General features: G+C 68.5%; 50 protein-coding genes and 1 pseudogene (2 of these 51 cut by a window edge). 24 read left to right on the top strand and 27 right to left on the bottom strand.

Translation table 11 applies throughout. The annotated features are described in order from the left end of the window. The 3 genes in view from L1081_RS15435 to L1081_RS15425 are tightly spaced (at most 37 nt apart) and all read left to right on the top strand, a layout consistent with a single transcriptional unit that may run on beyond the window. Positions 1-292, top strand: partial view of an alpha/beta fold hydrolase gene (locus L1081_RS15435; RefSeq protein WP_489412966.1) — the 3' portion only. The gene continues 1373 nt to the left of window position 1, outside the view; the window shows 292 of its 1665 coding nt (coding positions 1374-1665); its start codon lies beyond the left edge, outside the window; it ends in the stop codon at positions 290-292. Positions 293-329: 37 nt separating this feature from the next. Further along, positions 330-917, top strand: a complete 588-nt coding sequence (locus L1081_RS15430) for a helix-turn-helix domain-containing protein (RefSeq protein WP_489412965.1) — start codon at positions 330-332, stop codon at positions 915-917. Between the two features lies 1 nt (position 918). Further along, positions 919-1467 carry a GNAT family N-acetyltransferase gene (locus L1081_RS15425; protein WP_489412964.1) on the top strand — a complete coding sequence of 183 codons (549 nt, stop codon included), beginning with the start codon at positions 919-921 and terminating at the stop codon, positions 1465-1467. Here the strand turns inward: L1081_RS15425 and L1081_RS15420 are convergent. Continuing rightward, positions 1437-2417: an EamA family transporter gene (locus L1081_RS15420; protein WP_489412963.1), complete on the bottom strand. Its 981-nt coding sequence runs from the start codon at positions 2415-2417 to the stop codon at positions 1437-1439. The genes L1081_RS15425 and L1081_RS15420 overlap by 31 nt on opposite strands. A gap of 138 nt (positions 2418-2555) precedes the next feature. Between L1081_RS15420 and L1081_RS15415 the strand changes: the two genes are divergently transcribed. From L1081_RS15415 to L1081_RS15405, 3 genes are all read left to right on the top strand, one after another. After that, a complete protein-coding gene (locus L1081_RS15415; protein ID WP_489412962.1) occupies positions 2556-3431 on the top strand; it encodes a LysR substrate-binding domain-containing protein in 876 nt (291 codons plus the stop codon). 63 nt (positions 3432-3494) lie between these two features. Continuing rightward, entirely contained in the window at positions 3495-5165 is a 1671-nt protein-coding gene (locus L1081_RS15410) for a Mur ligase (protein WP_489412961.1), read from the top strand. Continuing rightward, the gene (locus L1081_RS15405; RefSeq protein ID WP_489412960.1) at positions 5162-6235 is read left to right on the top strand and encodes an aldose epimerase family protein; all 1074 of its coding nucleotides are present in this window, start codon (positions 5162-5164) and stop codon (positions 6233-6235) included. Before L1081_RS15410 ends, L1081_RS15405 begins: the two co-directional genes overlap by 4 nt. On the opposite strand, the gene L1081_RS15400 is transcribed toward L1081_RS15405, so the two are convergent. Continuing rightward, a complete protein-coding gene (locus tag L1081_RS15400) occupies positions 6232-7173 on the bottom strand; it encodes an SMP-30/gluconolactonase/LRE family protein (RefSeq protein WP_489412959.1) in 942 nt (313 codons plus the stop codon). The two genes, L1081_RS15405 and L1081_RS15400, sit on opposite strands and share 4 nt — an antisense overlap. 136 nt (positions 7174-7309) lie before the next feature. Between L1081_RS15400 and L1081_RS15395 the strand changes: the two genes are divergently transcribed. Next, positions 7310-8086, top strand: coding sequence for an SDR family oxidoreductase (locus L1081_RS15395; protein WP_489412958.1), 777 nt, complete (start codon positions 7310-7312; stop codon positions 8084-8086). Here L1081_RS15395 and L1081_RS15390 read toward each other — a convergent pair whose 3' ends face one another. Beyond that, positions 8087-9046: a LysR substrate-binding domain-containing protein gene (locus L1081_RS15390; RefSeq protein WP_489412957.1), complete on the bottom strand. Its 960-nt coding sequence runs from the start codon at positions 9044-9046 to the stop codon at positions 8087-8089. Positions 9047-9202: 156 nt separating this feature from the next. Here L1081_RS15390 and L1081_RS15385 point away from each other — a divergent pair, with 156 nt between their 5' ends. From L1081_RS15385 to L1081_RS15340, 10 genes are all read left to right on the top strand, one after another. Further along, entirely contained in the window at positions 9203-10654 is a 1452-nt protein-coding gene (locus L1081_RS15385) for an aldehyde dehydrogenase family protein (RefSeq protein ID WP_489416787.1), read from the top strand. A 52-nt stretch (positions 10655-10706) separates the two neighbouring features. Next, positions 10707-11672 carry an ABC transporter substrate-binding protein gene (locus tag L1081_RS15380; RefSeq protein WP_124960915.1) on the top strand — a complete coding sequence of 322 codons (966 nt, stop codon included), beginning with the start codon at positions 10707-10709 and terminating at the stop codon, positions 11670-11672. Positions 11673-11684: 12 nt separating this feature from the next. Beyond that, a complete protein-coding gene (gene chvE, locus L1081_RS15375; RefSeq protein ID WP_489412956.1) occupies positions 11685-12755 on the top strand; it encodes a multiple monosaccharide ABC transporter substrate-binding protein in 1071 nt (356 codons plus the stop codon). 8 nt (positions 12756-12763) lie between these two features. After that, the gene (mmsA, locus tag L1081_RS15370; RefSeq protein ID WP_489412955.1) at positions 12764-14329 is read left to right on the top strand and encodes a multiple monosaccharide ABC transporter ATP-binding protein; all 1566 of its coding nucleotides are present in this window, start codon (positions 12764-12766) and stop codon (positions 14327-14329) included. After that, positions 14316-15527 (top strand): multiple monosaccharide ABC transporter permease, encoded by a 1212-nt coding sequence (mmsB, locus tag L1081_RS15365; RefSeq protein WP_489412954.1) that lies wholly within the window; start codon positions 14316-14318, stop codon positions 15525-15527. Before mmsA ends, mmsB begins: the two co-directional genes overlap by 14 nt. A gap of 4 nt (positions 15528-15531) precedes the next feature. Next, entirely contained in the window at positions 15532-17052 is a 1521-nt protein-coding gene (locus tag L1081_RS15360) for an ATP-binding cassette domain-containing protein (RefSeq protein ID WP_489412953.1), read from the top strand. A 145-nt stretch (positions 17053-17197) separates the two neighbouring features. Continuing rightward, positions 17198-18232, top strand: coding sequence for an ABC transporter permease subunit (locus tag L1081_RS15355; protein ID WP_489412952.1), 1035 nt, complete (start codon positions 17198-17200; stop codon positions 18230-18232). Further along, positions 18229-19257 carry a galactofuranose ABC transporter, permease protein YjfF gene (yjfF, locus tag L1081_RS15350; RefSeq protein ID WP_489412951.1) on the top strand — a complete coding sequence of 343 codons (1029 nt, stop codon included), beginning with the start codon at positions 18229-18231 and terminating at the stop codon, positions 19255-19257. The genes L1081_RS15355 and yjfF overlap by 4 nt, the downstream gene beginning before the upstream one ends. Before the next feature lie 41 nt (positions 19258-19298). Then, positions 19299-21050 carry a dihydroxy-acid dehydratase gene (locus L1081_RS15345; protein ID WP_489412950.1) on the top strand — a complete coding sequence of 584 codons (1752 nt, stop codon included), beginning with the start codon at positions 19299-19301 and terminating at the stop codon, positions 21048-21050. 6 nt (positions 21051-21056) lie between these two features. Then, positions 21057-21974, top strand: coding sequence for a dihydrodipicolinate synthase family protein (locus tag L1081_RS15340; RefSeq protein ID WP_489412949.1), 918 nt, complete (start codon positions 21057-21059; stop codon positions 21972-21974). Between the two features lie 100 nt (positions 21975-22074). Here the strand turns inward: L1081_RS15340 and L1081_RS15335 are convergent. Continuing rightward, positions 22075-22893, bottom strand: a pseudogene (locus tag L1081_RS15335) (LysR family transcriptional regulator); the annotation flags it as partial. Between the two features lie 120 nt (positions 22894-23013). Here L1081_RS15335 and L1081_RS15330 point away from each other — a divergent pair. After that, positions 23014-23793 (top strand): SDR family oxidoreductase, encoded by a 780-nt coding sequence (locus tag L1081_RS15330; RefSeq protein WP_489412948.1) that lies wholly within the window; start codon positions 23014-23016, stop codon positions 23791-23793. Positions 23794-23821: 28 nt separating this feature from the next. Here L1081_RS15330 and L1081_RS15325 read toward each other — a convergent pair whose 3' ends face one another. From L1081_RS15325 to L1081_RS15305, 5 genes are all read right to left on the bottom strand, one after another. Beyond that, complete coding sequence (locus tag L1081_RS15325; RefSeq protein WP_012746204.1) at positions 23822-24076, bottom strand: hypothetical protein; 255 nt, start codon at positions 24074-24076, stop codon at positions 23822-23824. 164 nt (positions 24077-24240) lie between these two features. Then, positions 24241-24741, bottom strand: coding sequence for a hypothetical protein (locus L1081_RS15320; protein WP_489412947.1), 501 nt, complete (start codon positions 24739-24741; stop codon positions 24241-24243). A gap of 80 nt (positions 24742-24821) precedes the next feature. Further along, entirely contained in the window at positions 24822-25229 is a 408-nt protein-coding gene (locus L1081_RS15315; protein WP_489412946.1) for a hypothetical protein, read from the bottom strand. A 168-nt stretch (positions 25230-25397) separates the two neighbouring features. Then, positions 25398-27965, bottom strand: coding sequence for a cyanophycin synthetase (gene cphA, locus L1081_RS15310; RefSeq protein WP_489412945.1), 2568 nt, complete (start codon positions 27963-27965; stop codon positions 25398-25400). Positions 27966-27981: 16 nt separating this feature from the next. Then, a complete protein-coding gene (locus L1081_RS15305) occupies positions 27982-30228 on the bottom strand; it encodes a cyanophycin synthetase (protein ID WP_489412944.1) in 2247 nt (748 codons plus the stop codon). Between the two features lie 139 nt (positions 30229-30367). Between L1081_RS15305 and L1081_RS15300 the strand changes: the two genes are divergently transcribed. The 3 genes from L1081_RS15300 to queC all read left to right on the top strand — a co-directional run bounded on the left by L1081_RS15300 (position 30368) and on the right by queC (position 33918). After that, positions 30368-32647 carry a cyanophycin metabolism-associated ABC transporter gene (locus L1081_RS15300; RefSeq protein ID WP_489412943.1) on the top strand — a complete coding sequence of 760 codons (2280 nt, stop codon included), beginning with the start codon at positions 30368-30370 and terminating at the stop codon, positions 32645-32647. Then, the gene (locus tag L1081_RS15295; protein ID WP_489412942.1) at positions 32647-33123 is read left to right on the top strand and encodes a cyanophycin metabolism-associated DUF1854 family protein; all 477 of its coding nucleotides are present in this window, start codon (positions 32647-32649) and stop codon (positions 33121-33123) included. The genes L1081_RS15300 and L1081_RS15295 overlap by 1 nt, the downstream gene beginning before the upstream one ends. Positions 33124-33204: 81 nt before the next feature. After that, positions 33205-33918 carry a 7-cyano-7-deazaguanine synthase QueC gene (gene queC / locus L1081_RS15290; RefSeq protein ID WP_489412941.1) on the top strand — a complete coding sequence of 238 codons (714 nt, stop codon included), beginning with the start codon at positions 33205-33207 and terminating at the stop codon, positions 33916-33918. Between the two features lie 6 nt (positions 33919-33924). Here the strand turns inward: queC and L1081_RS15285 are convergent, their stop codons facing one another. Together L1081_RS15285 and L1081_RS15280 are read right to left on the bottom strand one after the other, a co-directional pair. Next, the gene (locus L1081_RS15285) at positions 33925-35706 is read right to left on the bottom strand and encodes an SbmA/BacA-like family transporter (RefSeq protein ID WP_489412940.1); all 1782 of its coding nucleotides are present in this window, start codon (positions 35704-35706) and stop codon (positions 33925-33927) included. 105 nt (positions 35707-35811) lie between these two features. Then, positions 35812-36372, bottom strand: coding sequence for a phosphonate degradation HD-domain oxygenase (locus tag L1081_RS15280; RefSeq protein ID WP_489412939.1), 561 nt, complete (start codon positions 36370-36372; stop codon positions 35812-35814). Between the two features lie 158 nt (positions 36373-36530). Between L1081_RS15280 and L1081_RS15275 the strand changes: the two genes are divergently transcribed. Beyond that, positions 36531-36665, top strand: a complete 135-nt coding sequence (locus tag L1081_RS15275) for a hypothetical protein (protein WP_489412938.1) — start codon at positions 36531-36533, stop codon at positions 36663-36665. A 102-nt stretch (positions 36666-36767) separates the two neighbouring features. Then, complete coding sequence (locus L1081_RS15270) at positions 36768-38021, top strand: MFS transporter (protein WP_489412937.1); 1254 nt, start codon at positions 36768-36770, stop codon at positions 38019-38021. A gap of 9 nt (positions 38022-38030) precedes the next feature. Here the strand turns inward: L1081_RS15270 and L1081_RS15265 are convergent, their stop codons facing one another. The 15 genes from L1081_RS15265 to gspG form a co-directional block, all read right to left on the bottom strand. After that, the gene (locus L1081_RS15265) at positions 38031-40277 is read right to left on the bottom strand and encodes a phosphocholine-specific phospholipase C (RefSeq protein WP_489412936.1); all 2247 of its coding nucleotides are present in this window, start codon (positions 40275-40277) and stop codon (positions 38031-38033) included. Between the two features lie 14 nt (positions 40278-40291). Next, a complete protein-coding gene (locus tag L1081_RS15260) occupies positions 40292-42496 on the bottom strand; it encodes a phosphocholine-specific phospholipase C (protein ID WP_489412935.1) in 2205 nt (734 codons plus the stop codon). A 26-nt stretch (positions 42497-42522) separates the two neighbouring features. After that, positions 42523-42717 carry a hypothetical protein gene (locus L1081_RS15255; protein WP_489412934.1) on the bottom strand — a complete coding sequence of 65 codons (195 nt, stop codon included), beginning with the start codon at positions 42715-42717 and terminating at the stop codon, positions 42523-42525. A gap of 196 nt (positions 42718-42913) precedes the next feature. Next, positions 42914-43813: a 5'-nucleotidase gene (locus tag L1081_RS15250; RefSeq protein WP_047783717.1), complete on the bottom strand. Its 900-nt coding sequence runs from the start codon at positions 43811-43813 to the stop codon at positions 42914-42916. A gap of 24 nt (positions 43814-43837) precedes the next feature. Beyond that, the gene (gspF, locus tag L1081_RS15245; protein WP_489412933.1) at positions 43838-45073 is read right to left on the bottom strand and encodes a type II secretion system inner membrane protein GspF; all 1236 of its coding nucleotides are present in this window, start codon (positions 45071-45073) and stop codon (positions 43838-43840) included. A 17-nt stretch (positions 45074-45090) separates the two neighbouring features. Then, entirely contained in the window at positions 45091-46482 is a 1392-nt protein-coding gene (locus L1081_RS15240; RefSeq protein ID WP_489412932.1) for an ATPase, T2SS/T4P/T4SS family, read from the bottom strand. Positions 46483-46487: 5 nt separating this feature from the next. Continuing rightward, positions 46488-48818 carry a type II secretion system secretin GspD gene (gene gspD / locus L1081_RS15235; protein WP_489412931.1) on the bottom strand — a complete coding sequence of 777 codons (2331 nt, stop codon included), beginning with the start codon at positions 48816-48818 and terminating at the stop codon, positions 46488-46490. A 2-nt stretch (positions 48819-48820) separates the two neighbouring features. Next, complete coding sequence (gene gspN / locus L1081_RS15230; RefSeq protein ID WP_489412930.1) at positions 48821-49621, bottom strand: type II secretion system protein N; 801 nt, start codon at positions 49619-49621, stop codon at positions 48821-48823. 10 nt (positions 49622-49631) lie between these two features. Then, positions 49632-50165 (bottom strand): type II secretion system protein M, encoded by a 534-nt coding sequence (locus L1081_RS15225; protein WP_489412929.1) that lies wholly within the window; start codon positions 50163-50165, stop codon positions 49632-49634. Further along, positions 50162-51373: a type II secretion system protein GspL gene (gene gspL / locus L1081_RS15220; protein WP_489412928.1), complete on the bottom strand. Its 1212-nt coding sequence runs from the start codon at positions 51371-51373 to the stop codon at positions 50162-50164. The genes L1081_RS15225 and gspL overlap by 4 nt, the downstream gene beginning before the upstream one ends. 136 nt (positions 51374-51509) lie before the next feature. Further along, positions 51510-52511, bottom strand: a complete 1002-nt coding sequence (gene gspK, locus L1081_RS15215; protein ID WP_489412927.1) for a type II secretion system minor pseudopilin GspK — start codon at positions 52509-52511, stop codon at positions 51510-51512. Beyond that, positions 52508-53194: a prepilin-type N-terminal cleavage/methylation domain-containing protein gene (locus tag L1081_RS15210; RefSeq protein ID WP_489412926.1), complete on the bottom strand. Its 687-nt coding sequence runs from the start codon at positions 53192-53194 to the stop codon at positions 52508-52510. Before L1081_RS15210 ends, gspK begins: the two co-directional genes overlap by 4 nt. Next, the gene (gene gspI, locus L1081_RS15205) at positions 53194-53568 is read right to left on the bottom strand and encodes a type II secretion system minor pseudopilin GspI (protein WP_489412925.1); all 375 of its coding nucleotides are present in this window, start codon (positions 53566-53568) and stop codon (positions 53194-53196) included. Before gspI ends, L1081_RS15210 begins: the two co-directional genes overlap by 1 nt. Continuing rightward, the gene (locus L1081_RS15200) at positions 53565-54029 is read right to left on the bottom strand and encodes a GspH/FimT family pseudopilin (RefSeq protein ID WP_489412924.1); all 465 of its coding nucleotides are present in this window, start codon (positions 54027-54029) and stop codon (positions 53565-53567) included. The genes gspI and L1081_RS15200 overlap by 4 nt, the downstream gene beginning before the upstream one ends. Next, positions 54004-54444 carry a type II secretion system major pseudopilin GspG gene (gene gspG, locus L1081_RS15195; protein ID WP_018903564.1) on the bottom strand — a complete coding sequence of 147 codons (441 nt, stop codon included), beginning with the start codon at positions 54442-54444 and terminating at the stop codon, positions 54004-54006. Before gspG ends, L1081_RS15200 begins: the two co-directional genes overlap by 26 nt. A gap of 49 nt (positions 54445-54493) precedes the next feature. Here gspG and L1081_RS15190 point away from each other — a divergent pair, with 49 nt between their 5' ends. Further along, entirely contained in the window at positions 54494-55117 is a 624-nt protein-coding gene (locus tag L1081_RS15190; protein WP_489412923.1) for a type II secretion system protein N, read from the top strand. Between the two features lie 15 nt (positions 55118-55132). Here the strand turns inward: L1081_RS15190 and ilvA are convergent, their stop codons facing one another. Further along, positions 55133-56528: the 3' portion of a threonine ammonia-lyase, biosynthetic gene (gene ilvA, locus L1081_RS15185; protein WP_489412922.1), read on the bottom strand. Its footprint extends 218 nt past the window's final position; the window shows 1396 of its 1614 coding nt (coding positions 219-1614); the start codon falls outside the window, past its right edge — the gene reads right to left on this strand; the stop codon is at positions 55133-55135.

Below are 56528 nucleotides of genomic sequence, written 5' to 3'. Positions count from 1 at the left end.
GGGCCTGTGGGACCGCGCCGAAACACTGGAAGGCACCGTGGCCGCCTACGACCGCATTCCCGGCGCGCGCGAAATCGTGGTGGCCCGCGCACCCCATTCGATCGAGACCTGGCCCGAGAGCGACAGGCAATACCTGCGCGAGCGGATGGTGGCCTTCGCGAAAGTGGCGATCACGGGCGGCACCACCGTGCCGGGCGCAAAGCCCTGGTCCAACCTCAAGGAACTGGTCGCGACCACGCCTGATTCGTGGGAGCCGTCGTCGAGGCCCAGGGCAGCCGACGGCTTGCCTTGACTGCTCTTCCATTTTGTTGGATATTCTGTCCGACATTATGGAAAATCAACCACCCAGCCTCAACGACCGCATCGCGCAGCGCGTGCGAGACCTGCGCGCCGACCGCGGCCTTTCTCTCGAGGCGCTGGCGGCGCATTGCGGCGTCAGCCGCTCGATGATCTCGCTCATCGAGCGCGGCGAAAGCAGCCCGACGGCGGTGCTGCTCGAGAAACTCGCGACCGGCCTCGGCGTTCCGCTGGCGTCGCTGTTCGATGTGCCCCTGCCCGAGCCGGGGCCGGTGTCGCGGCTGGCCGACCAGCCGCAATGGCGCGATCCGCATTCGGGCTATGTGCGCCGCAACGTGTCGCCCGGCGGCTCCGCATCGCCGATTCATATCGTCGAGGTTCTTTTTCCGCCCAAGGCGCGCGTGGCCTACGAAACCGGCGCGCGGGAACCCCAGGTTCACCAGCAGGTGTGGGTGCTCGAGGGAACCATCGAAGTCACGCTCGGCGACGACCGCCACCGGCTCGGCGCGGGCGACTGCCTGGCACTGGTGCTCGACCGTCCCACCAGCTACTACAACCCCACGCGGCAGATCGCGCGCTATGCCGTTGTGATCGCCACCTCGCCCTCTTCCTGGAGATGACATGACACCACCTGCAGCAACCCCCGCGCCACGCATCCGCGTTCTCTCCAGCGTCGACGACGCGCATGTCCGCCAGCTGGCCGATGTGCTCGTCGACTGCGTCGAAGGCGGCGCCTCGGTCAGCTTCATGCTGCCGCTGACACGCGAGCGCGCACTGGCCTTCTGGCGCCACGTGGCCGAGGGCGTGGCAAGCGGAGAACGCGCACTGCTGGTGGCCGAAGACGCGCAAGGCATCGTCGGCACGGTGCAACTGGTGCTCGCACAACCCGAAAACCAGCCGCACCGCGCCGAGGTCTCGAAGATGCTCGTGCACCGGCGCGCCCGCCGCCAGGGCATCGGCGCACTGCTGATGCAGGCCGCCGAGCAGCTCGCGCGCGAACACGCAAAGACCCTGCTCGTGCTCGACACCTCCAGCGCCGAGGCCGAGCGGCTCTATGCCCGGCTCGGCTGGACGCGCGTCGGCGTCGTTCCGGGCTATGCGCTGCTGCCCGGTGGCGCGCCGTGCGACACCACCTACTTCTATCGTGCGCTGGCGCCGCAGGCGCAATAGCCCGCGGTGCCTCCCGCGGCGCGTGCTGCGGGTGCCGCTGCCGCCCTGCGGCTCGCGGCCGTATGAAGCAGCAGCCCGCCGACCACCATCGCCATGCCGGCCAGCTCGTTGGCCGATGGCAGCCTGCCCAGCGCAACGCCTATCAACAGCGCCGACACCGGAACGAAATTCAGGAACGCCGTGCCGGTGACGGCGCCCAGCGTGCGAACACCGTAGTTGAAGGCCAGCACGGAAATGGCGGACGGCACCAGGCCCACGAACAGCAGCGCGTGCCACGACAGTCGCAGGCCCTCGGCGCTGGGTGCATGGCTGGCGCCAAGGGCGGTGGCGATCAGCGCGCCCGCCAGCAGCAGCGGCCAGGAAGCCAGCACGGTGAGGGCCGAATACTCGACCACGTCGAGCGCGGGAAAGCGCGCCGCGCCGCGCGTGTACCAGATCCAGCCCAGCGTGCCGGCAAAGGCCACCGCGTCGCCGAAGAGCGTCGAGCCGGCGGACGAAGAAGCGCCGCCGAAGAGCAGGCCCGACACCATGGCGACGCCTGCGAGCGCCAGCGCGGTTGCCAGCAGCGCCAGCCGCGCAGGCCGCACGCCGTCGAAGGCCCAGCGGACCAGCTGCGTGGTCATGGGCGTGGTGGCCACGATCACCGCGCCGTGCGAGGGCACCGAATGCGCGAGCCCGACGAACAGCATCACGCTGAAGACGCCGAAGCCCGCGGCGCCCCGCAGCGCCAGCGCTCCCGCGTGCAGGCGCAGCTTGCGCCAGGGCGCCGCGCCGCGCGGCAGCAGCAGCGCGGCGAACAGCAGGGCCGACATGCTGTAGCGGATCAGCGTGAGCCACACGGGCTCGACGTGCGGCAGAACATCCTTGCCGACAAGGAACATGGCGCCCCATCCTGAGGTGGCGAGCAGCAGCGCGGCGATGCCGAGCGGGCGCGGATTGGCGGTGGACATGGTGTGCGAGCCTCGTTGCATTGAATCGATGACGCCAAGCTTCGGTTTTTTCAGGCGGTGCGGCTATTCGCTTCTTTGGACGGGGGTCTCCGAAAAAACGAACGGACGCGGGCCGCGCCAGCGCTCACAATTTGGGCCATGGAGCTCTATCAACTGAAGACCTTTGTTGCCATTGCGAAGGAGGGCAGCCTCACCCGCGCCGCCGAGCGCGTGTTCACCAGCGCGCCGGCCGTCAGCGCGCAGCTCAAGGCACTGGAAGACGAGCTGGGCGTGAAGCTGTTCGAGCGCACGCCGCGCGGCATGGTGCCCACGCAGGCCGGCCGCAGCCTGCTCGACGAAGCCGAACGCACGCTGGCCTCGGCCATGCGCATGCGCTCGGCCGCCGAACAGCTGCGCGGCGCGGCGCAGGGCGTGGTGCGCTTCGGCACCGTGGTCGATCCGGTGGCATTGAGGCTCGGCGAGGTGCTGGTCAAGCTTGCGGAGCGCCATCCGCAGGTCACGCTGCAGCTGCGCCAGGGCCTGTCGTTCGAGACCCTGGCGGCGGTGCAGCGCGGCGAGCTCGACTGCGCCTACGCGCTCAGCGACAGCGAGCAGGTCGAAGGCATGGAGCTGCTGCGCCTCGTTCCGGTCGAGTTGGTCGTGACCCTGCCGCTGCCGCTGTCCGAGGCTCACCCCGGCCTCACGCTCGATGAACTCACCCGCTTGCCATGGGTGGGCACGCCGCCCTCGTGCATCCTGCGCACGCACCTCGAGAAGCTGTTCGCGGGCGCCGGCCGCGACTACCGGCAGGGGCGCACGGCCGACAGCGAAAGCGCGGTGCGCAGCATGGTGGCAAGCGGCATGGGCGCGGGCCTGCTGCGGCTCGACCAGGCCGAGCAGGGCGAGCGCAATGGCGAACTCGCGATCTGGAACGGCTGGCGCTCGCGCACTTGGCTTTGCTGGCTCGCGGCCGAAGGTCGACACGCGAGCGCCGTCGAGGCGGTGCGCAGCGCGGTGCTCGAAACCTGGGCCTGAGCGGCGCGCGGGGAGGCCGCCGAATTTGCAGAGTGCGCGCGCCCTGTCATCATTCGCGCCTGCATGACCCAAGAACCGACTTTCCTCATCGATCTGTTGACTCGCGCCAGGCAGCTCCTGGCCGCTCCGGACGGCACGCTGCCCGGCGCCGCCGCCACACCCGAGGCCGGCTGCGTGATGTTGATTGCAATGAGCGATGGCGCAAGCCGCGCGCGCGTGGTCGCCGGGCGCGCGGAAAGCGCCGAGCAGGCCTGGCAACAGGCCGGCGATGCAGCGATTGCGCTCGCGCAGCGCATCGGCATGCAGCCGCGCCGCGTGCGCGTGGAACTGGTCGACCAGGTCGAGCCCATGAGCTGGGGCGCGCTGAAGGCCCGCCTGGCGCGTACCAAGCGCAACTACTTCAACCAGGGCGTGTCCTTCGATGCGGCGTTCGAGGTGGCGCTGCTCGCGCCGGAAATCAACGGCAGCGCCATCTTCTACAACGGCACGGTGGGCCATGCCGAGCCCAATCCGGGCAACCTGCGCCTGCATGCGAAGCGGCGCTTCGGTGCCGAGCTCGATTTTCCGCAGGACGACGCGGCGCCGGTGTGGTGTTTCACCACGCGCGCGGCCTATGCCGACGCCGAGGGCGCGTGGCCAATCACCCCCAAGGGGCAGTCGGCGGGCTACCGCATGCTGCCCGAGTGGGGCGCCGGCCAGGTGCGCAGCCTGGTGGACAGCGCGAGCGACTATCTTGCGGCGCAGATCAAGCCCACGGGCGAGTTCCACTACGGCTGGTTCCCCTGCTTCGACCGCGCGATTCCCACCTACAACACCCTGCGCCACGCGAGCTCGACCTATGCGCTGCTCGAAGCCTGGGAGCTGACCCGCAGCGACAGCCAGAAGGCGGCCATCGACCGCTCGCTGTCGCTGTTGACGAAGCGGCTGATCCGCCAGGCCGAGCTGCCCGATGGCACGCGCGCGGCCTACCTGCTGGACATCGGCGACGAGATCAAGCTCGGCGGGAACGCGGTGTGCCTGCTGGCGCTCGTCAAGTACACGGAGCTCACGGGCGATCCGCAGCACCTGCCGCTGATGGAGCAGCTCGCGCTCGGCATCCAGGCCATGCAGGACCCGGCCAGCGGGCGCTTCGTGCACGTGCTGAACTACCCGTCGCTCGAAGTGAAGGACGCATTCCGTGTCATCTACTACGACGGCGAGGCCGCCTTCGGCCTGATGCGCCTGTACGGCCTCACGCGGGACGAGCGCTGGCTCGCCGTGGTCGAGAAGGCCTTCGAGCATTTCATTGCCGCGGAGCACTGGCGCGCGCACGACCACTGGCTGAGCTATTGCGTCAACGAGCTCACGCGGTATCGGCCCGAAACACGCTACTACCAGTTCGGCCTGCGCAACGTGGCCGACTACCTGGACTTCGTGCTGGAGCGCATCACCACCTTTCCGACCCTGCTCGAGCTCATGATGGCCGCGTGCGAGATGGTGGAGCGCCTGGCCGCCGACCCCGCGCTGCGCCCGCTGCTCGAGGGCTTCGACCGCGCCAAGTTCGACCGCGCGCTCGAGCATCGCGCGCGCTACCTGGCCAATGGCTACTTCTGGCCCGAGCTCGCGATGTTCTTCCGCAACCCGGACCGCATCGCGGGTTCGTTCTTCATCAAGCACCACAGCTTCCGCGTTCGCATCGACGACGTGGAGCACTATCTGTCCGGGCTCATTGCCTACTGGAAGCACCGTCGATGAACAGCAGCAGCATCACCTCCCGCGAATTCGGCCGCATGCCCGACGGCCGCATCGTGATCGAATACACCCTGGACAACGGCCGGGGCCTTCGCCTCAGCGCCATCAACCATGGCGGCATCGTCACCGCATTGCGCGTGCCGGACCGGCATGGGCGCAGCGGCAACATCGTGCTCGGCCTGCCGAGCCTTGCGGACTACCTGGGCCCCCATCCGCACCTGGGCACCATCGTCGGGCGCTATGCGAACCGGATTGCGGGCGGCCACTTCACGCTCGATGGCGTTGCGCACCAGCTCCCGCTGAACAACGGCGCCAACTCGCTGCACGGCGGGCACCAGGGCTTCGGCACGCGCTTCTGGCAGATCGAGCCGGTGCCGGCGGACAGCGCGGCGGGCGACATCGCCATCGAGCTTCGCTACACCAGCGCCGACGGCGAAGAGGGTTTTCCGGGCGAAGTGCAGGTGACGGTGCGCTACGCGCTCAGCACCAGCGAGAACACCTGGCGCATCGACTACCGCGCCGTGGCCGATCGGCCCACGGTGCTGAACCTGAGCCATCACGACTACTTCAACCTGGCCGGCGAGGGCGCGGTGCTGGACCATCGGCTCACGATTCCCGCGAGCCGCTATTGCCCTGTGGATGCAGGCCTGATTCCCCTCGGCCTCGCGCCCGTGGCCGGAACGCCGTTCGACTTTCGCACCGCCACGCCCATCGGCGAGCGCATCGATGCGCCGCACGAGCAATTGCGCATCGCCGGCGGCTACGACCACAACTGGGTGCTCGACCGCGGGCCCGACGGCCTCGCGCTGGCGGCGCGGCTCGAGCACGCGCCGTCAGGGCGCGTGATGGAGGTGCACACGACCGAGCCGGCGGTGCAGTTCTATTCGGGCAACTTCCTCGACGGCAGCCTGCGCGGCGCCGACGGCGAGAGTTTGCGGCGCGGCGCCGGGCTGTGCCTGGAAATGCAGCACTATCCCGATTCGCCGAACCAGCCGGACTTTCCTTCGACGGTGCTGCGGCCGAACGAAGTGTTCAGCAGCACTACGCTGCACCGCTTCGGCACACTAACCTAGCCCCCGAATTCGGCCGCAAGCAGGCCGGGGCTGCCGATGCGCACCGAGAACAACCCGCCGGCCAGCGGCTCGGCCTCGAGCTGTTCGGCCGTGAGCCCGCTGCGCGCGGTGCTGATGTAGAGCGTGCACAGGTCCTCGCCGCCGAAGGCGCAGTCCGTGACGTTGCTTGCAGGCAGTTCGATGCGGCACAGCTCGGCGCCGCTCACCGGGTCGTGGCAGCTCACGCAATGGCCGCCCCAACGCGCGATCCAGAGGCGGCCGGCCGCGTCGGTCGTCATGCCGTCGGGCAGGCCGTCGCCCTCCGCGAAGCGAAGCCACACCCGCTTGTTGCCCACCGTGCCGGCTGCGCTGTCGAAGTCGTAGGCATAGACGCAGCCTTCGACCGTGGCGTTGAAGTACATCGTGCGTTCGTCGAGCGACCACGTCGGCCCGTTGGTCACCGCAAAGCCGTCGTCGTGGCGCGTGCAGCGGCCATCGGCGTCGAAGCGGTAGAGCGCGCCGGTCGGCGCCACGCAGTCGAAGTCCATGGTGCCGCCCCAGAAGCGGCCCTGGCGGTCGCACTTGCCGTCGTTGAAGCGGTTGCCGGGCCGGTCGGGCTCGGGCTGGTGCAGATAGCGCGGCGCGGCATCCACCGCGGGGTCGAAGAACGCGAAGCCGCGGCGCATGGTGACGATCAGCCCGGGCGCGTTGGCGCGCTCGGCCAGCGCGGTGATCTCCTCGTCGAACTGCCAGCTGCGGCGCGCGCCGCTGGCCGGATCGAGCCGGTACAGGCGGCTCTCGAGGATGTCGATCCAGTAGAGCGCCCGTTCGCGCGGCGACCACAGCGTGCCCTCGCCGAGCGTGGCGCCCGCGGGCCACAGGCATTCGGGCTGGCCGAGGATCGATGGCACGCCAAGGGGCGTGGGGGTGGATGCGGTGCGGCCGGTGGTCTGGGTCATTTGTTTGCGCCTTTGTTGTCTCTGTCCTTGACGCGGCGGATCGTATCAAGGCATATTGATAATAGAAACCAAACTATTTGGCATCAAGTGATATTGATTTTGCAATGTCACAGCCAGCTCTCTGGAGACACCCATCTTGAAGGATTCCCCGCAGCTTTCGATCCATCCCAGCCTGAAGGGCCGCACGGTGTTCGTCACCGGCGGCGGCAGCGGCATTGGTGCGGCCATGGTGGCCGCATTTGCCGCGCAGGGCGCACGCGTGGCCTTCGTCGACATTGCCGAAGGCGCCAGCGCTGCGCTCGCGCAGCGCATCGCAGAGGCAGGCCATGCCGCGCCGTGGTGGCGCGCCTGCGACGTGCGCGACATCGGCGCGCTGCAAAAAGCCATCGACGACGCGGCCGCCGAGCTCGGCGACTTTGCGGTGCTGGTCAACAACGTGGCGAGCGACGACCGCCACACGCTCGAATCGGTCACGCCCGACTACTACGACAACCGCATGGCCATCAACGAGCGGCCCGCGCTGTTCGCGATCCAGTCGGTGGTGCCGGGCATGCGGCGGCTGGGCTTCGGCTCGGTGATCAACCTGGGCTCCACGGGCTGGCAGACCAAGGGCTCGGGCTACCCCTGCTATGCGATTGCCAAGTCGTCGGTCAACGGCCTCACGCGCGGCCTCGCGGTAGAGCTTGGTAAAGACCGCATCCGCATCAACACTGTGTCGCCCGGCTGGGTGATGACCGAGCGGCAGGTGCAGCTCTGGCTCGACGACGAGGGCGAGCAATCGCTCAAGCGCAACCAGTGCCTGCCCGACAAGCTGATGCCCGAGGACATCGCGCGCATGGTGCTGTTCCTGGCGTCGGACGACGCGAAGATGTGCACCGCGCAGGAGTTCACCGTGGACGCGGGCTGGACCTGATCAGTCCATTTCGAGTTTGCGGCCGTAGACGCTGAGGCTCGCGGTCTTCAGCGCCTTCATCATCACCTTGGCGGCCGGCGACAGCAGCCGGTCGGTGCGCGTGATGATGCCGAAGGCGTCCATGTGGCAGGGCATGTCCAGCGGCAGCAGCGACACGATGCCGTGCGCGGCGTAGTAGCGCGCCACGTCCGTCGCGAGCACGGCCACCATGTCGCTCTGCTGCAGCATGCGCGTGATGAAGAGCAGGGCCGAGCTCTCGATGATGTTGTTCGGCGGCACCAGGCCTTCCTCCTGGAACATCAGCTCGAAGCGGTGGCGCAGCACGCTGCCCGCGGGCGGCACGATCCAGCCGGTGCCCACCACGTCGCGCAGCGTGAGGCCGCTCACGCCCAGGAGCGGATGGCCGGGGCGCACCAGCGCGCACACGGGCTCCTCGGCCAGCGCCTCGTAGCGCAGCTGCGACTTGTCGTGCTCGGCGAAGAGCCGCGCCACCAGGATGTCGAGCTTGCCCTGCTCGAGCCGCTCGATCAGCACCGCGCTGGTCTCGATCTCGAGCGACACGCGCAGGTCGGGCTGCTCGCGCTTCACCATCGCCACCGCGGGCGGCATCAGCGTGAGGCCCGGCGCGGTGATGGCGCCCACGCCCACCTGGCCGAAGCGGCCGGCCTTGAGCGCGGTGAGTTCGTCGTGCGCCTGGTTCAGGCTGGCCAGCGCCACGCGGGCATGGCGGATCATGGTTTCGCCGTACCAGGTGGGCCGCATGCCGCGCGGCAGCCGGTCGAACAGCGGCACCTCCAGCACGTCTTCCAGGTCCTTCAGCAGCTTGGACGCGGCCGGCTGAGTCATGTTGAGCACCTGGGCCGCGCGGTGGATGTTGCCTTCCTCCGCCAGCGCCACCAGCAAGAGCAGCTGCCGCGTCTTGAGGCGGGCGCGGATGAACCAGTGGTTGTAGTTGGTCATGTCTCGTGGGGTGTTTGTTGTTAAAGCTTTGTGCTCCGAGGGTTTTCCAGAATCCGGCGATTGATATCCATTTTGTCGAAAAAATGATTGGATTGATATCAATTCTGTTCATAGACTCGCCGCAGTTCCAAAATGAGAGACAAGGTCGGCGCGCAGGTGATTCACGGCGAGATCCATCAGAACGTGCGGCAATACATCAACGGCCGCTGGGAGACCAGCGCGACCACCGGTGTGAGCGCCAATCCTTCGGACACCAGCGAAGTGGTGGCCGAATACGCACGCGCCGATCGCCGCCAGGTGGAATCCGCGATCCGCGCGGCCGCCGATGCCTTTTCCCACTGGAGCCACAGCACGCCGCAGCGCCGGGCCGACGTGCTCGACCGCATCGGCACCGAACTCTTGGCGCGCAAGGACGAGCTGGGCCTTCTGCTGGCGCGCGAAGTCGGCAAGACCCTGCCCGAGGCAGTGGCCGAAGCGGCGCGCGCGGGGCAGGTGTTCAAGTTCTTTGCGGGCGAGGCGCTGCGCGGCGGCGGCGAGAACATGGCTTCGCTGCGCGCGGGCGTGCAGGTCGACGTCACGCGCGAGCCGGTGGGCGTGGCCGGGCTCATCACGCCGTGGAATTCGCCGCTCGCGGTTCCGGCGACCAAGATTGCGCCGGCGCTCGCGCATGGCAACTGCGTGGTGTTCAAGCCGGCCGAGCTGGTGCCGGCCTGCGGCTGGACGCTGGCCGAGATCATCAGCCGCGCTGCGCTGCCCGCGGGCGTGTTCAACCTGGTGATGGGCAGCGGCCGCGAGGCCGGCCAGGCGCTGGTCGACAGCCCGCTGGTCGATGCCCTGAGCTTCACCGGCTCGGCGCGCAACGGCGAACGCATCCTGCAGGCGGCCGCCGCGCGGCGCGCCAAGGTGCAGTTGGAAATGGGCGGCAAGAACGCGCTCGTGGTGCTGGCCGATGCCGACATCGACCATGCGGTCGACTGCGCGGTGCAGGGCGCCTACTTCTCGAACGGCCAGCGCTGCACGGCGTCGAGCCGGCTGATCGTCGAGGCTGCGGTGCACGACGCGTTCGTCTCGCGGCTTCGCGAGCGCCTCAAGGCGCTGAAGATCGGCCATGCGCTGGAGCGCGGCGTCGACGTCGGGCCGCTGGTCGATGAAGAGCGCCTGGCGCGCAGCCTGGCCTGGGTCGGCATTGCGCGCGAGGAGGGCGCCGAGCATGTGTGGGGCGGCGAGCCGCTCAAGCGCGCCACGGCCGGCCACTACATGAGCCCTGCACTGTTTTTGGCCCAGCCCGGGCACCGCATCGCGCGCGAGGAAATCTTCGGCCCGCTGGCCTGCGTGCTGCGCGCTACCGACTACGACGAGGCGCTGGCGCTGTGCAACGACACACCGTCGGGCCTGAGCGCGGGCATCTGCACCAACTCGCTCAAGCACGCGATGCATTTCAGGCGCCATGCCGAGGTCGGCATGACGATGGTCAACCTGCCGACGGCGGGCGTGGACTTCCACGCGCCCTTCGGCGGGCGCAAGGGGTCGGGCTACGGGCCGCGCGAACAAGGGCGCCACGCCGCGGAGTTCTACACGACGGTCAAGACCGGCTACATGCTGGCCTGACCACCACGGACGGTTTTCATCAGCAAGCACACAGAAAGAAGGAGACATCCCAATGAAACTCAATCGCCGCACCCTCAATATCGCACTCGCCGCTGCCTCGCTCGGCGGGCTCCTGCCCGCCACCGCGCTGGCGCAGAAGAAGATCGTGCTCGGCTTCAGCCAAGTGGGCGCCGAGAGCGAATGGCGCACCGCCAACACCGAGTCGATCAAGTCGTCGGCCAAGGAAGCCGGCATCGAGCTCAAGTTCTCCGACGCGCAGCAGAAGCAGGAAAACCAGATCAAGGCGATCCGCTCGTTCATCGCGCAGAAGGTGGACGTGATCGCCTTCTCGCCGGTGGTCGAATCGGGCTGGGAAACCGTGCTGCGCGAAGCCAAGGCCGCCAAGATCCCGGTGGTGCTGACCGACCGCTCGGTGAACACCAAGGACGACTCGCTCTACGTGACCTTCATGGGTTCCGACTTCGTCGAGGAAGGCCGCAAGGCGGGCCGCTGGCTGGTCGAGAAGATGAAGGACCAGAAGGGCGACGTGAACATCGTCGAGCTGCAGGGCACCGTGGGCTCGGCACCGGCCATCGACCGCAAGAAGGGCTTCGAGGAAATCATCAAGGCCGACCCCAAGTTCAAGATCGTGCGCTCGCAGACCGGCGACTTCACGCGCGCCAAGGGCAAGGAAGTGATGGAAGCCTTCCTGAAGGCCGAGGGCAAGAAGATCAACGTGCTCTATGCGCACAACGACGACATGGCCATCGGCGCCATCCAGGCCATCGAGGAAGCGGGCCTGAAGCCGGCCAAGGACATCACGATCATCTCGATCGATGCCGTCAAGGGCGCCTTCGAAGCCATGATCGCCGGCAAGCTCAACGTGTCGGTCGAATGCAGCCCGCTGCTCGGGCCCCAGCTGATGAGCGCCGTGAAGGACATCAAGGCCGGCAAGCCGCTGCCCAAGCGCATCGTGACGGAAGAGACGATCTTCCCGATGGAAGTCGCCGCCAAAGAGTTTCCCAATCGCAAGTACTGAGAGCCCACACCCATGAAACGCAACTTCCTCAAGGCCTCGCTCGCAGGCATCGCACTGGCCATTGCCGGCATCGCGCCGCTCGCGCATGCGCAGGACAAGGGGCCGATCGCCATCTCGATGCCGACCAAGTCGTCGGCCCGCTGGATCGCCGACGGCGCCAACATGGTCAAGTACTTCAAGGAAAAGGGCTACAAGACCGACCTGCAGTACGCCGACGACGACATCCCGAACCAGCTCGCGCAGATCGAGAACATGGTGACCAAGGGTTCCAAGGTGCTGGTCATCGCGGCCATCGACGGCTCCACGCTGTCCGACGTGCTGCAGAAGGCGGCCGACAAGGGCGTGAAGGTCATTGCCTACGACCGGCTCATCAAGGGCTCGAAGAACGTCGACTACTACGCCACCTTCGACAACTTCCAGGTCGGTGTGCTGCAGGCGCAATCGATCGAGGCGGCGCTCGGCCTGAAGAGCGGCAAGGGCCCGTTCAACATCGAGCTGTTCGGCGGTTCGCCCGACGACAACAACGCCTTCTTCTTCTACAACGGCGCGATGTCGGTGCTGGATCCGTACATCAAGAGCGGCAAGCTGGTGGTGCGCAGCAAGCAGATGGGCATGGACAAGGTCGGCACGCTGCGCTGGGACGGCGCGGTGGCGCAGGCGCGCATGGACAACCTGCTGTCGGCCTATTACAGCAAGGATCGCGTCGATGCGGTGCTGTCGCCGTACGACGGGCTTTCGATCGGCATTCTCTCGTCGCTCAAGGGCGTGGGCTACGGCTCGGCGTCGCAGCCGATGCCTGTCGTCTCGGGCCAGGACGCCGAGATCCCGTCGGTCAAGTCGATCCTGCGCAAGGAACAGACCTCGACCGTGTTCAAGGACACGCGCGAGCTGGCCAAGGTCACGGTGGCCATGGTCGACGCCATGCTGTCGGGCAAGACGCCCGAGGTGAACGACACCAAGACCTACAACAACGGCATCAAGGTGGTGCCCTCGTACCTGCTCAAGCCCGTGAGCGTGGACGGCGGCAACTGGAAGCAGGTGCTGGTCGACAGCGGCTACTACAAGGAAAGCCAGGTCAAGTGAGCGTCGGAATGGCAGCAGCAGAAGCGGACGGCCGCAGCATCCTCGAGATGCGCGGCATCACCAAGACATTTCCGGGCGTGAAGGCGCTCAGCGATGTCAACCTGGCGGTGCGCGCGGGCGAGATCCATGCGGTGGTCGGCGAGAACGGCGCGGGCAAGTCGACGCTCATGAAGGTGCTGAGCGGCGTCTACCCGTGCGACTCGTATACCGGGGAGATCCACTTCGAGGGCGAGCTGCGCCGCTTCCGGAGCATTGTCGACAGCGAGAAGCTCGGCATCATCATCATCCACCAGGAGCTGGCGCTGGTGCCGCTCTTGTCCATTGCCGAGAACATCTTCCTTGGCAACGAGATTGCGCATGGCGGCGTGATCGACTGGTTCGCCGCCTATGCGAAGACGCGCGAGCTGCTCGCCAAGGTGGGCCTGAAGGAGCCGCCGACCACGCTGGTGACCGACCTGGGCGTGGGCAAGCAGCAGCTGGTGGAGATTGCGAAGGCGTTGGCGAAAGAGGTCAAGCTGCTGATCCTGGACGAGCCCACCGCCAGCCTCAACGAAAACGACAGCGATGCCCTGCTGATGCTCCTGCTGGAGCTCAAGCGCCAGGGCATCGCATCGATCCTGATCTCGCACAAGCTCAACGAGATTGCCAAGGTGGCCGACTCCATCACCGTGCTGCGCGACGGCGCCACGGTGGAGACCATGGACTGCCGCGGCCAGCCGATCAGCGAAGACCGCATCATCCGCGGCATGGTCGGGCGCGACATGGCGCACCGCTATCCGCAGCGCGATCCGAAGATCGGCGAAACGGTGTTCGAGGTGCGCGACTGGCGCGTGCACCACGCGCTGCATGCCGACCGCGAACAGATCAAGGGCGTGAACCTGCATGTGCGCAAGGGCGAGATCGTCGGCATTGCGGGCCTCATGGGCGCGGGCCGCACCGAGCTGGCGATGAGCGTGTTCGGCAAGTCCTACGGCCAGCGCATCAGCGGCACGGTGCTGATGCACGGCCAGCCGGTGGACGTGGGCACGGTGCGCAAGGCCATCGACCATGGCATTGCCTACGTCACCGAAGACCGCAAGGGCCTCGGGCTGGTGCTGGAGGAAAACATCCAGAAGAACGTGAGCCTGGCCAACCTGGAAGCGGTCTCGAGTTCCATGGTGATCGACGACGCGCGCGAATTCAAGGTGGCGAGCGACTACCGCCGCGCACTCAACATCCGTTCATCGGGCGTGGAGCAGCTGGTGGTCAATTTGTCGGGCGGCAACCAGCAGAAGGTGGTGCTCAGCAAATGGCTCTTCACCAAACCCGAACTCTTGATTCTCGACGAACCCACGCGCGGCATCGACGTGGGCGCCAAGTACGAGATCTACACCATCATCGACCAGCTCGCGAGCGAGGGCAAAGGCATTCTCATGATTTCTTCCGAACTGCCGGAACTGCTCGGCATGTGCGACCGCATCTATGTGATGAACGAGGGCCGCTTCGTGGCCGAATTTCCGGCCGCCGAGGCTTCGCAGGAGCGCATCATGCATGCCATCGTGAGCGCGGGGAGTTCCGTCCATGTCGCAGCCTGACGCCAACGCGGTGAACGCCGCGGTCCCCATTGCAGAAACTTCGAAGCTGCACGCCGGTTTCCTGAAGAACAACCTGCGCGAATACGGCATGCTGATCTCGCTGGTCGCGATCATGGTGCTGTTCCAGGTGCTGACCGACGGCACGCTGCTGCGGCCGCTGAACCTCACCAACCTGCTGCTGCAGAACAGCTACGTCGTCATCATGGCGCTGGGCATGCTGCTGGTGATCGTGGCGGGACACATCGATCTTTCGGTAGGCTCGGTCTGCGGCTTCATCGGCGCGCTGGCGGCGGTGTTGATGGTGGAGTACGAGTGGCACTTCGTGCCCACGGCCATCATCAGCATTGCGGCGGGCGCGGTCATCGGCGCCGCGCAGGGCTGGTTCGTCGCATTCCGCAAGATCCCGTCGTTCATCGTCACGCTCGCGGGCATGCTGGTGTTCAAGGGGCTCACGCTGGCACTGCTGGCGGGGCAGTCGGTGGGGCCGTTCCCGGTCGAGTTCCAGCGGCTGAGCTCGGGCTTCATTCCCGATCCGCTGGGCGGCGACACGTTGCGCACCACCTCGCTGGTGGTCGGCGCGCTGGCCGCGGCGGCGCTGGTGTTCTTCAAGCTGCGCGGGCGCGCCAAGCTCGCGGCGCACGGCATGGAGACGGAGCCCTATGTGTTCTTCCTGGTGAAGAACCTGTTCTTCGCGGCCATCATCCTGTTCTTCAGCTACCTGCTCTCGACCTACAAGGGCCTGCCCAATGTGCTGATCGTGATGGCGGTGCTGATCGTGGTGTACGACTTCGTCACCAACCGCACCACCATCGGCCGGCGCATCTATGCGCTGGGCGGCAACGAGAAGGCGGCGCGGCTGTCGGGCGTGAAGACGCAGCGGCTCGCGTTCCTGACCTTCGTCAACATGGGCGCACTGGCCGCGCTCGCGGGCCTGGTGTTCGCGGCGCGGCTCAACACGGCCACGCCCAAGGCGGGCCTGGGTTTCGAGCTCGACGTGATCGCGGCCTGCTTCATCGGCGGCGCCTCGGCCTCGGGCGGCGTGGGACGGGTGATGGGCGCGGTGATCGGCGCCTTCATCATGGGCGTGATGAACAACGGCATGTCGATCCTGGGCATCGGCATCGACTACCAGCAGGTCATCAAGGGCCTGGTGCTGCTGGCGGCGGTGTTCATCGACGTCTACAACAAGAACAAATAGGCGCATGAGCCAGAGCAGCATCAGCCCCGTGCTCGAACTGCGGGGCATCCACAAGCAGTTCGGCGGCATCCCGGTGCTGCGCGACGTGCAGCTGAAGCTGTACCCCGGCGAGATCCACGCGCTCATGGGGCAGAACGGCGCGGGCAAGTCGACGCTCATCAAGGTGCTCACGGGGGTTCTTCCGTCGAGCGGCGGCGAGATGCGCCTGGGCGGACAACCCATTCATCCCGCCTCGCCGCTGGAGGCGCAGAAGCTCGGCATCAGCACGGTCTACCAGGAGGTCAACCTGTGCCCGAACCTCTCGGTGGCCGAGAACGTGTTCGCGGGCCGCTATCCGCGCTGCGGCGCGGCGCAGGGTTTTCGCATCGACTGGGCGGCGGTGAACCGGCGCGCAGAGGAATTGCTGGCGCGCATCGGCCTGGACATCGACGTGAGCCGGCTGCTGTCGAGCTATTCGGTCGCGGTGCAGCAGATGGTGGCCATTGCGCGCTCGCTGGGCGTGTCGTCGAAGGTGCTGATCCTGGACGAGCCGACCTCGAGCCTGGACGACGACGAGGTTGAAAAGCTGTTCGAGGTGCTGCGGCGCCTGCGCAGCGAGGGGCTCGCGATCGTGTTCGTGACGCACTTCTTCAACCAGATGTATGCGGTGTCGGACCGCATCACGGTACTGCGCAACGGCAACTGGGTGGGCGAGTGGCGCGCCGCGGACCTGGGCCCGCAGGCATTGATTGCCGCGATGCTGGGGCGCGAGCTGGCCGCCCAGTCGGCCCGGCCCCCGGCACTGCCGGCCTTCGATGAAGCGGCGCCCGCGCTGCTGCAGACCGAGGGCCTGGGCCAGGCGGGGCAGCTGCAGGCCACCGACCTGCGCGTGCGTGCGGGCGAGGTGGTCGGCATTGCGGGCCTGCTGGGCGCCGGCCGCACCGAGCTTGCGCGCCTGCTGTTCGGGCTCGAAGCGCCGGACCGCGGGGTGCTGAGTATCGATGGCCGTTCCGTCAGCTTCTCGAACCCCGCCGACGCCATCCGCGAAGGGCTCGCGCTGTGCCCCGAAGAGCGCAAGACCGATGGCATCGTGGCCGAGCTGTCGGTGCGCGAGAACATCGCGCTGGCGCTGCAGGCGCGCCTCGGCGTGCGGCGCTTCCTGTCGCGCGCCGAGCAGACGGCGATCGCCGAGCGCTTCGTCGCGTCGCTGGGCATCAAGGCCGCGAGCGTCGAAACCCCCATCGGCCTGCTCTCGGGCGGCAACCAGCAAAAGGCCATGATCGCGCGCTGGCTCGCGACCGAGCCGCGCCTCTTGATACTCGACGAGCCCACGCGCGGCATCGACGTGGCGGCCAAGCAGGAAATCATGGAAGAGATCCTGCGGCTCGCAAAGGCGGGCATGGCGGTGATCTTCATCTCGTCGGAGATGAGCGAGGTGGTGCGCGTGGCGCATCGCATCGTGGTGCTGCGCGACCGCAAGAAGGTGGGCGAGCTGCCCGGCGGTTCGAGCGAGGACGAAGTCTACGAAATGATTGCAGCGGCATGAACCAGCGTGATGTCTTGTCTTTCTCCCTCCCCCGCTGGGGGAGGGCCGGGGTGGGGGCCAGCGGCCTTCATCGCCGCGCAGTGTTCGAGGCCGCGTGCCCCCATCCCAGCCTTCCCCCGGAAGGGGAAGGAGCAAGGCAGAAGACATGAAGCGCCTCTCGTCCCTGATGAGTCATCGCCTCGCCTGGCCCATCGTCACATTGCTGCTCCTGCTCGCGGTCAACACCGCGTTCAATGCCAGCTTCCTGCACCTCGAATGGCGCGACGGCCATCTGTACGGCAGCCTGGTCGACATCCTGAACCGCGCGGCGCCGCTGGTGCTGGTGTCGCTGGGCATGACGCTGGTGATTGCCACGCGCGGCATCGACATTTCGGTGGGTGCGGTGGTGGCCATTGCGGCGGCCGTCGCGGCCTGGATGATCGGCGGCTCGGTGGCGAGCGACGTGAGCCGCTTCCCGATGCCGCTCGCGATCCTCGCGGCCCTGGGCGTTGCGCTGCTCTGCGGCCTCTGGAACGGGATGCTGGTGGCCAAGGTCGGCATGCAGCCGATCATCGCCACGCTGATCCTCATGGTGGCGGGCCGCGGCGTCGCGCAGCTCATCGCCGACGGGCAGATCATCACCATCTACTACAAGCCCTTCTTCTTCCTCGGCAGCGGCTACCTGCTGGGCCTGCCGTTCTCGCTGTTCATCGTGGCCGCGGTGTTCGTGCTGCTCTACCTGGCCATCACGCGCACGGCGCTCGGGCTCTTCATCCAGGCGGTGGGCATCAACCCAACGGCCGCGCGCGTGGCCGGCGTGCAGGCGCGCAGGCTGGTCGTGGGCGCCTATGCGTTCTGCGGCCTGTGCGCGGGCGTGGCGGGCCTTTTGATCAGCTCCAACGTCAAGAGCGCGGACGGCAACAACGCCGGCCAGCTGCTGGAGCTCGACGCGATCCTGGCCGTGACGCTGGGCGGCACCGCGCTCACGGGCGGGCGCTTCAGCCTCGTGGGCAGCGTGATCGGCGCGCTCATCATCCAGACGCTGACCTATGCCATCTACTCGCTGGGCGTGCCGCCCGAGATCAACCTCGTGGTGAAGGCCGTGGTGGTGTTCGCGGTGATGCTGCTGCAGTCGCCGGAGTTCAGGGCGGAGGTGCGCACGCTGGTGCAGCGGCCGGGGCATGAGGGAGCAAGGTCATGAGCGCGGTGATCGAGACTGCACCCTCACCCCAACCCTCTCCCGCTCGCGGGAGAGGGGGCAAGACGGGACTCAATCCGAAGTACCTGCCGCTCACGGCGACCATCTCGCTGTTCATGCTGATGGCCACGCTGGGCTCGGTGTTCTACGACGGCTTCTTCTCGGCACAGGTGTTCCTCAACCTGCTGATCGACAACGCCTTCCTGATCGTCGTGGCCGTGGGCATGACCTTCGTGATTCTTTCGGGCGGCATCGACCTGTCGGTGGGCTCGGTGATCGCGCTCACCACGATGGTGTCGGCCTCGCTGGTCGAGAAGCATGGCTGGAGCCCGGCGGTGGTGATTCCGCTGGTGCTGGCCATGGGCACCGCGTTCGGCGCGTTCATGGGCCTGCTCATCGAGCGCTTCAGGCTGCAGCCCTTCATCGTCACGCTCGCAGGCATGTTCCTCGCGCGCGGGCTCTGCTACCTGATCAGCATCGACTCCATCAGCATCACCAACGCGTTCTATGCCGAGGTCTCGCAGATCCGCATTCCGGTCTGGGGCGAGGCTTCGCTGTCGATCAGCGCGGTGATCGCCATCGGCGTGCTGCTGGCGGCGGTGTTCATCGCGCACTGCACGCCCTTCGGCCGCGCGGTGTACGCCATTGGCGGCAGCGAGCAGTCGGCCCTGCTGATGGGCCTGCCGGTGCGCTCCACGATCGTGGGCGTCTACACGCTGTCGGGCTTCTGTTCGGCGCTCGCGGGCGTGATCTTCACCTTCTACATGCTCTCGGGCTACGGCCTGCATGCGCTGGGGCTGGAGCTCGATGCGATTGCGGCGGTGGTGATCGGCGGCACGCTGCTCACGGGCGGCGTGGGCTATGTGGCGGGCACGCTGTTCGGGGTGCTGATGCTCGGGATCATCCAGACGCTGATCTCCTTCGACGGCACGCTGAGCTCGTGGTGGACGCGCATCGTCGTCGGTGCACTGCTCTTCGTGTTCTGCCTGCTGCAGCGCTTCTTCACTTCGCGTGCGCCACGGCGCTGACGCGTTCTTCTTTTCTCTCTCTCGCTTTCAGGAAACTCCGCATGCCGGACCAAACCCCCAAGAAGAAGCTGCGCTCGACCGAATGGTTCGGCTCGGCCGACAAGAACGGCTTCATGTATCGCAGCTGGATGAAGAACCAGGGCATACCTGACCACGAGTTCGACGGCCGGCCGATCATCGGCATCTGCAACACCTGGTCGGAGCTCACGCCCTGCAACGCGCACTTCCGCAAGATCGCCGAGCATGTGAAGCGCGGCATCTCGGAGGCGGGCGGATTTCCGGTCGAGTTTCCGGTGTTCTCCAATGGCGAATCGAACCTGCGGCCCACCGCCATGCTCACGCGCAACCTCGCGAGCATGGACGTGGAAGAAGCCATCCGCGGCAACCCGGTCGATGCGGTGGTGCTGCTCACGGGCTGCGACAAGACCACGCCCGCATTGCTGATGGGCGCGGCCAGCTGCGACATCCCGGCCATCGTGGTCACGGGCGGGCCGATGCTCAACGGCAAGCTCAATGGCAAGGACATCGGCTCGGGCACGGCCGTGTGGCAGCTGCACGAGTCGCTCAAGGCCGGCGAGATCAACCTGCACCAGTTCCTCTCGGCCGAAGGCGGCATGTCGCGTTCGGCCGGCACCTGCAACACCATGGGCACGGCCTCGACCATGGCCTGCATGGCCGAGGCGCTGGGGACATCGCTGCCGCACAACGCCGCCATTCCCGCGGTCGACGCGCGGCGCTACGTGCTCGCGCAGATGTCGGGCATGCGCGCGGTCGAGATGGCGAAGGAGGGGCTCACGCTGTCGAAGATCCTCACGCGCGAGGCTTTCGAGAACGCCATTCGCGTCAACGCCGCCATCGGCGGATCGACCAATGCGGTGATCCACCTGAAGGCCATCGCGGGGCGCATCGGCGTCGACCTCGAGCTGGAAGACTGGACGCGCATCGGCAGCAACACGCCGACCATCGTCGACCTGTTGCCTTCGGGCCGCTTCCTGATGGAAGAGTTCTACTACGCGGGCGGCCTGCCCGCGGTGCTGCGGCGCCTGGGCGAAAGCGGCCTCTTGCCGCACCCCGGCGCGCTCACCGTCAATGGCCAGTCGATCTGGGACAACGTGCGCGAGGCGCCGAGCCTCAACGACGAGGTGATCCGCCCGCTCGACAAGCCGCTGATCGCCGACGGCGGCATCCGCATCCTGCGTGGCAACCTGTCGCCGCGCGGCGCGGTGCTCAAGCCTTCGGCGGCATCGCCCGAGCTGCTCAAGCACCGCGGCCGCGCGGTGGTGTTCGAGAACCTGGAGCACTACAAGGAGCGCATCGTCGACGAAAGCCTCGAGGTCGATGCGAGCTCGGTGCTGGTGATGAAGAACTGCGGCCCCAAGGGCTACCCCGGCATGGCCGAGGTCGGCAACATGGGGCTGCCGCCCAAGCTGCTGCGACAAGGCATCAAGGACATGGTGCGCATCTCGGATGCACGCATGAGCGGCACGGCCTACGGCACGGTGGTGCTGCACGTCGCGCCCGAGGCCGCCGACGGCGGACCGCTCGCGGCGGTGCGCGACGGCGACTGGATCGAGCTCGACTGCGATGCGGGCCGCTTGCACCTCGACATCAGCGACGAAGAACTGGCCTCGCGCCTGGCTTCGCTGACCAGCACCGACGCGCAGCCCATGAGCACGCGCGGCGGCGGCTACCAGAAGCTCTACGTCAACCACGTACTGCAGGCCGATGAAGGCTGCGACTTCGATTTTCTTGTCGGCTGCCGCGGCGCCGGCGTGCCCCGCCATTCACACTGATCCATCATGACCCCTAGATACCGCGGCATTTTTCCGGTGGTGCCGACCACCTTCACCGAGCAGGGCGCGCTCGACCTCGAGAGCCAGAAGCGCTGCGTCGATTTCATGATCGACGCGGGCTCCGACGGCCTCTGCATCCTTGCCAACTTCTCCGAGCAGTTCGTGCTCTCCGACGAGGAGCGCGAGGTGCTCACGCGCACGGTGCTCGAGCATGTGGCGGGCCGCGTGCCCGTGATCGTGACGACTACCCACTACAGCACCCGCGTCTGCGCCGAGCGCAGCCGGCGCGCGCAGGACATGGGCGCCGCCATGCTGATGGTGATGCCGCCGTATCACGGCGCCACCTTCCGCGTGCCCGAGCCGCAGATCTTCGAGTTCTATGCCGGCCTTTCCGATGCAGTGAGCATTCCGATCATGATCCAGGACGCCCCCGCGAGCGGCACGCTGCTGTCGGCGCCGTTCCTCGCGCGCATGGCCAGGGAGATCGAGCACGTCGCCTACTTCAAGATCGAGACGGCCGGTGCAGCGTCGAAGCTGCGCGAGCTGATCCGCCTCGGCGGCGATGCCATCGAAGGCCCGTGGGACGGCGAGGAGGCCATCACGCTGATGCCCGACCTCGATGCCGGCGCCACCGGCTCGATGACCGGCGGCGGCTATCCCGACGGCATCCGCCCGATCATCGAGGCGCACCGCGCGGGCGACCGCGACAAGGCCTTTGCGCTCTACCAGCAGTGGCTGCCGCTCATCAACTACGAGAACCGCCAGGCCGGCCTCCTGGCCTGCAAGTCGCTCATGAAGGAGGGCGGCGTGATCGCTTGCGAGGCGCCGCGACATCCGCTGCCGGCGATGCACCCCGAGACGCGCGCCGGCCTGATCGAGACGGCGAAGCGGCTCGACCCGATGGTGCTGCGCTGGGGGCGTTGACAGCGGCGCCGCGCCCTTCGACGAAGTAGGGCGCGACGATCTCGGTCAACCAGTCCATCACGGCCAGCACGCGCGGTGCGAGCTGGCGCCGGTTGGCATAGAGCAGCGAAACCGGCATCGGGCGCGCGTTGAACTCCGGCATCACCTGCACCAGCGCGCCCGCGGCGAGGCTCGCTTCCAGGCCCGCGAACGGTGCCTGGATCAGGCCCAGGCCGGCTCGCGCGGCAGCCTGGTAGGCGTCGGTGCCGTTCACCGTGACGGTCGCAGGCACGGGCCATGTCTTGTACACGCCATCGGCGGGGTCGAGGTACTCCCAGCCTGCGTCGCTGGAAGAGAGCGTCGGCGCGAAATGAACGACCCGGTGCTGCGCCAGGTCGTCGAGCGTGCAGGGCGTGCCGTGCGCGCGCAGGTAGCCAGGGCTCGCCGCATTGGCCATGCGCAGGGCACCGAGCGGCCGCGCGACGAGTTCCGAATCTCCGAGCATGCCGACGCGCAAAACGCAGTCGAAGCCTTCGTGGACCAGGTCGACACGGCGGTCCGAGGTGCTGATGCCCACTTCGAGCGCGGGATGCCGCGACAGGAATTCGGGCAGGCGCGGAATGACGAGGTCGCGCGCAATGGCGTTCGGCAGGTCGACGCGCAGCCGCCCCGTGAGGCCGCCGGCGTGCGAACGGAACATGGTGGCGAGCTGCTCGCCCTCGGCCAGGTAGTCCTTGCAGCGGTCGAGGAAGCGCCCCCCGTCCTCGGTGAGCCGCACGCTGCGCGTCGTGCGCTGCAGGAGCCGCGTTCCCAGCCGCTCCTCGAGTTGCTGCACGGCCACCGAAACGCGCGCGCGGGTCAGCCCGAGCTGGTCCGCGGCACGGCTGAAGCTCGCGAGTTCGGCCACCCTCGAGAAGATGCGCAATTCATCGGTGTTCATGGCCGAGGATTGTTTCCTTTCCAGGTAACAGTGTGCGCAGTTTCTCGGAATTTATCTTTCTGCCGGTAATTTTTAAAGTCCACCCATCGACTCACCGATCAACCCACCAAGGACTTTGAAATGACAGCTTCCGCAACCGCCAACCCATCCCGCATCGCACTCATCACCGGCGGCAGCCGCGGCCTCGGCCGCAGCGCCGCGCTGGCGCTCGCCGCCGATGGCGTCGACGTGATCTTCACCTACGTGTCGAACGACGCCAGCGCGCAGGCGGTGGTGGCGCAGATCGAGGCGAAGGGGCGCCGCGCAGTCGCCCTCAGGCTCGATGTCGGGGACAGCAAGACCTTCGCCGCATTCGCGGATTCGGTGAGGGCAGCGCTGGCTGCCACCTGGCAGCGCGAGCGCTTCGACTTCCTGGTCAACAACGCCGGCGTGGGCCTGCACGCGAACTTCGAGGCCACGACAGAAGCCCAGTTCGACATGCTCTTCAACGTGCACTTGAAGGGCCCGTACTTCCTCACACAGAAGCTGCTGCCGCTCATCAACGACGGCGGGCGCATCGTCAATGTGTCGTCGGGGCTCACCCGGTTTTCGATGGCCGGTGCGTCCGCCTACGCCACGATGAAGGGTGGCGTGGAAACGCTCACGCGCTACCTCGCGAAGGAACTCGGCGCGCGCGGCATTGCGGCCAACACGATCGCGCCGGGTGCGATCGAAACCGACTTCAGTGGAGGCATGGTGCGTGACAACCCGCAAGTGAACGCGATGGTGGCGGGTTTCACCGCACTCGGACGCGCAGGCCAGCCCGACGATATCGGCGGAGCGATCGCAGGCTTGCTGGGGGAGGGCAATCGCTGGGTGAATGCCCAGCGCATCGAAGCATCCGGAGGGATGCTGGTCTGAGCGCGCGGCGCACCCAGCAGGTTCGGGTTCAGCTCTTCTCGAGTTCGCTCACTTGCAAGGACAGGTCGAACAGCTTCGACTTGCTCGCGTAATAGCGATCGAGCCGCCATTCCTTCAGGATGTCCATGGCGAGCTCGAAGCTCTTGTAGTCGAGGCTGTAGAGCGTGACCAGCTCGAAGCTGCGTTCGGATTCGAGCGCCAACACGAGCTGTGCCAGGATCTTGGCCGACTCGTTGGCCGGGTCCGTTTCTATGAATCGGCGAGCGACCTTGATGGCATTCATGGGATAGTGTTCCTCGGTAGGCAGAGACCGCGAACTATAGCTAGCATGCCGCCGCGCTTTATGACAGTCGTGTGACAGGCGAGGGTCATTGCCCTTGACGGGCGTGGCGCACGCATCCACCGCCGCCCCGTTTGGGCGACCGGGACGCCGCTGGGCAGCAAGCTTCAGCGCATCGGCGCCGGCATGGGAGCCGGCATCGGCACCGGTTCCATCGGCGCAATGGCCGGTGGCGGGACCCGCGAAGGCGCGGGCATCGGCGCCGGTATCACGGCGGCGGGTGCCGGCATGACGACGGTGGTGACCGATTCGCGGATCACGCCGCCGCCCATCACGCTGCCATCCACATTGCCGCGGGTGTTGCCGCTGCCGCCCATCACGCGGGCTTCGCAGTCTGCGCGGTCGGCCGGTGGTTGTAGCCCGCAGCGCGCGAGGGCATTGCGCTGGTAGTCGGGGGCGCTGGTCAGGCCGCCGCGCGCAGCTTCCTGGCGTGCGGCGCCGGCCTCGCGGATGCAGGCCGCACGGTCCTGCTGGTTGTGTCCGCAGACCGCAAGTTCCTGCTGGTAGGTGGAGTCGCCGCGGCGCGGCTGGGCCGAGGCCGAGGTGGCGGCGGCCAGGCCGCCCACGGCAATCAGGGCGGCAATCATCGAACGGGTGGTGCTGTTCATGGGGTGCTCCTTGGAGTGACCTGAAACATGAAACTGTTGGACAAGGCGAGCCGCAGCGGGTTCCTCGCGGCCCATGCCGGTCAGCGCGCGGGGGCGGCCGGTTGCGCCGGCAGTGGCGTCACTGTTTCGCGGATGACGCCGCCGCCCATCACGCTGCCTTCGGTGCTGGTGCGTGCACCGCCCTGCAGGCGGGCCTCGCAGTCGGCGCGGTCGGCCGCGGGCTGTTCGCGGCAGCGTGCCATCGCATTGGCGTCGTAGCGGCCGGGGCTGGCGCTCGTGAGGCCGTTGCGTCCCGCTTCCTGGCGCGCGGCGCCGGCTTCGCGCAGGCATGCCGCGCGGTCCTGCTGCACGCCGTCGCAGGTGGCGCGCTCCTGCTGCGCGCGCGCGGCCGTGCCGGGCGCCTGCGCGAACGATGCGCCGGAAAAAAGCAAACCGCTTGCTGCAAAAAGCGCGGCAGCACAAAGGGTGGAACGAACTGTTGTTGTCATCGGGTGCTCCTGGTTGAGGCGCGCCCTCCGAAAGCGCGACCGGACACACAGTGTGGTCCGGTGCATCCCTTGCAGGGTGTGGGACGGCACAGACAGCAGACCCGGCCGGACTCGCCCCTGCGTGTGGGACGTGTCCGGCATGGGCCGGCGCGGCCGGCCCGGGGCGTGTCAGCCCGCCGCGATGCGCTGCGCGAGGTGCGCGAGCGCTTCCTCGACCTGGTCGACCAGGATCAGCGACAGGTCGCCCGGCTGCAGGCGCGCAAGCGCGGTGTCGATGGCAACGAATTCGCCGCGAATCTCGTCGATGTAGCGCGTGCGCGCCGCGCCCTGCAGGCCCTGGCGCAGCAGCGCCATCACCTCGCCGTCGGCGCGGCCGCGCTGGGCCGCGTCCTGGTAGAGGATCACGTCGTCGAAGGCCTGGCCGAGGATGGCGGTCTGGTCGCGGATGTCGGAATCGCGCCGGTCGCCCGCGCCGCTGATCACCACCGAGCGCTTGTTGGCCGGCATGGTGTCCACGGCCGAGACCAGCGCGCGCATGGCGTCGGTGTTGTGGCCGTAGTCGGCGATCACGGTGGCGCCGCGGTAATCCATGACATTGAAGCGCCCCGGCACGCCGGCCGCGTCGTTCAGGAAGCTGGCGAGGCCGCTGCGGATGGTGTCCCAGTCGAGGCCCACGGCCCATGCGGCGGCCACGGCCGCCATCACGTTGTCGACCTGGAAGCCGATGGTGCCGCCGCGCGTGATGGGCACGTCGCGCAGCGCGATGCGCTCGCGCCAGGAGCCTTCGGCCGCGACCAGCGTGTCCTGGTCGACGTAGACGGTGCGCTTGCCCTGCGCGCGGTGCGTGGCCATCACCGGATGCTGGCGATCGGCGGTGAAGAAGATCACGTGGCCGGGGCAGCCGGCGGCCATGGCGGCGACGTTGACGTCGGCGGCATTGAGCACCGCATAGCCGTCGGGCGCGACGTTGCGCACGATCACGCGCTTGAGCACCGCGAGGTCTTCGACGGTGGTGATGTAGTTCAGGCCCAGGTGGTCGCCGCTGCCGATGTTGGTGACCACGGCCACCTGGCAGCGGTCGAAGCCGAGGCCCTCGCGCAGCACGCCGCCGCGCGCCACTTCGAACACGGCCGCATCCACGTCGGGATGCATGAGCACGTTGCGCGCGCTCTTGGGGCCGCTGCAGTCGCCGCTGTCGGTCTGGCGGCCGTCGACATACACGCCGTCGGTGTTGGTCATGCCGGTGCGCAGGCCGCTCGACGAGAGCAGGTGGTTGATGAGGCGCGCCGTGGTGGTCTTGCCGTTGGTGCCGGTCACGGCCACCACCGGAATGCGGCCGTCGTCGCCGTGCGCGAACAGGGTGTCCATGACGGCCTCGCCCACCGCGCGGCCGCGGCCGAAGGAGGGCGAGATGTGCATGCGCAGGCCGGGCGCGGCATTGACCTCGACCACGCCGCCGTGCTGTTCCTCGAGCGGGCGCAGCACGTTCTCGCACACCATGTCGACGCCGCAGATGTGCAGCCCGACCATCTGCGCCGCATCGACCGCGCGCGCGGCCACTTCGGGGTGCACGGTGTCGGTCACGTCGGTGGCGGTGCCGCCGGTGGACAGGTTGGCGTTGTTGCGCAGCACCACGCGCTGGCCGCGCGCGGGCACGCCGTCGGGCGTGAGGCCCTGGGCCTCGAGGCGGCCGATGGCGATGTCGTCCAGGCGGATCTTGGTGAGCGAGGTGGCGTGGCCTTCGCCGCGGCGCGGGTCGAGGTTCACTGCGTCCACCAGCTGGCGCACGGTGGCGCTGCCGTCGCCGATCACGTGCGGCGGGTCGCGCCGCGCGGCGGCCACGAGGCGGTCGCCCACCACCAGCAGGCGGAAGTCGAAGCCCGGCAGGAATTTCTCGACCATGACTTCACCGTACATGGCGGCCGAGTCGTAGGCGGCCGTGAGCTGCTCCTCGGTCGTGATGTTGACCGTGACGCCCTTGCCCTGGTTGCCGTCCTGCGGCTTCACCACCACGGGCAGGCCGATTTCCATGGCCGCGGCCCAGCCGTCTTGCGCATCGGAAACCGGGCGGCCCAGCGGCACCGGCACGCCGGCGGCGTTGAGCAGCTGCTTGGTGAGTTCCTTGTCCTGTGCGATCGATTCGGCCACGCCGCTGGTGCTGTCGACCTCGGCCGCCTGGATGCGGCGCTGCTTGGAGCCCCAGCCGAACTGTACCAGGCTGCCGCTGGTCAGTCGGCGGTAGGGAATGCCGCGCGCCACGGCGGCGTCGACGATCGAGCCGGTGCTCGGGCCGAGGCGCTCGGACTCGTCGAGGTCGCGCAGCTCGGTGATGGCTGCGGCGGCGTCGAAGGTGGTGTCGGCCTGCGCGGCCGCGATCAGCTGTTCGGCCAGTTCGATCGCGCGCCGGCCCACGGCTTCTTCGCTGTACTGAAAGACGACCTGGTAGACGCCGTCTTCCACCGTGGGCGAGGTGTGGCCGAAGTTGACGGCGCAGCCGGCCTGGGCCTGCAGCGCCACGGCGGCGTTCTCGAGCACGTGCGCCACGGCCATCGGCTGGCCCAGCACCATCGGATGCAGTTCGCCGATGTTGGGGAAGAGCGCGCGCAGGCGTGCTTCGAAGCCCGGCAGGCGGCTGATGGCGTTCTCGTCGCCTTCGCAGGCAACCACCGCTTCGATGGCGGTGTGGCGGCTCCAGAGGTTGGGGCCGCGCAAGGCGCGGATACGGGTGACTTTCATGGGGCGGCGGTGCGCTTCAGGCGAGTTGCAGTTGGGGGGACGAAAGCGGCTGCGTCTGCGAAAGCTGCAGCGAGGCCAGCGCCGCCTGCAGGTCGGCCTCGAAGGCCTCGACGCCAGCGCCGATGAGGTTCAGCGGAATGCCCAGCGCCCAGGCCGCGGCCACCGCGGCCAGCAGGCTCTCCAGGCTGACGCCCGCGTGCGTGGCGCGCCAGACGGTCAGCCGGCCAAGGCCGGGCAGGAAGGATTCGCTGCTGCCGTTGGCCAGCACCACGCGGTCCTGCCGCACCAGGACGGCCTTGCCGCCGGCGGCCTGGTGCGCGGTGAGCGCGGCGGCCTGCGGATCGGCCGCATAGAGGATGACGGCGCCGTCGCACAACGGGGCCAGGCCCGCCACGCGCGGATCGCCCGCGTTGAGCACCGCAGTGCCTTCGCCCAGCACCACGTCGACCTGCGTGCGCAGCACCTTGACCATCTGGTCGCTCTCGGTGATGTCGTAGTCGGCCAGCGCCTCGGCGCCTTCGAGGTCGGTCACGATGCCGATCTCGCAGCGGTCGTAGGCCAGGCCGTCGCGCAGGATGGTCTCGGCGCCGTTCTCGATCACCACGGCCTGCACCGCGCGGTTCACCAGCAGGCGGCGGCCGGCTTCCCAGTTGGCGCTGTCGCGCGCATCGACGCGACGGCGCTCCAGGAACAGGCCGTCGCGGCAGGCGAGGCCCGTGTGGCGCCCGCCCAGGTTGATGAGCCAGGCGACCAGGCGCGCGAGCACCGCCGTGTCGCGCGAGCCGGCCACGCCGATCACGGGGATGCGCCCCGGCGCATCGCCCGGGAACAGGTGGTCGCAGATTGCGCGGCCCACGGGGCGCGGCGAGCCGACGGCCGGCTTCAGGTGCATCAGGAGGCCGGGGCCGGCGTTCACTTCGACGATGGCGCCGCGCTGCGGACCGAGCGGCTTGCCGATGTCCTGCGCCACCAGGTCGATGCCCGCGATGTCCAGGCCCACCACGCGTGCGGCCAGCACCGCGGCATGCGCGACTTCAGGGTGGACCTGGTCGGTGCAGTCGTTGGCCATGTTGCCGTTGCGCTGGATCGTGACCACGCGGCCGGCCGCCGGTACCGAGGCGCCGTCGAGCTCCTGGCGCTTGAGTTCGAGCTGCAGCTTGGCGTCGGTGTCCAGCACGATCAGGTCGAGCGGATATTCCTCTTCGGCGCCGCGGCGCGGATCGCTGTTGAGCTGCTTGTCGATCAGCTCGGCGACGCTGCTCTTGCCGTCGCCGGTCACGGTGATGATCTCGCCGCGCGCGGCCGCCACCACCTCGCCGCCCACCACCAGCAGGCGGTGTTCGTGGCCGCGGATGAAGCGCTCGACCATCACGTCGCTGCCTTCGGGCTCGGCCACCGCGAAGGCGGCCATGACTTCCTCGCGCGTGGTCAGTTCGAGCGACACGCCGCGGCCGTGGTTGGCGTCAGAGGGTTTCACGACCACCGGCAGGCCGATGTCCTCGGCCGCTTCCCAGGCTTCCTCGGCGCTGGCCACCACCTGGCCCTCGGGCACCGGCACGCCGCAGCTCGCGAGCAGCGACTTGGTGAGCTCCTTGTCGCTCGCGATCGATTCGCCGATGGCACTGGTGTAGTCGGTCTCGGCGGTCCAGATGCGCTGCTGGTTGGCACCGTAGCCCAGCTGCACCAGGTTGCCGCTGTTGAGCCGGATGTGCGGAATGCCGCGGTCGGTGGCGGCGGACACGATGGCCGCGGTGCTCGGGCCCAGGTAGCAGTCTTCGACCTTGGCCTTGACCGCATCGACCGCCTTCTGCACGTCATCGGCGGTGAACGGGTCGTTGTTGATGGCCGCCATCAGCAGGCGGTGGCCCTGGGCCAGCGCCACGCGGGCCACCTGCTCGTCGCGCGCGCGGAACACCATGCGGTAGACGCCGTGTTCCGAGGTGCTGCGGGTTTGCCCGAATCCGGTTGGCATGCCGGCCAGGTTCAGCAGCTCGATCACCACGTGCTCCAGCACGTGGCCCGACCAGGTGCCTTCGGTCAGCCGCTGGATGAAGCCGCCGCGCTCGCCCACGCCGCAGTGGTGCTCGATGAGCGCCGGCAGCAGCGCCGTGAGCCGGTCGGTGAAGCCGTCGATCTTGTTGGAAGGGTAGTCCTCCAGCTGGCCCAGGTCGAGCCAGACTTCCAGCACGGGCCGGTAGGTCCAGAGGTTGGGACCGCGCAAATAGTTGATGCGCAGGAGGCGGATGTCGTCGAAACGGGTCATGCAAACGTTCGATGTGCTTTGGCCGAGCACCGCGGCGCCTTCAAGCGCGCCCATGGCAATCGGTCAGAATCGGCGCCCGACAAAGGACGCCATGGCGCGGTCCCTGCGGCCCGCGACGGGCAAGAGTCAAAGAAACACAATGCAACATCACGATCCAGTCGGCACCCGGGAGGGCGAAACCGAGGCGGCCTCAGACGCGCTGAAAAGCCGGCTCGCAGCCGCGGAAAACGTTCTGGTCACACTGCCGGTTGACCTTGACGATGAACTTCTGTTTACCTTTGGGCTCGTGGCCCTTACCGATCGGCGGCTGCTGGCGCTGCAACCGAACGGCCAGTGGTGTGAGTGGACACTATCAGATTCATCGCTCCGCCTCCATCTGAGCGACCATTCGGGCGTTGGAACGCTCGACCTGGTGGGCGCCGAAGGGCGCCTCGCGCGCTGGCGCTACACGCTGGCGAGCCAGCCGGCCGCGCTGCGGCTGCTCAAGCTCTTCGGCCAGCGCGAGAACGGAACTGTCGCCGAGGCGACAGCCGAGCCTGACGGCGACGAGCTGGCCTCGCCCGACGCCGAACTCCAGACGCCGCCCTCGACCTGGGTGCTGCTGCGGCTGGGCCGCTTTGCCAAGCCCTACCGCAAGCAGCTGATCGCAGGCTTCCTGCTGACGCTGGTTTCCACGGCCGCGACGCTGGTGCCGCCCTACCTGACCATCCCGCTGATGGACGACATCCTGATTCCGTTCCAGAACGGGCAGAAGATCGATCCGTCCCGCGTCGGCCTCTACCTGAGCGGGCTGCTGGGCGCGGCGCTGGTCGGCTGGGGCCTGGGCTGGGCGCGCACCTACCTGCTGGCGCTGGTGTCGGAGCGCATCGGCGCCGATCTGCGCACCACCACCTACGAGCATCTGCTCACGCTCCCGCTCGACTATTTCGGCGGCAAGCGCACCGGCGACCTGATGGCGCGCATCGGCTCGGAAACCGACCGCATCAACGTGTTCCTCTCGCTGCATGCGCTCGACTTTGCGAACGACGTGCTGATGATCGTGATGACCGCAGTCATCCTGGTCTCCATCAACCCGCTGCTGGCCGTGGTCACGCTGGTGCCGCTGCCTTTCATCGCCTGGATGATCCATGTGGTGCGCGACCGGCTGCGCACCGGCTTCGAGAAGATCGACCGCGTGTGGTCCGAGGTCACCAACGTGCTGGCCGACACCATCCCGGGCATCCGCGTGGTCAAGGCCTTTGCCCAGGAGCGCCGCGAAGCCGAGCGCTTCCGCGTGGCGAATGCCTACAACCTGCAGGTCAACGACAAGCTCAACCGCACCTGGTCGCTGTTCACGCCCACTGTCTCGCTCTTGACCGAGATCGGCCTGCTCGTGGTCTGGGGCTTCGGCATCTGGCAGGTGGCGCGCGGCAGCATCACGGTGGGCGTGCTCACGGCCTTCATTGCCTACATCGGCCGCTTCTACACGCGGCTCGACTCGATGAGCCGCATCGTCTCGGTCACGCAGAAGGCGGCGGCCGGCGCCAAGCGCATCTTCGACATCCTGGACCACGTGAGCAACGTGCCCGAGCCCGCCAACCCGGTGAAGATCGAGCGCGTGCAGGGCCGCATCGAGATGAACGGGCTGGGCTTTCGCTACGGCTCGCGCGCCGTGATCCACGACCTCGACCTGACCATCGAGCCCGGCGAGATGATCGGCCTGGTGGGCCACAGCGGCTCGGGCAAGAGCACGCTGGTCAACCTGATCTGCCGCTTCTACGACGTGACCGATGGCGCCATCAAGGTCGACGGCACCGACATCCGCCGCTTTGCCGTGGCCGACTACCGGCGCCACGTCGGGCTGGTGCTGCAGGAGCCGTTTCTCTTTTTCGGCACCATCGCGCAGAACATCGCCTACGGCAAGCCCGACGCCACGCGCGCCGAAGTGGTGGCCGCGGCGCGCGCCGCGCATGCGCACGACTTCATCCTGCGCCTGCCGCACGGCTATGACTCGCTGGTGGGCGAGCGCGGCCAGGGCCTGTCGGGCGGCGAGCGGCAGCGCATCAGCATTGCGCGCGCGCTGCTCATCGACCCGCGCATCCTGATCCTCGACGAGGCCACCTCGGCCGTCGACACCGAGACCGAGAAGGAAATCCAGAAGGCGCTCGACAACCTCGTGCAGGGCCGCACCACCATCGCCATCGCGCACCGGCTGTCGACGCTGCGCAAGGCCGACCGGCTGGTGGTCATGGACCGCGGCGAGGTGGTCGAGGTCGGCCCGCACGACGCCCTGATGGAGAAGCAGGGCGCCTACTGGCGGCTCTACCAGGCGCAGTTGCGCCAGGCCGACGAAGATGCGAGCGAAGGCGCCGTCGACGAACGCGCCGGCGCGCAGCTGCCATTGGTCAGCCATGCGGCCCACCCGGCCGGAGACGCATGATGAGCGACACCATTCCCACTTTCGATCTCGAGCGCGATGCCTTCGGCCGCCTGGTGCTGACCGATGCCGATGGCGAGCGCCACGTGGGCGTGACGCCCGTGCGCGCCTTTCCGCTCAGCGCGCCCGGCGAGGGCGTGTCGCTGGTCGGCAGCGAGGGGCGCGAACTGGTCTGGATCGACCGCCTCGAGGCCTTGCCAGCGGCGACGCGCGCGCTGCTCGAACAGGAGCTTGCGGTGCGCGACTTCGCGCCCACGCTGCTGAAGCTGCACGGCGTGTCGAGCTTCGGCGTGCCCAGCACCTGGACAGTGAGCACCGACCGCGGCGACACCAGCTTCGTGCTCAAGGCCGAGGAAGACATCCGCCGGCTCGAGGGCGGCGCACTGCTGATTGCCAGCGCGCACGGCGTGCAGTTCCGCATTCCCGACGTGAAGGCGCTCGACCGCGCCTCGCGCAAGCTGCTGGAGCGCTTTCTCTAGACAGGGCGGGGCGAAGGGGTTCGTTCAGAGCGACGCTGCGCCGCAAGGGCTGCGAAAATCAAGGCTTTTGAAGAGACGGACATGCCCCTGCACACCACCGCCCTCGTCCTGTTCTCCGGCGGCCAGGATTCGACCACCTGCCTCGCGGACGCGCTGTCCAAATACCAGCGCGTCGAGACGCTGGGCTTCGACTATGGCCAGCGGCACCGCGTCGAGCTCGATGTACGCGGCACCATCCTCGCGAAGATGCGCGAGCGCTTCCCTGATTGGGCGCCGCGCCTGGGCGAAGACCACGTGCTCACGCTGGCCGCGCTGGCCCAGCTCGGCGGCTCCTCGCTCACCGAGGAGGTCGCTTTCGAGATGCAGGCCGACGGCCTGCCCAACACCTTCGTGCCCGGGCGCAACCTGCTGTTCCTCACGCTGGCCGGTGCGCTGGCCTACCGGCGCGGGCTGCAGGTGATCGTCACCGGCGTCTGCGAGACCGACTTCTCGGGCTACCCCGACTGCCGCGACGACACCATGAAGGCCATGCAGCTCGCGCTCTCGCTCGGGCTGGAGCGCCGCCTGGTCATCGAGACGCCGCTGATGTGGATCGACAAAGCCGAGACCTGGCAGATGGCGCACCGCCTGGGCGGCGAGCCGCTGGTCGACCTGATCGTGGAAGAAACCCACACCTGCTACCTTGGCGACCGTGTGCATCGCCAGGCCTGGGGCTATGGCTGCGGCGAGTGCCCGGCCTGCGACCTGCGCAAGAAGGGCTGGGAGCGCTACGCTTCGCGCCCGCAAAAGGCCTAGTCAGGCCTAGGTGGCCGCAGTCTCCAGCCGGTAGCGCGCGCCGCCCGCGGGTGCGCCTTCGGGCTGGGGCACCAGCGTCCAGCGCTGGTTGTGGAAGTCGCCGACTGCCGCGCGGTGCGCGATCGACACCATGGCGCCGCCCGCGGCCTTCACCCGGTCGGAGAGCCGCTTGTAGAGCACGCCCTCGGCTTCGGCATCGAGCGCGCTGGTGATCTCGTCGGCAAAGAGCCATGACGGCTTCTTCAGCAGCACGCGCGCGATCGACAGCCGCTGCTGCTCGCCGCCCGAGAGCTTCTGGCTCCAGGCATCGCTGTCGTCGAGGCGGTCCACGAGGTTGGGCAGCAGCGCGTCGACCAGCGCCTGGCGCAGATCGGCATCGCTGTAGTTCTCGGCCGGATTCGGATAGGTCAGCGCATTGCGCAGGGTGCCGTCCGGCACGTAGGGCCGCTGCGGCATGAACACCGCGCCCTCGGGCACTTTCACATGGCCGCGCGCGAACGGCCAGATGCCGGCGAAGGTGCGGAACAGGGTCGACTTGCCGCTGCCCGAAGGCCCCTGCAGCAGCACGCTGTCGCCCGGCTGGACCGCCAGCGCCGCGCCTGCGAGCAGCGAGGTGCCGTTGGGCAGCGCCACCGTGAGGTCGCCGGTCTGCAGCGCGGGCGCGGTGCCGTCGCGCTCGAGAGACTGGCTCTGCGCGGCGTGTGCGCGCATCGCATCGTCGAAGCTGGTGAGCCGGTCGGTGGTTGCGCGCCACACGGCCACGCGGTCGTAGTTGTCGACGAACCAGCTGAGCGAATCCTGCACCTTGCCGAAGGCCGACGAGATCTGCATCAACTGGCCGAGCTGGATGGCGCCGCTGAAGAAGCGCGGCGCGGCAACCAGGAACGGGAAGATCAACGCAGCCTGCCCGAAGAACGCAGTGAATGTCACCAAATTCTTCTGCTGCTTGATGAGCACCAGGTAGTTGCGCAGCACGCTGCCAAAGCGCAGGTCGAGCTGGCCGTGCTCGACCTTCTCGCCCTTGTCCAGCGCAATGGCCTCGCTGTATTCGCGCACACGCACCAGGTGGTGCCGGAAGTCGGCCTCGAAACGCTGCTGCCGGAAGTTGGTGCCGATCAGCGGGCGGCCGATGAAGTGCGTGATGACCGTGCCCACCACGCAGTAGGCCACCGCCAGCCAGACCATGGCACCCGCGATCTGGTAGCTGCTGCCGCCCATCGAGAACGCGAAGCTGCCCGACAGCGTCCACAGGATGCCGACGAAGCTCGCCAGCGTGACCACGGCGTTCAGGAGGCCCATCGACAGCGTCATCGTGTAGTCGGTGAACATCTGCATGTCTTCCTGGATCCGCTGGTCGGGGTTGTCCGGAGCCTGGCCATCGTTGTTGGCGTAGCGTGCGAGTTCGAGGTGATAGAAGGTGCGGTCGGCCATCCAGCGCGACAGGTAGTCGCGCGTCATCCAGGTGCGCCAGCGCAGCTGCAGCAGCTGCGTCACATAGAACTTGAGCACCTGCACCGCGATGTTGAAGAAGGCGATCCAGCCGAAGACGCCGATCTCGCGCCAGAAAATCGCCGAATCCTTGTTCTGCAGCGCATCGTAGAAACGCCCGTACCACTGGTTGAACAGCACGGCCACGTACACGTAGAACAGGTTCAGCGCGACGATGCCCAGCAGCATGGCGCGGGCGCGCCATTTCTCCTCGGAGCGGAAGTAGGGCGCCGCAAGCGCGAAGACGCGCTTCACTACCTGGGCGAACGTGGCGGCACGCGCCGTGACGGATAAAGACATGCAGGTTTCCTCGCTGGGCGCGGGTGCGCCGGACATCGTGAGGAAACGATGGTAGTCAAATGTTCCTTAAGCGGGCCTGAACCGGCCCGGCGCCCTGCAAAGTGCTCAGCGCAGCATGACCCGCGCCGCTGCTTCCAGGAAGTGCTTGAGCGGCGGCGTCTCGCGCCCCTGCGCCTTGGCCTCTTCGTCCCACAGCCGCAGCCGCACCGCATCGCCGGCCCAGCGCTGCTCGGCAAAGCGCTGCGCCGCGGCGTCGTCCATCACGCCGCCCTGCAGCGCGAGGCTGCGCACCGAATCGGCCGAGAGCCGCGAGAAATAGCCGGGCCGCGTCGCGCAGAGATAGCGCTTGGCGTCCACATGCAGCCGGATCGGCTCGCGCACCTCGGCGCCGAAGGCTCCGCGAAGCAGCGGCATGGCGATGTACTGGTGGCGGTCGTCGATGCCCAGCTCGGTGGGCGAGCGCGACAGCGTCTGGTGCTCGGCGATCAGCAGGTGGCCGAGGTCGTGCAGCAGTGAGGCCGTGACCAGCGCATCGCCCGCTCCGGCCTGCTCTGCCAACCATGCGCACTGCAGCGCATGCTCGAGCTGTGACACCGGCTCGCCCGCATACGCAACCCCGCCGCGTTCGGCGAACAGGCGGGCGATCTCGGCGAGGTCGAGTGTCATGGAGCTGGAGCGAAGGTGGGAAGCGCGGGGCGAGGGCACGCAGCTTCGCGCATTCCGATGACCAAGGCATGACGAACCTGCAGCGCTGCACCGGCGCACCGCCCAGTCGGCGCGGCGTCCGACTTGACTTGCATGAAGGCGGGCATAGCATCCGCCGCATGAGAAGCACAGTCCTTGTTCTTCTGTTCTGCATCGGCCTGGTGGCGGCCGGCTGCGACAACAAGCCCAAGCCCGGCGTGCCGGTGCCGAAGGCTTCGGCGGATGTCGTGATGCCGGTCCCGTTCGCGGGCTGATTCGCCATCGGGCGCGCAGGCGGCCGTGCGCCGTCGGCCATTGCGCGCGCTCGCCTTCGCGTATTCGCGCCCGGGGGTATCCTCGACGCGGAGCAAAAAACAATGAAGACATTCGAGACAAACGCCCACGAGGCGGATTCGCGCTATGCGATGCTGCGGCTCGGCCTCACGCTGCTGGTCATGACGGTCGGCAGCAGCGGCATGTACGTGGTCTCGGTGATGCTGCCCGCCGTGCAGGCCGAGTTCGGCGTTGCGCGCGCCGATGCCTCTCTGCCCTATACGCTGCTGATGATCGGCTTCGGCGTGGGCGGCGTGCTGATGGGGCGGCTGGCCGATCGCTTCGGCGTGATGTGGCCCTTGCTGATCGGCGCGCTGAGCCTTGGCGTGGGCTACGTCGCTTGCGGCATGGCGAACGGCATCGTGTCCTTCATCGCGGCGCAGGCCGTGCTGGTCGGCCTGCTTGGCAGTGCCGCGGCCTTTGCGCCGCTGGTGGCGGACACCTCGCTCTGGTTCGTCAAGCGGCGCGGCATCGCAGTGGCGGTGTGCGCGAGCGGCAACTATGTGGCGGGCGCCATCTGGCCGCCGATCGCGCAGCACTTCATCGAGACGGTCGGCTGGCGCCAGACCTACATCGGCATGGGCCTCTTCTGCGGCCTTGCGATGGCGGCACTCGCGCTCTTCTTCCGTGCGCGGCCGCCGGCACTGGTCGCCGCGCCGGCCGGCCATGCGGCCCATGCCGCGCCGCGGCGCGACATGACGCGGCCCTTCGGCCTCAGCATGGGCACGGCCCAGGGCCTGCTGTGCGTGGCGGGCGTGGCCTGCTGCGTGGCCATGGCCATGCCGCAGGTGCACATCGTGGCCTACTGCGGCGACCTCGGCTACGGCGCGGCGCAGGGCGCGCAGATGCTGTCGCTGATGCTGGGCTTCGGCGTGGTGAGCCGGCTGGTGTCGGGCGCGATCTGCGACCGCATCGGCGGGCTGCGCACGCTGCTGCTGGGCGGCGCGCTGCAGGGCGTGGCGCTGCTGCTGTTCCTGCCCTTCGACGGGCTGGTGTCGCTCTATGTGATCTCGGCGCTGTTCGGACTGTTCCAGGGCGGCATCGTGCCGTCTTACGCGATCATCGTGCGCGAGCACTTTCCGCCCGAGGAAGCCGGCGCGCGCGTGGGCACGGTGCTGATGTTCACGCTGTTCGGCATGGCGCTGGGCGGCTGGATGTCGGGCAAGGTGTTCGACCTGACCGGCAGCTACCACGCGGCGTTCCTCAACGGCATCGGCTGGAACCTGCTGAACGTCAGCATCGCGGCGATGCTGCTGTTCAGGGTTCGGCAACTGCGGCTTCGCACCGCCGCGGCGTAGCTGGCGCCGTCAGAGATCGGGCGTGCCCATCGCCGGATCGCTCACCGAATGCCTGCCGGTCTCGACGCGGCCGGCAAAGCGGCGCACGAAGCTCGTGTCGGCATCGCAGCTCACGGCAAAGTCGTACCAGGCGCCGCTGGCTGCCAGGTCCCAGTGCAACTCGGCCTTGGCGCCGCCTTCCACCGTTGCGGTCCACGGGCCATCGGTTCGGTAGGCCTTGGCGCGCACGGTGAACTTGCAGGCGTTCTTGCCGCCGTTCCGCATCTCTAGGTACACGTTGCCGTTGGCGATGTCGTAGCACACGCGCACCTCGGGCACGGCGGCGTCGCCGGCGCGCAGGGCGTTCAGGTCGCCCTTGAAGTGGCGGTGGAAGCCATTGGGGCCGAGCACCCACAGGTCGTAGAAACCGCTGTCGTCGGCAGCCGCATTCCAGGTGCCGTCGAGCGTCTTGCCGGCTTCAACCGTGTAGCGGCGCGGCAGGCGGCCGAGGTTGAGCCTGTCGTACACGTGGAACACCGCGCCCGCCTTCCCCGTGTTCGAGAACAGCAGTTGCACCGTGCCGGCGGCCGCGTCGGCGCGCGCGCTGGCATGCAGCTCGTAGGGCAGCGCGCGCGAGGGGCGCGTGCCCGTCGGTTGGCGCGGCAGCTGCGGGTCGATGGGCAGCGGCACCTGGCCCAATGCCTCCTGGCTCAGCCGGAGCTGGTCGGCCTGGTCGCGGGTGCTGCGGCCCGCCAGCGTGGGCATGGGCTCGTCGTTCGGATGGGCGAAGTTGAAGGCGCTGGTGAGGTCGCCGCACACTGTGCGCCGGAAGGCGCTGATGTGGGGCTCCTTCACGCCGAACCGGGCTTCGATGAAGCGGATCACCGACGTATGGTCGAAGGCCTGCGAGTTGACCCAGCCGCCCCGGCTCCATGGCGAGATCACGTACATCGGCACGCGCGGGCCGGGGCCGTAGACGCGGCCATCGGGTGCCGGCTGCCTGGTGCTGCCGGCCGGCGCTGGATGGGTGAAGTACTCGGGGCCCAGGTCCGCTTCGGGCAGCGTGGTCCTGCCGGCAAAGCTGCCGTCGCCGTTGGGCGAGGGTGCAGAGGGCGAGGGCAGGTGGTCGAAGTAGCCATCGTTCTCGTCGAAGTTCACGAGCAGCACGGTCTTGCTCCAGACCTCGGGCACGGCGGTGAGCGCGTCCAGCACTTCCTGCAGGAACCATGCGCCCTGCACCGGGCTGGAGGGGCCGGGATGCTCACAGTAGATCGACGGTGCGTTCATCCAGCACACCTGGGGCAGCTTGCCTTCGCGGATGTCGCGCCTGAAGGCGTCGAGGTAGTTCTCGGGCCGGGTGCCTGGCAGCGTGTTGGCCACGCCCTTGTAGAGCGGGCTCTTCGCGTCGTCGGTGGCCGGGTCGTAGGCGTGGTAGGGCAGCGGCTGGCCGGTCTCGGCATAGGGCTTGTTCGGCTCGCCGCCGCTGGACACCGGAAAGCCCGAATCGAGGTTCGCCTGGCGGAACTGGCGGAAGGCGCCCAGCATGTTGTCGCCCCATTCGTCGGGCATGTTCTGGTAGCTGATCCAGCGCACGCCCGCTGCCTCGAGGCGTTCCGCATAGGTCTTCCAGGTGTAGCCGGTGCCCACCGAGCCGGGGCGGCCATCGATCCAGTCCCATTCATTGGTGACGAAAGCGGTATTGGCAGCGCTTGCGCCGTTGGTGCCGGTGAGATGGAAGGACCGGTTCGCGTCGGTGCCGGTGTGCATGCTGCAGTGGTACGCATCGCAGAGCGTGAAGGCGTTGGCCAGTGCGAACTGGAACGGGATCTCCGCCTCCTTGTGATAGCCCATGGCCTTGCTGGTCTTGTAGCGCGGCCATTGGTACATGCGGCCGCCGTCCCAGGCGTCCTGGCTGTCCGCCCAGTCGTGAGGCGTGCCGCCATCGCGCTGGGCGTTGCCCTTGCTGCTGTCGAAGTGATAGGGCAACACTTCCTTGCCGAACTCGTCGAGCTGCTGCCAGACGCTGCGGCCCGCAGGCAGCGGAATGGTGAAGCGGTCGCCGAAGCCGCGCACGCCCATGAGCGTGCCGAAGTAGTGGTCGAACGAGCGGTTCTCCTGCATCAGGATGACGATGTGCTCGACGTCCTTGATGGTGCCGGTCTTGTTGTTGGCGGGGATGGCGAGCGCGCGGCGAATGCTCGGCGGAAAGGCCGAAAGTGCGAGCGCGGCGGCGCCGGTGGTGGCGGCGCCTGTGAGAAATCTGCGGCGTGAGGTCATTGCGCTTGCGGCCCTCACAGGTCGGCCAGGCCCATGGCGGGATCGCTCACCGAGTGCCTGCCGGTCTCGACGCGGCCGGCGAAGCGGCGCACGAAGCTCGTGTCGGCATCGCAGCTCACGGCGAAGTCGTACCACGCGCCACTGGCTGCCAGGTCCCAGTGCAACTCGGCCTTGGCGCCGCCTTCCACCGTTGCGGTCCACGGGCCATCGGTTCGGTAGGCCTTGGCGCGCACGGTGAACTTGCAGGCGTTCTTGCCGCCGTTCCGCATCTCCAGGTACACGTTGCCGTTGGCGATGTCGTAGCACACGCGCACCTCGGGCATGGCGGCGTCGCCGGCGCGCAGGGCGTTCAGGTCGCCCTTGAAGTGGCGGTGGAAGCCATTGGGGCCGAGCACCCACAGGTCGTAGAAACCGCTGTCGTCGCGCATCGCGTCCCATGCATCGTCCAGCGTCTTGCCGGGCTCGACCATGTAGCGGCGCGGCAGGCGGTCGAGGTTGAGCTTGTCGTAGACATGGAACACGGCACTGGCCGTGCCGGTGTTCGCGAACAGCAGCTGGATCCTTCCGCCGACGGCATCGCTGCGGGCACTGGTGTGCAGTTCGTAAGGCAGCGCGCGCGAGGGCCGCGTGCCGGCGACCTGGCGCGGCAGCAGCGGGTCCGGCGGCAGTGCCACTTGCGCCAGGGCCTGCTGGTCGGCGCGCAGTTTGTCGGCGTCGGCCTTGGTCGTGCGCCCCGCCAGGGCGGGCAGCGCTTCCGTGTTGGGCGTGGCGAAGTTGAAGGCGCTGGTGAGATCGCCGCACACCGCGCGGCGGAAATCGCTGATGTTGGTCTCCTTCACCCCGAAGCGCGTTTCGATGAAGCGCAGCACCGAGGTGTGGTCGAAGGCCTGCGAGTTGACCCAGCCGCCGCGGCTCCAGGGCGACACCACATACATCGGCACGCGCACGCCGGGGCCGTAGACGCGGCCATCGGGCGGCGGCTGGTCGGTGGTGCCGGGCGGATTCGGGTGGTTGAAGTACTCGGGCGCAAGCGCCTGGAGTGGCAGCGTGGTCTTGCCCGCGGGCGTTCCGTCGGCATTGATCGACGGCGCGGCCGGCGAAGGCACGTGGTCGAAGTAGCCGTCGTTCTCGTCGAAGTTGATGAACAGCACGGTCTTGCTCCACACCTCGGGCACGGCGGTGAGCGCATCGAGCGTTTCCTGGATGTACCAGGCGCCCTGCACCGGGCTCGAAGGGCCGGGGTGCTCGGAATAGGTCGCGGGCGCGACGATCCACGACACCTGGGGCAGCTTGCCGTTCTTGATGTCCTGGCGGAACTGCGCGAGAAAGCCGCCGTCCGGCATGGTGTTGGCAATGCCCTTGTAGAGCGGATTGCCGGCGTCGTCGCTGGCCGGGTCGTAGGCGGGCGAGACTGCGCTGTTGCTCACGGGTTTGCCGGAGGCTTCGTTGGCGAGCCGGTATTGCTTGAAGCCCGCCAGCGAGTTGTCGCCGAAGTTCTCGGGCATGTTCTGGTAGACGATCCAGCTCACCTTGGCTTCCTGCAGCCGCTCGGGATAGGTCTTCCAGCTGTAGCCATTGGCCGAGCTGTCGATCGAATCCCATTCGTTGTTGACCGTGGCCACGTTCGCGCCGGTGGGGCCGTTGGTGCCGGTCCAGAGGAACATGCGGTTCGAATTGGTGCCGGTGTGCATGCTGCAGTGGTACGCATCGCAGAGCGTGAAGGCGTTGGCCAGCGCGAACTGGAAGGGAAGTTCCGCCTCTTGGAGGTAGCCCATCGATTGCGTGTAGGGCGCCGTCCCGGTCTTCTTGTAGCGCACCCATTCGTGCATGCGCCCGCCGGCCCATGCGTCCTGGCCGTCGCTCCAGCTGTGCGGCGTGCCGGCCACGCGTTGTGCATTCCCCTTCGAGCCGTCGAGGTGGTAGGGCAGCACTTCCTTGCCGAACTCGTCGAACTGCTGCCAGACGCTGCGGCCCGTAGGCAGCGGAATGGTGAAGCGGTCGCCGAAGCCGCGCACGCCCATGAGCGTGCCGAAGTAGTGGTCGAACGAGCGGTTCTCCTGCATCAGGATGACGATGTGCTCGACGTCCTGGATGGTGCCGGTCTTGTTGTTGGCGGGAATGGCGAGCGCGCGGCGAATGCTCGGCGGGAAGGCCGAGAGTGCGAGCGCTGCGGCGCCGGTGGTGGCGGTGGCTGTGAGGAAGCTGCGGCGTGAGGTCATGGTGTTGTTCTGGCGTGTCGTGGTGGTCAGGGCGCGCAGCGCATCTCGGGCTTCGCTCCGGTGTCGGGCGGCGGCGTGGTCGGTGCCGGAGTCGGAGTTCCTGCGCCAGGCAGCCCGCCGAAGAAGCCGCCACCACCACCATTGCCGCCGCCGCAGGCGGAAAGGGAGAAGGCCAGGATCAGCGCAGGAACGAGCCGCGCAGGCAGGGATGAAAGTCGCATGGTGGATTCCTTGGGAGTCGTCGTTGCGTGGACGCTCGGAGCCGAGCGTCGAAAAGACTGCGCGGGCTGACAACGCAACGCCGGAAGGCATCGCGAAGCACCGCGCAGAGGGCAGGCCGCAAGACTAGGGAGATCGCGTTACGCCGCCATGAACGTGCGATGACAAGGCAGCGGCGCAAGACGCGCCGAGGAGCGTTCAGCGCTCGTTGCTGATGCCGCTCGAGACGTGGCCCGCGGGCACGTGGCGCGCCGCGGCATCGACGTGGCCGGTCTGGTCGTCGAAGAAGAAGTCGGGTTCGAACTCGCGCAGGAATTCACCCTTCGGAAGACCGCCGAGGAACATCGCTTCGTCGACGCGGATGTTCCACTTCATCAGCGTGCGGATCGCGCGCTCGTGCGCGGGGGCGCTGCGCGCGGTGACCAGCGCCGTGCGGATGCGCATCTGCGCGTTGCCCGCCATCTGCAGGCGATGCAGCGCCGTCAGCAGCGGCTTGAAGGGGCCTTCGGGCAGCGGCAGGTCGGCCTTGCTGAGCTCGTGCGCCTGGAAGGCATCGAGGCCCTCGGCCTGGAACACGCGCTCGGCCTCGTCGCTGAAAAGTACCGCGTCGCCGTCGAACGCGATGCGCACTTCGTTGGGCCAGGCATCGCTGGCCTTCACCGATTCGACCAGCACGCGCGCGGCCGGAAAGCCCGCGTTGAGCGCTTCGCGCACGTCCTGCGCATTGACCGACAGGAACAGGTGCGCGCGCAGCGGCCGCAGGTAGCCGAAGGGTGGGCGCCCCTGCGTGAACACGCCGCGCTGAAGCTTGATGTCGGCGGCCGCGCTCGAGCGGAATATGCGCATGCCCGAGACCGGATCGTTGCGCGAAAGAATGACCACCTCGACGCGCTGCACGCCGTCGTCGTTGAAGCGCAGCAGCTTGCGGATCAGCGAGTACGCAATGCCCGGCGCGGCCGGCACGTCGATGCGGTCGAGCTGCAGCTTCATGTAGCCCTCATTGTCGCCGGCCTCGAAGATCCTGTTTTCTTCTTCGAGGTTGAACAGCGCGCGCGACGAGATCGCGACCACGAGCTTGTCTTCGAGCGTGACGGGCATGGCGTGCAGTGCTTCCTGGCGGATTTACTTGACGAACTGGTTGAGCTGGATGATAGGCAGCATCACGGCCAGCACGATGAGCATCACCACGCCGCCCATGGCCACGATCAGCAGGGGCTCGAGGATGGTGGCCAGGTGCATGGCGCGGCGCTGCACTTCGGCACCCAGCTGGTTGGCGGCGCGCTGCAGCATCAGCGGCAGCGTGCCGGTCTGCTCGCCCAGCCGCGCGAACATCGAGACCAGCCCGGGAAAGCGCTTCTTCTGCGCCAGCGCCGAGGCCAGCGGCGCGCCTTCGCGCACCAGCACCAGCGCGTCGAGCGCGTCGGCGCGCATGGCGCGGTTGCCCAGCGTTTCAGACGCGGCCTGCAGCGCGCGCAGGATCGGCACGCCGGCGGTGGCCAGCATGGCCAGCGTGCTGGCAAAGCGCGCCGCGTTGTAGCCGCGCGCGAGCTTGCCGACCAGCGGCAGCCGGAGCCAGGCGGCGTCGAACTTCAGGCGGAAGGCTTCCTGCGCCAGTGCCAATCGCGCGGCGATGGCGGCAAACACCACGCCGCCCAGCATCCACCAGCCGTAGCTGCGCACCGCCGCGCTCAGCGACAGCATGACGGTGGTGAGGAAGGGCAGCGAGCGCTTGGTGCCCGCGAACACCTGCGCCACCTGCGGCACCACGTAGCTCACCAGGAAGATCACGATCACGATAGCCACCAGCGTGACGATGGCCGGATAGAGCGCCGCGCCGATGAGTTTCTGCTGCAGCGCCTGCCGCTCTTCCAGGTCGTCGGCAAGCCGGTCGAGCACGAGCCCGAGGTTGCCGCTCTGCTCGCCCGCGCCGATCACGGCGGTGTAGATGGGCGAGAACTCGCGCGGATGGGCCGCGAGCGCGCGTGCGAAGGGCGAGCCCGCGTTGACCTCGGCGCGCAGCGACGCGACCAGGTTGCGCTGCGGTTCGGTCTCGGCTTCGTCGGTGAGCGCAGTCAGCGCGCGTTCGAGCGGCAGGCCGGAAGAGACCAGGCCCGCGAGCTGGCGCGTCCAGACCGCCAGGCCGGTGGAACTGAAGACCCTGGCGCCACCGCCCAGCCAGCGGCGCAGGCCGCCATTGCCAGTGCCGTTGATGTGGCTGCTGCCCACCGGCGTGACCGACAGCGGAATGAGCGCCTGCGCGCGCAGCAGGCTGCGGGCGCTGCGCGCGGTGTCGGCCTCGAGCACGCCTTCGCGCGACTGGCCGCTGGCATCGATGGCTTCGAAGGAATAGGCGGGCATGGCGGGTGCCGGGCGGATCAGTCGCGCGTGACGCGAAGCAGTTCGGCGCGCGAGGTGATGCCGGCCTGCACCAGCCGTTCGCCGTCTTCGCGCATCAGGCGCAGGCCGCCGCGCGCGCCGGCCTGGAGCAGTTCGCTCTCGGCCGCCCTGCTGTGGATCAGGCCCTGCACGGTCTCGTCGGCCACCAGCAGCTCGAAGATGCCGGTGCGGCCCTGGTAGCCGGTTTGGCCGCACGCCTCGCAGCCGGCGCCGCCGCAACTGGTGCAGACCTTGCGCACCAGCCGCTGCGCGAGCACGCCCAAAAGCGACGAACTCAACAGGAACGGCTCCACGCCCATGTCGGTCAGGCGCGTGACGGCGCTGACCGAATCATTGGTGTGCAGCGTTGCAAGCACCAGGTGGCCGGTGAGCGAGGCCTGGATGGCGATCTGCGCGGTCTCGAAGTCGCGGATCTCGCCGATCATGATCACGTCCGGGTCCTGCCGCAGGATGGCGCGCAGCGCCTTCGCGAAGGTGAGCTCGATCTTGGCGTTGATCTGCGTCTGGCCCACGCCCGGCAGTTCGTATTCGATCGGGTCTTCCACCGTCATGATGTTGCTGCGGCTCGCGTCCAGCCGGGCCAGCGCGGCGTACAGCGTGGTGGTCTTGCCCGAGCCCGTGGGGCCGGTCACCAGGATGATGCCGTGCGGCTGCGCAATGAGGCGCTCGAAGCGCGCGAGCGTGTCGCCCTGCATGCCGACCGATTCGAGCGTGAGCTTCGATTCGCTCTTGTCCAAGAGGCGCAGCACCGCGCGCTCGCCGTGCGCGCTCGGCAGCGTGGAGACGCGCACGTCGACCGCGCGCGTGCCGATACGAAGGCTGATGCGCCCGTCCTGCGGCAGCCGCTTCTCGGAGATGTCGAGGTCGGCCATGATCTTCAGGCGCGAGATCAGCGCGGCGTGCAGCGCGCGGTTCGGCTGCACCACCTCGCGCAGCGTGCCGTCGATGCGAAAGCGCACGGACGAGGTGCGCTCGTAGGGCTCGATGTGGATGTCGCTCGCGCCGTCGCGCGCGGCCTGCGTGAGCAGCGCGTTGAGCATGCGGATGATGGGCGCGTCGCCGGCGCTTTCCAGCAGGTCTTCCACCGCCGGCAGCTCCTGCATCATGCGCGAGAGATCGGCGTCGCTCTGCACCTCGCTCACCACCGCGGCGGCGCTCGATTCGCCCTGCGCGTAGGCCGCGCTGATGCGCTGCGCGAGCGGGCCGTCGGCCAGCACCTCGAAGGCCTGCACGCCGTACTTGCGCGTGACCTCGCCGACCGCGCTGCGCGAGGGATGGCTCGACATCCACAGCGTGTGGCTGCCGTCGTCGGCTTCTTCGAGCAGCAGCTGCTGGCTGCGTGCGAACGCGTAGGGCAGGGGGTGGCGCATGGGCTTCAGGGCAGTTCGCGCGAGCTGGTCGGATCGGCCGTGGGCGGCAGCGCGCCGCGCAGTGGGCTCGGGCGCAGGGTGCGCGTGTCGGCGGGCGGGCGCGGCGGCGGGATCAGCTGCGTGCCCTGGATGCGGTCGCTGCCGTTGCCGCTGCTGCTGCTGCTGCTGGTGTCGCGGCTGCCCGCGCGCGGCAGCGGTGCCTCCGGCAGCACGGGGGCGGCATCCACGCCGCGCAGCATGATGTTGTCGGTGTTCGGCTGGGTGCGCTGCTGCATGCCGCGGATCTCGTCGTAGCGGTCGTAGGCAAAGGCTTCGGTGGAGGCGCCGTCGCGCATGACGGCGGGGCGCAGGAACATCATCAGGTTGCTCTTGTTGCGCGTACGGATCTCGTTCTTGAACAGGTTGCCGAGCACCGGAATGTCGCCCGCCACCGGCACCTTCTCGATCGTGTTGCCGTAGTCGTCCGACAGCAGCCCGCCGAGCATGACCAGGCCGCCGTCTTCCACCAGCACGCTCGATTCGATCGAGCGCTTGTTGGTGGTCGGGCCGTTGGGGTTGTTGATGGTGTTGCCGTCGACGGTCGAGGTCTCCTGGAAGATGGTCATCTTCACGGTGCCGTTCTCGTTGATGGTCGGGCGCACGCGCAGCGTGAGGCCCACATCCTTGCGCTCCACCGTGGTGAACGGGTTGATGCCCACCGAGCCCGAGGTGCTGGCGTACTGGCCCGTGACGAAGGGCACGTTCTGGCCGATGACGATCTTGGCCTCTTCATTGTCCAGCGTCAGCAGGTTGGGCGTGGAGAGCACGTTGGCGTCGCCGTCGCTGTTGAAGAAGTTCGCAATCGCGCCCAGGATGTACTGGCCGCCGATCTTGCCGGCAATGCCGAGATTCAGCCCCGACGACGGCCGCACGTTGGCCACGTCGCGCGTGGCCAGTGCCTGCGTCAGCGCCAGGATGTTGGCGCTGGCCAGGCTCGAATTGGTGCCGATGACCGCGTTGTTGCCCAGCGCGCTCTGCCACTGGACGCCGAAGTTGGCGGCCTTCTTGGCGCTGACCTCGACGATCAGCGCCTCGATCATGACCTGCGCACGCCGGCCGTCGAGCTTGTCGATCACCGCGCGCATCTGGCGGTACTGCGGCTCGGGCGCCGTGATGATCAGCGAGTTGGTCGACGGGTCGGCCTGGATCTGCCCGCCGGTCGACGGCTGGTTGGCATTGTTCAGCGGTGCGTTGGCGGCCGCCGAGCCGCCGCCTTGCCCGCTGAGATTGACCGGCATGGCCTGGGGCATGTTGGCCTGCTGCTGCGGCGCGCCGCCGCCGCCGGCGGCACCCGGGGCGCCCGGCGTGCCGGGCAGCTGGTTGGCCGCCATGGCGGCGCGCAGCGTGGCTGCCAGCCGCACCGCATCGGCGTTCTTCAGGTAGACCACGTAGATGTTGCCGGCCGCGCCGTTGCTGCTTTCCGCGGGCGCGCGGTCGAGCTTTTGGACCAGCGTGCGCACCAGCGCCGCGCGCGCCGGGTTGGCCGCGCGCAGGATCAGCGCATTGCTGCGCGGGTCGGCCAGCAAGGTGGTGCGGAACGACGCATCGGCCGTGCCCGGCGCGGCGGCGCCCGGCGTGGCGCCCGAACCGCTGCCGTCGACCAGCCGGGTGATCAGCGGCAGCATGTCGGTGGCGATCGAATGCTTGAGCGGAATCACCTCGATGTCCGACGCATTGGGCACGTCGAGCGCCGCGATGATGCGCGCCAGCCGGCGCATGTTGTCCGCGTAGTCGGTGATCACGAGCGAGTTGTTGCCCGGGTTCACGTTGATTGTGTTGTTGGGCGGAATGAGCGGGCGCAGCACCGGCAGCAGGCTGTTCGGCGACTCGTAGTTGAGCCTGAAGATCTGCGTGACGATCTGGTTGCCGGCCACCGAGCCGGCGCTGGGCGTGGCGGTGTTGACGGTCTGGGTCTGGAGCTTGGCGTCGGCTTCGGGCACCACCTTGTAGAGCCCTTCGGCCTCCACCACCGCAAAGCCCTGCAGGCGCAGCGCGGAAGCGAACTGGTTGAACGCCGCGGCCGGCGCGATGGCGCGGTCGGTGACGAGGTTCATCGTGCCCTTCACGCGCGGGTCGACCACCACGTCGCGGCCGGTGACCACCGCCATGGTGCGGGCCACGGCCTCGATGTCGGCGTTGGCGAAGTTGAGCGTGATGGGCTCGCCCCGGCGCGGCGCATCACCGGACTGTGCGAAAGCGGGCGGCGCGGCCTGCAGGAAGGTGGCGGCTACCAGCACCTGCGCTGCGAGTGCAACGACGGCGAGGCGGCTGCCGGGCGAAGTCAGTGGCTTCATCATGATCAACCCAGGGTGATGATCGAACGCGCGTTGTCGCGCCGTCCGATGATGTTCAACAAATTGGAAAGCGCGTCTTCGCGGCCGGCCGCGGCACTGGCTTCGCCGTTGAAGCGAAAGGCGGTGCCGTCCCAGCTGCCGCTGCCGTTCAGCTGGAGGCTGCCTTCGCGCGTGCTCAGCAGCAGGCTCGGGCGGCTGCCGCCTTCGAGCGTGAGGCGGTAGCTGCCCATCGGCTTGAGCGTCGAGAGGCTGGACGAGACATCGGTGGCGTCGAGCGTGGCCTGGCCCGCGATGCGCAGCACGGGGCCCTCCCACTGCATCGAGAGGCCCCGGGTGGAGAGGTCGAGCGTGCCTTCGAGCCTGAGCGTGTTCCAGGGCGCGCCCAGGCCGGTCAGCAAGGTGGCGGGCCAGCGCGAACTGCCGTCGCCCCACTGCAGCTGCATGCCGCTCGCGCGCGCGCTGGCCTTGAGCTGGAGCGGCCGGGCCGCGCAGCAGGGCAGGTCGAGCACGGCGAACATGCCGCTCCACGCCGGACGCATGCGCCAGTTGAGCGCGCCGGGCAGCGACACCGCCTCGGCGCCGCCGGCGCCGCTGGCAAGCACCACGGCCGCGGTGCCGTTCCAGACCGTGCCGCGCGGGTTGACGAGCAGCAGCCGGCCCTGGCTCCAGGTCGAGAGCGCCGTGGCCAGCCAGCGCGCCGGCGCGAACAGCACCAGCGCCAGCAGCGCCCCCAGCACGATGCCGAGCAGGGCCCAGCGCCAGCCGCGGCGCGGCGCGGATTCGGCAAGGGAGGAGCGCGTCACCATGCGGCCGGGCTCAACGGGCTGCGGGCAGCGCCATCACGAGCGTGCCCTCCCAGCGCACCTTCGCGGGCTGCGGGTCCTTGCTGCCGGCGGCTGGCGGCGCGGCGGCCGCACGGGTCAGGTGGGCCTCGCGCGGCACCGCGTGCGCATTGCCGCGCGCCTGCGCCAGCCACTGGGCCACGGCCTCGGCCGGCGTGGCGCGCATCGTGATGGTGGCGGCGCCATCGCCGCTGGCCGTCATGAGCTGGGCATTGGCGCCCAGGCTCTCGCGCACCGAGGTTTCGAGGGCGCGCAGCGCGTCGTCCCGGTTCAGCCGCGGCTGCGCCTGCAGCGCCTTGGCGCGGTTCTGCAGCAGGGCCATCTGCTGCAGCTGCGCGTCGAGCTGCGCATGGTCGGCCGGCGCCGCGGCCAGCGTGCGCAGCGCGGGAGCGAGCGCAACCCACCACAGCAGTGCAAGCACCACGAGCGTGGCCGCAATGGCGACCATGCGCCGCTCGCGCAGTTCGAGGGCGGCCCAGCGGGCCCGGAGCTGTTCGCTGAAGTTCATCGCGCAGCCTCGGCCTGCACCAGCAGCAGGTCGCCTTCGGCGCGCACGCTGTAGCCGCGCGGGCCCATTGCGCCCGAGAGCCGCGTGAGCTCGGAAGGCTGCAGGCCCAGCCCGCGCAGGCGCAGCTGGCCGGCGCTGTAGTCGATGGCGCTGGGCGTTTTGCCCGGCGGGAGATGGGGGGCAAGCGCGCCGATCATCGGTTCGAGGTCGCTGCCCGCGACATCGCCCACGGCCTGCTGCAGCGCTGCGACTTCGCGCGCCATCTGCAGCGGCGCGTCGACCACGAGTTTCACGGACGGGAAGGTCTGGGTCAGCATGGTCTTGACGGCTTGGCGCTTGGCCTCGAGTGCATTGCGCTCCTTCCAGGCCCAGGCATTGAGGCCGATCAGTTGGGTCAGCAGCAGGGCGACGATGCCCCAGCGTGCGGCCCGCCACTCGGGCGCGTAGCGCAGCGTCTGCACCACCGATGCAAATTTCTTGCCGGCGCGGGCGCGGCCCGTCACGGCGAGGTCGAACTGCGCGAGCTCCCAGGGCGAGCGCGCCGCCTGAAGCCAGCGCTGGGGCGCCTGCACGATGGGCAGGCGGCGCTCGAGCAGGTGCTCGGCGGCTTGTGCAACGGCGGGTTCGGCGCTGATCACGGCGGTGTCCAGCGGCAGCCCGGCCGCGAGCGCCAGGCCGGCGCCCGTGAGCGGCAGCGAGACCACGCCGTCGGCATCGCACACCGTGAGTTGCGGCGCCTCGGCCTCGCCGGTGACCTGCAGCAACGGCGGGCCGTCCGCGGGTTGCGGCGCGAATTCGGGAACGATGCGCACCACGCGCCGCCCCACCGATTCCAGCCCCTGCACCAGCGTGCGCAGCCAGATGCGGTTGCAGGCCGCCACCCAGACCGGCGCGCCAGCCCGGGCCTGGGGTTCGAGCGCGAAGTGCAGGGCCTCGGGATCGTCGAGCAGATGCTCTTCGAGCAGGCCGTCGAGCACGGCGCGCAGCTTCGATGCGCTGCTCATGCTGCCCTTGGGCAGCGTGACGCGGTGCCAGGAAAGCGCCGCGGCCGGAATGCCGAGCGTGACTTCCGCGCTGGCCGGCAGCAGCGCGAGCAGCGCGCGGCCATGGTTGCGCAAGGCAATGCCGTCGTCGCCAGCCTGGGCCCAGTCGTACTCGCCCGCGGCGTCGGCCGGGGGGAGGGGGGCGATGAGCAACAGCGGGGTCATTTCGTTTTCAGGAGGGCGGGTGATTGTAGGGGTGCGTCGATGGTGCCATTGCTACTTTATTTGTAGCGTTTGACGTAGATGCGACGGGCTCTGGACGATGTATTGATGCAACAGAAATGAAGAAAGGAAGCCGCACTCAGGGTTTAGCCGGAGTGGCTGTGGCAAGGCCGGCGCCGCGGTTGCGCCAGATCGTCTTTACAGTGACGCCGTCGCGCTGCAGCAGCGAGCGCTCCTCGACCCAGGTGCGGTCGAGCCGCAGCCGGCCGTAGACCTCGAAGAACTGGGTGCCCACGCTGTGCTGGCCGGCGTTGAATTGCGAGCCGTCGCTCGGCAGCGCGGCGTTGGCGTCGGCAATCTGCTTGAAGTACGAGCGCGTGCGCTTTTCCACCAGCTGGCGCGCGCCGCTGATGTTCAGCGATGGCAGGCTGGCGCTGATGGCTTCGGCGCTCGCGGTATTGATGTTGAGCGGCGTGCGTATCGGGAGAATCGTCACGTAGGGCTCCAGGGCGGCCACGGTCGAGGGCGACAGGCCGAGCCACACCAGTTGCGAGACTTCCTGTGGCATCAGCGGCGCCGCGCCGGCATCGCCGCCGCTTGCGGCATCGGTGCCGGTGGCCAGCGCACGCGCGAGCGAAGCCGTCATCGCGCTGAGCTCCGAGGCCGGCAGGCCCAGGATGTTGAACAGCTTGGTGAAGGTGGCGATGCTCGCCGGCACCGGCTTGTTGCCGTCGACCAGCGACAGCACGTTGAGCTTGGATTGCGCATCGACCACGCGGCCCGACAGGAAGGCGTCGGGCAGTCCTTCGAGGTTGTCGCTGGCCACGTTTTTCTCGGCCGACAGAAAGCTCGCGAGCCGCGCTTCCGCGAGCGGCACGGCCCAGGGCTCGGCCAGGTGGTCGGGGCCGCCGGTGAGGCCGTCCTCGCGCAGGATCAGGCGCGACCAGTCGAGTGCGCCGATCAGCACCCACGCCGCCTGCACGCGTCCGCGCTCGGCCGCCTCGACTTCGGACGCACGCCATTGCTGCCACAGCGCCGCGGCGGAGAAGGTTGCGACCAGCATCACGGTCAGCATGGCCGCGAGCAGCGCGGCGCCGCGCTGGCGTTGCCCGTTTGCTCGGAAAACCTTCGATGCGGTCATGAGCGCGGCGCCCCCACCGTGGGCTTGACCCAGTCGCGCGTGAGCGTGCCCGCCAGCCCCTCGCCCGGAGACAGGGTCAGCACCAGGCGAACGCCGTCCGGCATGCTCACGAGGGCGCCGGCCGGGTTGGCCGGGTTCGCCGGATTGGGCGCGCTGGCCGGCAGTTCGCCTGCGGGCGTCCAGGCGTTCTCGCGGAAGTAGTAGAGCTGCCAGCTGGCGACCGGCATCAGCGCGACGTCGCCGCCGCCGCCGCCTTCCTGCGCCCATGAAGCGGCCAAGCTCCACGCCTGCTGCCATTCGCCGCGCGTGGTGAAGGGTGGCGACTGCCAGCGCCGCCAGCGGGTGCCGTCGGCACGGGTGCGCAGCGTCCACGCCACCACCTGCATGGCGGGAGCGCCCGCATCGCTGCCGCGCCGCGTGAGCCGCAGCACGCGGCCGTCCCAGTCGATCGGGCGGGTCTGCGCGATCGGGGTCACGGCGTCGAGATCGGCGCCCCATTGCGAAAGCGTGGTCTGCAGCGTCAGCACCGCGTCGGCGCGCTGCTGGTTCAGCGTGGTGGCGCGCGACATGTTGTCCAGGCCGCGCCAGCTCACGAGCGCCAGCAGCGCCATCACCGAAATGGCCACCAGCAGCTCGATCAGCGTGAAGCCGCGGCGGCCTCCCTGGCTTGCAAAGCGTCGCATCAGAAGCGGCCCACCACGGTCGAGATGCGCAGCACCGGCGTGTTGGCCTCGTCGCGCACCTGCACGTCGACGCGGCGGAAATTGGGGTTGAGCGTGGCGATGGTGGAGGTGGTCACGTTGAACGAGATGCCGGCCTGCACGCAGATCGAGCCCGAATCGCCCACCGCCGGCATCTGCCTGGCGAGCCGCGCCTTGGCAAGCTCGTTTTCTGCGCACAGGTCGGCCAGCAGCAGGTCGGACTGGCGCTGCGCATTGCGCGTCAGCGACATCGTGGCCTGCGAGCCCGCCGCGAGCGCCAGCGCGACGATGCCGAGCGCAATCAGCACTTCGATCAGCGTGAATCCGCCGCATGCCGACTGGCGCCAGGACCTCATGGCGTGCTCACGGTGAATGGTCTGAGGCCGTCGGTGGCAACGCGCAGCGACCGCGCGGGAGGGCCTTCGGAATACAGCACGATCTGCTGCGCGGCAATGATCGGATCGGGGCCCAGTTGCACCGCCGCCACCGGCGCGCCGCCAGCCAGCGAAGCCGTGGCGCTGATGCCGCTCGTGGCCCAGCCGCTGGGCAAGGCATCGGGCGGCAGGCCGTCGAACACGAAGCTGCCGCCCTCCACGATGCGCCACCGCACCGCGACGCCGCTGGCGCGCGACTGGGCGCGGGCCGATTCGAGCAGAGCAGCCAGCCGGTCGGCCTCGCGGTCGAGCCGGGCCGCGTTGGTGTCGCGCATCGCGAAGCTCACGCTGGCCGTTGCGATCGCGATGATCGCGATCACCACGATCAGCTCGAGCAGCGTGAAGCCGCCCGTGCGCCTACTGCCAGCTGCCGATGTCGGCATTCTTGCCCTCGCCGCCGGCCTGGCCATCGGCGCCGAGCGAGAGCACGTCGATTTCGCCCTTGATACCCGGATTCATGTATTGGTACGGATGGCCCCACGGATCGTTCGGCAGCTTCTCGACGTAGGGCTTCCAGTTTGGCGCGGCCGGCCCGGCGGTGGGTCGCACCAGTAGCGACTGCAGGCCCTGTTCGGCCGTCGGGTAGCGCTGGTTGTCCAGGCGGTAGAGCTTGAGCGCCTGCATCAGGTTGTTGATGTCGGTCCTGGCGGCGGTCACGCGGGCGTCGTCGGCGCGCTCGATCACGTTCGGCACGATCAGCGCGGCCAGCACCCCAATGATGACCAGCACCACCATCAGCTCGATCAGCGTGAAGCCGCGCTGGGCAGCGCGGGTGGCGTCGCGTAGGATTTTTTTCATAGCTTGAATGACATGGTTCGGAAGGCGCGCTGCATGATAATCCGCGGCCATGACAAGTCCCTATTCCGCCGCGCGCTGGCATGCCCCCGTTGCAACCACGGGCCTGTGGGCGCTGGCCGCCGGTGCGGCGGTGTTCTGGGGGCTGCGGCTCGCGGCGCCGCCCGAGCCCGTGGCCGCGGCCGCCACCATGCCCCGGGCGGCGGTCTCGGCCGATGCGGATGCGGTCGCGCGGCTGCTCGGCGTGGTTTCGGCCAACGAAGCGGCGCCTGCCGCGCCCGAGGCGGCCAGCCGCTTTGCGTTGTCGGGCGTGGTGGCGGACTCGCTCAACCAGGGCGCTGCGCTGATTTCCATCGACGGCAAGCCGCCGCGACCGTTCCGTGTCGGTTCACGCGTGGGCGACAACTACGTGCTGCAGTCGGTCGGGGTGCGCGCGGCGACGCTCGGCACCAGTGTGCAAGGACCGGCGGCTTTCACGCTGCAGCTGCCCGTGCGCGCGCCGATCAGCTTCGGCAGTTCCGCTCCTGCAGGGGCGGCGGCCTCGCCAGCACCGACGGCCAGGCCGAACGGGCTTTTTCCGGCGACGGTGCCTCCCGTGGTGGCGCCGCCCGCCGCCGGGGCCGCACCGCCGCAGCCGGGGTCTGAGCAGCAGCCACCGGCGCAGTCTGCGCAGTAAAGGCCAGGCGGCCGCTCAGGCCTGCAGGAACAGCCGATACGCCGGATTCGCCGTTTCCTCGACGTAGGGATAGCCCAGCGTTTCGAGGAAGTCGTCGAAGGCCGTCGCGTCGCCGGCCGGTACCTGCAAGCCCACCAGGATGCGGCCGTAGTCGGCGCCCTGGTTGCGGTAGTGGAAGAGGCTGATGTTCCAGTTCGGCCGCATCAGGCTCAGGAACTTGAGCAGCGCGCCCGGGCGCTCCGGAAACACGAAGCGCAGCAGCCGCTCGTCGTGTGCAAGGCTCGTGCGCCCGCCCACCAGGTGCCGCAGATGCTCCTTGGCGAGCTCGTCGTGCGTGAGGTCCAGCGCGTCGAAGCCATGGGCAATGAAGGTCTGCGCGATGGTTGTCGATTCGCCGCGGGTCGAGGTGGTCAGGCCCACGAACACATGCGCCTTGGCCGCGTCGCTGATGCGGTAGTTGAACTCCGTCACGTTGCGCAGCGCGCCGCCGGTCGAGCCCGTTTCCTGCGACTCGCTGGCCGGCATCTCGCCCACCAGTTCGCAGAAGCGGCGGAAGCTGCCGCGCTCTTCGGGAATGGTCACTGCGAACAGCGCCTCGCGCTCCTCGCCGACCTCCGCGCGCTCGGCCACGAAGCGCAGCCGGTCGAAGTTCATGTTGGCGCCGCACAGGATGGCCGCGTAGGTTTCGCCGTGGCGGCCGTGCCCGGCCACGTACTGCTTGATGGCGGCCACTGCCAGCGCGCCCGCCGGCTCCACGATGCTGCGGGTGTCAACGAACACGTCCTTGATGGCCGCGCAGACCGCATCGGTGTCGACCGCGATGTATTCGTCGACCAGGTTGCTGGCGATGCGGAACGTCTCCTCGCCCACCAGCTTGACGGCCGTGCCGTCCGAAAACAATCCCACGTCGGGCAGGCTCACGCGCTGGCGCGCTGCCACCGACTGCATCATGGCGTCGGAGTCGTTCATCTGCACGCCGATCACCTTGATCTCCGGGCGCACCGCCTTGATGTAGTTGGCCACGCCCGAGATGAGCCCGCCGCCGCCGATGGCCACGAAGACTGCATCGAGCCGGCCCTGGTGCTGGCGCAGGATTTCCATGGCGATGGTGCCCTGGCCCGCGATCACGTCGGGATCGTCGAAGGGATGCACGAAGGTCAGGCCCTGCTGCGCCTGCAATTCGAGCGCATGCAGGTAAGCGTCGGAATAGCTGTCGCCATGCAGCACCACCTCGCCGCCGAAGCCGCGCACCGCATCGATCTTGAGTCGCGGCGTGGTCACCGGCATGACCACCACCGCACGTGCACCCAGCTTGCGCGCGCCCAGCGCCACGCCCTGCGCGTGATTGCCGGCCGATGCGCAGATGACGCCACTCGCGAGCTGCTCGGCCGAGAGGTGCGCCATCTTGTTG

Source organism: Variovorax sp. MSC1_012, from assembly GCF_023667525.1.
Lineage (GTDB): Bacteria > Pseudomonadota > Gammaproteobacteria > Burkholderiales > Burkholderiaceae_C > Variovorax > Variovorax beijingensis_B.
This window is presented reverse-complemented; position numbering and strand designations above follow the sequence as displayed.

Bases quoted from the DNA above. Each gene is read 5' to 3' on its own strand.
- L1081_RS15415 (WP_489412962.1), top strand. From the start codon at position 2,556: ATGGAGCTCTATCAACTGAAGACCTTTGTTGCCATTGCGAAGGAGGGC.
- gspF (WP_489412933.1), bottom strand. From the start codon at position 45,073: ATGCCCGCCTATTCCTTCGAAGCCATCGATGCCAGCGGCCAGTCGCGC.
- L1081_RS15285 (WP_489412940.1), bottom strand. From the start codon at position 35,706: ATGTCTTTATCCGTCACGGCGCGTGCCGCCACGTTCGCCCAGGTAGTG.
- gspN (WP_489412930.1), bottom strand. From the start codon at position 49,621: ATGGTGACGCGCTCCTCCCTTGCCGAATCCGCGCCGCGCCGCGGCTGG.
- L1081_RS15280 (WP_489412939.1), bottom strand. From the start codon at position 36,372: ATGACACTCGACCTCGCCGAGATCGCCCGCCTGTTCGCCGAACGCGGC.
- L1081_RS15300 (WP_489412943.1), top strand. From the start codon at position 30,368: ATGCAACATCACGATCCAGTCGGCACCCGGGAGGGCGAAACCGAGGCG.
- L1081_RS15275 (WP_489412938.1), top strand. From the start codon at position 36,531: ATGAGAAGCACAGTCCTTGTTCTTCTGTTCTGCATCGGCCTGGTGGCG.
- queC (WP_489412941.1), top strand. From the start codon at position 33,205: ATGCCCCTGCACACCACCGCCCTCGTCCTGTTCTCCGGCGGCCAGGAT.
- L1081_RS15355 (WP_489412952.1), top strand. From the start codon at position 17,198: ATGAAGCGCCTCTCGTCCCTGATGAGTCATCGCCTCGCCTGGCCCATC.
- L1081_RS15320 (WP_489412947.1), bottom strand. From the start codon at position 24,741: ATGAACAGCACCACCCGTTCGATGATTGCCGCCCTGATTGCCGTGGGC.
- L1081_RS15315 (WP_489412946.1), bottom strand. From the start codon at position 25,229: ATGACAACAACAGTTCGTTCCACCCTTTGTGCTGCCGCGCTTTTTGCA.
- yjfF (WP_489412951.1), top strand. From the start codon at position 18,229: ATGAGCGCGGTGATCGAGACTGCACCCTCACCCCAACCCTCTCCCGCT.
- L1081_RS15210 (WP_489412926.1), bottom strand. From the start codon at position 53,194: ATGCGACGCTTTGCAAGCCAGGGAGGCCGCCGCGGCTTCACGCTGATC.
- L1081_RS15225 (WP_489412929.1), bottom strand. From the start codon at position 50,165: ATGAACTTCAGCGAACAGCTCCGGGCCCGCTGGGCCGCCCTCGAACTG.
- L1081_RS15305 (WP_489412944.1), bottom strand. From the start codon at position 30,228: ATGACCCGTTTCGACGACATCCGCCTCCTGCGCATCAACTATTTGCGC.
- mmsA (WP_489412955.1), top strand. From the start codon at position 12,764: ATGGCAGCAGCAGAAGCGGACGGCCGCAGCATCCTCGAGATGCGCGGC.
- L1081_RS15200 (WP_489412924.1), bottom strand. From the start codon at position 54,029: ATGCCGACATCGGCAGCTGGCAGTAGGCGCACGGGCGGCTTCACGCTG.
- L1081_RS15390 (WP_489412957.1), bottom strand. From the start codon at position 9,046: ATGACCAACTACAACCACTGGTTCATCCGCGCCCGCCTCAAGACGCGG.
- L1081_RS15240 (WP_489412932.1), bottom strand. From the start codon at position 46,482: ATGCGCCACCCCCTGCCCTACGCGTTCGCACGCAGCCAGCAGCTGCTG.
- L1081_RS15400 (WP_489412959.1), bottom strand. From the start codon at position 7,173: ATGACCCAGACCACCGGCCGCACCGCATCCACCCCCACGCCCCTTGGC.
- L1081_RS15345 (WP_489412950.1), top strand. From the start codon at position 19,299: ATGCCGGACCAAACCCCCAAGAAGAAGCTGCGCTCGACCGAATGGTTC.
- L1081_RS15405 (WP_489412960.1), top strand. From the start codon at position 5,162: ATGAACAGCAGCAGCATCACCTCCCGCGAATTCGGCCGCATGCCCGAC.
- gspG (WP_018903564.1), bottom strand. From the start codon at position 54,444: ATGAAAAAAATCCTACGCGACGCCACCCGCGCTGCCCAGCGCGGCTTC.
- gspD (WP_489412931.1), bottom strand. From the start codon at position 48,818: ATGATGAAGCCACTGACTTCGCCCGGCAGCCGCCTCGCCGTCGTTGCA.
- L1081_RS15325 (WP_012746204.1), bottom strand. From the start codon at position 24,076: ATGAATGCCATCAAGGTCGCTCGCCGATTCATAGAAACGGACCCGGCC.
- L1081_RS15360 (WP_489412953.1), top strand. From the start codon at position 15,532: ATGAGCCAGAGCAGCATCAGCCCCGTGCTCGAACTGCGGGGCATCCAC.
- L1081_RS15270 (WP_489412937.1), top strand. From the start codon at position 36,768: ATGAAGACATTCGAGACAAACGCCCACGAGGCGGATTCGCGCTATGCG.
- gspL (WP_489412928.1), bottom strand. From the start codon at position 51,373: ATGACCCCGCTGTTGCTCATCGCCCCCCTCCCCCCGGCCGACGCCGCG.
- gspK (WP_489412927.1), bottom strand. From the start codon at position 52,511: ATGACCGCATCGAAGGTTTTCCGAGCAAACGGGCAACGCCAGCGCGGC.
- L1081_RS15255 (WP_489412934.1), bottom strand. From the start codon at position 42,717: ATGCGACTTTCATCCCTGCCTGCGCGGCTCGTTCCTGCGCTGATCCTG.
- L1081_RS15330 (WP_489412948.1), top strand. From the start codon at position 23,014: ATGACAGCTTCCGCAACCGCCAACCCATCCCGCATCGCACTCATCACC.
- mmsB (WP_489412954.1), top strand. From the start codon at position 14,316: ATGTCGCAGCCTGACGCCAACGCGGTGAACGCCGCGGTCCCCATTGCA.
- L1081_RS15430 (WP_489412965.1), top strand. From the start codon at position 330: ATGGAAAATCAACCACCCAGCCTCAACGACCGCATCGCGCAGCGCGTG.
- gspI (WP_489412925.1), bottom strand. From the start codon at position 53,568: ATGAGGTCCTGGCGCCAGTCGGCATGCGGCGGATTCACGCTGATCGAA.
- L1081_RS15295 (WP_489412942.1), top strand. From the start codon at position 32,647: ATGAGCGACACCATTCCCACTTTCGATCTCGAGCGCGATGCCTTCGGC.
- cphA (WP_489412945.1), bottom strand. From the start codon at position 27,965: ATGAAAGTCACCCGTATCCGCGCCTTGCGCGGCCCCAACCTCTGGAGC.
- L1081_RS15265 (WP_489412936.1), bottom strand. From the start codon at position 40,277: ATGACCTCACGCCGCAGATTTCTCACAGGCGCCGCCACCACCGGCGCC.
- L1081_RS15250 (WP_047783717.1), bottom strand. From the start codon at position 43,813: ATGCCCGTCACGCTCGAAGACAAGCTCGTGGTCGCGATCTCGTCGCGC.
- L1081_RS15425 (WP_489412964.1), top strand. From the start codon at position 919: ATGACACCACCTGCAGCAACCCCCGCGCCACGCATCCGCGTTCTCTCC.
- L1081_RS15190 (WP_489412923.1), top strand. From the start codon at position 54,494: ATGACAAGTCCCTATTCCGCCGCGCGCTGGCATGCCCCCGTTGCAACC.
- L1081_RS15380 (WP_124960915.1), top strand. From the start codon at position 10,707: ATGAAACTCAATCGCCGCACCCTCAATATCGCACTCGCCGCTGCCTCG.
- L1081_RS15410 (WP_489412961.1), top strand. From the start codon at position 3,495: ATGACCCAAGAACCGACTTTCCTCATCGATCTGTTGACTCGCGCCAGG.
- L1081_RS15260 (WP_489412935.1), bottom strand. From the start codon at position 42,496: ATGACCTCACGCCGCAGCTTCCTCACAGCCACCGCCACCACCGGCGCC.
- L1081_RS15340 (WP_489412949.1), top strand. From the start codon at position 21,057: ATGACCCCTAGATACCGCGGCATTTTTCCGGTGGTGCCGACCACCTTC.
- L1081_RS15420 (WP_489412963.1), bottom strand. From the start codon at position 2,417: ATGTCCACCGCCAATCCGCGCCCGCTCGGCATCGCCGCGCTGCTGCTC.
- chvE (WP_489412956.1), top strand. From the start codon at position 11,685: ATGAAACGCAACTTCCTCAAGGCCTCGCTCGCAGGCATCGCACTGGCC.